At 71.5% G+C, this 54,671-nt stretch carries 58 protein-coding genes (2 of these 58 running past the window's edge); 37 read left to right on the forward strand and 21 right to left on the reverse strand.

From position 1 onward, the window contains the following. From iolC to ABH926_RS19105, 7 genes are all read left to right on the forward strand, one after another. On the forward strand, window positions 1-921 hold the 3' portion of the coding sequence (iolC, locus tag ABH926_RS19075; RefSeq protein ID WP_370367003.1) for a 5-dehydro-2-deoxygluconokinase. It extends 24 nt beyond the left edge of the window; only the last 921 of its 945 coding nucleotides appear in the window; its start codon lies beyond the left edge, outside the window; the stop codon is at window positions 919-921. Window positions 922-1,250: 329 nt separating this feature from the next. Next, entirely contained in the window at window positions 1,251-2,147 is an 897-nt protein-coding gene (locus ABH926_RS19080; RefSeq protein WP_370367004.1) for a hypothetical protein, read from the forward strand. After that, window positions 2,144-4,039 carry a 3D-(3,5/4)-trihydroxycyclohexane-1,2-dione acylhydrolase (decyclizing) gene (iolD, locus tag ABH926_RS19085; RefSeq protein WP_370367005.1) on the forward strand — a complete coding sequence of 632 codons (1,896 nt, stop codon included), beginning with the start codon at window positions 2,144-2,146 and terminating at the stop codon, window positions 4,037-4,039. Before ABH926_RS19080 ends, iolD begins: the two co-directional genes overlap by 4 nt. 28 nt (window positions 4,040-4,067) lie before the next feature. After that, the gene (locus ABH926_RS19090; RefSeq protein WP_370367006.1) at window positions 4,068-5,132 is read left to right on the forward strand and encodes a substrate-binding domain-containing protein; all 1,065 of its coding nucleotides are present in this window, start codon (window positions 4,068-4,070) and stop codon (window positions 5,130-5,132) included. Further along, on the forward strand, window positions 5,132-6,262 hold the full coding sequence (locus tag ABH926_RS19095) for an ABC transporter permease (RefSeq protein WP_370367007.1): 1,131 nt from the start codon (window positions 5,132-5,134) through the stop codon (window positions 6,260-6,262). Before ABH926_RS19090 ends, ABH926_RS19095 begins: the two co-directional genes overlap by 1 nt. Next, window positions 6,259-7,209: an ATP-binding cassette domain-containing protein gene (locus tag ABH926_RS19100; RefSeq protein ID WP_370367008.1), complete on the forward strand. Its 951-nt coding sequence runs from the start codon at window positions 6,259-6,261 to the stop codon at window positions 7,207-7,209. The genes ABH926_RS19095 and ABH926_RS19100 overlap by 4 nt, the downstream gene beginning before the upstream one ends. Window positions 7,210-7,239: 30 nt before the next feature. Next, entirely contained in the window at window positions 7,240-8,175 is a 936-nt protein-coding gene (locus ABH926_RS19105) for an inositol monophosphatase family protein (RefSeq protein ID WP_370367009.1), read from the forward strand. Here ABH926_RS19105 and ABH926_RS19110 read toward each other — a convergent pair. From ABH926_RS19110 to ABH926_RS19125, 4 genes are all read right to left on the reverse strand, one after another. After that, window positions 8,164-9,465: an MFS transporter gene (locus ABH926_RS19110; protein WP_370367010.1), complete on the reverse strand. Its 1,302-nt coding sequence runs from the start codon at window positions 9,463-9,465 to the stop codon at window positions 8,164-8,166. The genes ABH926_RS19105 and ABH926_RS19110 overlap by 12 nt on opposite strands. Continuing rightward, window positions 9,462-10,130: a winged helix-turn-helix domain-containing protein gene (locus ABH926_RS19115; RefSeq protein WP_370367011.1), complete on the reverse strand. Its 669-nt coding sequence runs from the start codon at window positions 10,128-10,130 to the stop codon at window positions 9,462-9,464. Before ABH926_RS19115 ends, ABH926_RS19110 begins: the two co-directional genes overlap by 4 nt. A gap of 87 nt (window positions 10,131-10,217) precedes the next feature. Next, window positions 10,218-10,889 (reverse strand): 4'-phosphopantetheinyl transferase superfamily protein, encoded by a 672-nt coding sequence (locus ABH926_RS19120; protein WP_370367012.1) that lies wholly within the window; start codon window positions 10,887-10,889, stop codon window positions 10,218-10,220. Next, the gene (locus ABH926_RS19125) at window positions 10,886-11,020 is read right to left on the reverse strand and encodes a hypothetical protein (protein WP_370367013.1); all 135 of its coding nucleotides are present in this window, start codon (window positions 11,018-11,020) and stop codon (window positions 10,886-10,888) included. The genes ABH926_RS19120 and ABH926_RS19125 overlap by 4 nt, the downstream gene beginning before the upstream one ends. 126 nt (window positions 11,021-11,146) lie before the next feature. Between ABH926_RS19125 and ABH926_RS19130 the strand changes: the two genes are divergently transcribed. Then, the gene (locus ABH926_RS19130; protein ID WP_370367014.1) at window positions 11,147-11,617 is read left to right on the forward strand and encodes a GNAT family N-acetyltransferase; all 471 of its coding nucleotides are present in this window, start codon (window positions 11,147-11,149) and stop codon (window positions 11,615-11,617) included. A 65-nt stretch (window positions 11,618-11,682) separates the two neighbouring features. After that, complete coding sequence (locus ABH926_RS19135; protein WP_370367015.1) at window positions 11,683-12,660, forward strand: hypothetical protein; 978 nt, start codon at window positions 11,683-11,685, stop codon at window positions 12,658-12,660. Window positions 12,661-12,733: 73 nt separating this feature from the next. Here ABH926_RS19135 and ABH926_RS19140 read toward each other — a convergent pair whose 3' ends face one another. Then, the gene (locus tag ABH926_RS19140; protein ID WP_370367016.1) at window positions 12,734-13,573 is read right to left on the reverse strand and encodes an SAM-dependent methyltransferase; all 840 of its coding nucleotides are present in this window, start codon (window positions 13,571-13,573) and stop codon (window positions 12,734-12,736) included. Window positions 13,574-13,626: 53 nt separating this feature from the next. After that, a complete protein-coding gene (locus tag ABH926_RS19145; RefSeq protein ID WP_370367017.1) occupies window positions 13,627-14,493 on the reverse strand; it encodes an Fpg/Nei family DNA glycosylase in 867 nt (288 codons plus the stop codon). Here ABH926_RS19145 and ABH926_RS19150 point away from each other — a divergent pair. The 3 genes from ABH926_RS19150 (at window position 14,492) to ABH926_RS19160 (ending at window position 16,933) form a co-directional block, all read left to right on the forward strand. Then, entirely contained in the window at window positions 14,492-15,499 is a 1,008-nt protein-coding gene (locus tag ABH926_RS19150; protein WP_370367018.1) for an acyl-CoA thioester hydrolase/BAAT C-terminal domain-containing protein, read from the forward strand. The genes ABH926_RS19145 and ABH926_RS19150 overlap by 2 nt on opposite strands. Window positions 15,500-15,680: 181 nt before the next feature. Continuing rightward, a complete protein-coding gene (locus ABH926_RS19155; RefSeq protein WP_370367019.1) occupies window positions 15,681-16,415 on the forward strand; it encodes a thioredoxin family protein in 735 nt (244 codons plus the stop codon). Continuing rightward, window positions 16,412-16,933 (forward strand): hypothetical protein, encoded by a 522-nt coding sequence (locus ABH926_RS19160; RefSeq protein WP_370367020.1) that lies wholly within the window; start codon window positions 16,412-16,414, stop codon window positions 16,931-16,933. Before ABH926_RS19155 ends, ABH926_RS19160 begins: the two co-directional genes overlap by 4 nt. On the opposite strand, the gene ABH926_RS19165 is transcribed toward ABH926_RS19160, so the two are convergent. Further along, window positions 16,920-17,864, reverse strand: coding sequence for a DMT family transporter (locus tag ABH926_RS19165; protein ID WP_370367075.1), 945 nt, complete (start codon window positions 17,862-17,864; stop codon window positions 16,920-16,922). The genes ABH926_RS19160 and ABH926_RS19165 overlap by 14 nt on opposite strands. Before the next feature lie 185 nt (window positions 17,865-18,049). Between ABH926_RS19165 and ABH926_RS19170 the strand changes: the two genes are divergently transcribed. The 6 genes from ABH926_RS19170 (at window position 18,050) to ABH926_RS19195 (ending at window position 23,933) form a co-directional block, all read left to right on the forward strand. Beyond that, on the forward strand, window positions 18,050-18,949 hold the full coding sequence (locus ABH926_RS19170) for a LysR family transcriptional regulator (protein ID WP_370367021.1): 900 nt from the start codon (window positions 18,050-18,052) through the stop codon (window positions 18,947-18,949). A gap of 142 nt (window positions 18,950-19,091) precedes the next feature. Further along, entirely contained in the window at window positions 19,092-19,814 is a 723-nt protein-coding gene (locus ABH926_RS19175; RefSeq protein ID WP_370367076.1) for a DUF899 family protein, read from the forward strand. Between the two features lie 261 nt (window positions 19,815-20,075). Next, the gene (locus ABH926_RS19180; protein WP_370367022.1) at window positions 20,076-20,678 is read left to right on the forward strand and encodes an acetate uptake transporter; all 603 of its coding nucleotides are present in this window, start codon (window positions 20,076-20,078) and stop codon (window positions 20,676-20,678) included. A gap of 81 nt (window positions 20,679-20,759) precedes the next feature. Further along, a complete protein-coding gene (acs, locus tag ABH926_RS19185) occupies window positions 20,760-22,733 on the forward strand; it encodes an acetate--CoA ligase (RefSeq protein ID WP_370367023.1) in 1,974 nt (657 codons plus the stop codon). A gap of 30 nt (window positions 22,734-22,763) precedes the next feature. Beyond that, a complete protein-coding gene (locus ABH926_RS19190; protein ID WP_370367024.1) occupies window positions 22,764-22,985 on the forward strand; it encodes a hypothetical protein in 222 nt (73 codons plus the stop codon). 186 nt (window positions 22,986-23,171) lie between these two features. Beyond that, a complete protein-coding gene (locus ABH926_RS19195) occupies window positions 23,172-23,933 on the forward strand; it encodes a streptomycin biosynthesis protein (protein WP_370367025.1) in 762 nt (253 codons plus the stop codon). A 220-nt stretch (window positions 23,934-24,153) separates the two neighbouring features. Here the strand turns inward: ABH926_RS19195 and ABH926_RS19200 are convergent, their stop codons facing one another. The 3 genes from ABH926_RS19200 to ABH926_RS19210 all read right to left on the reverse strand — a co-directional run bounded on the left by ABH926_RS19200 (window position 24,154) and on the right by ABH926_RS19210 (window position 26,061). After that, window positions 24,154-24,519, reverse strand: coding sequence for an arsenate reductase family protein (locus tag ABH926_RS19200; protein ID WP_370367026.1), 366 nt, complete (start codon window positions 24,517-24,519; stop codon window positions 24,154-24,156). 101 nt (window positions 24,520-24,620) lie between these two features. Continuing rightward, a complete protein-coding gene (locus ABH926_RS19205; RefSeq protein ID WP_370367027.1) occupies window positions 24,621-25,175 on the reverse strand; it encodes a DinB family protein in 555 nt (184 codons plus the stop codon). 49 nt (window positions 25,176-25,224) lie between these two features. Beyond that, complete coding sequence (locus ABH926_RS19210; RefSeq protein ID WP_370367028.1) at window positions 25,225-26,061, reverse strand: helix-turn-helix domain-containing protein; 837 nt, start codon at window positions 26,059-26,061, stop codon at window positions 25,225-25,227. Window positions 26,062-26,133: 72 nt separating this feature from the next. On the opposite strand from ABH926_RS19210, the gene ABH926_RS19215 reads away from it, so the two are divergent. Then, a complete protein-coding gene (locus ABH926_RS19215; protein WP_370367029.1) occupies window positions 26,134-26,700 on the forward strand; it encodes a TIGR03086 family metal-binding protein in 567 nt (188 codons plus the stop codon). 133 nt (window positions 26,701-26,833) lie between these two features. Here the strand turns inward: ABH926_RS19215 and ABH926_RS19220 are convergent, their stop codons facing one another. Further along, complete coding sequence (locus ABH926_RS19220) at window positions 26,834-27,181, reverse strand: ATP-binding protein (RefSeq protein WP_370367030.1); 348 nt, start codon at window positions 27,179-27,181, stop codon at window positions 26,834-26,836. A gap of 91 nt (window positions 27,182-27,272) precedes the next feature. Here ABH926_RS19220 and ABH926_RS19225 point away from each other — a divergent pair, with 91 nt between their 5' ends. Further along, on the forward strand, window positions 27,273-27,509 hold the full coding sequence (locus ABH926_RS19225) for a hypothetical protein (RefSeq protein ID WP_370367031.1): 237 nt from the start codon (window positions 27,273-27,275) through the stop codon (window positions 27,507-27,509). An 87-nt stretch (window positions 27,510-27,596) separates the two neighbouring features. Then, entirely contained in the window at window positions 27,597-27,773 is a 177-nt protein-coding gene (locus tag ABH926_RS19230; RefSeq protein ID WP_370367032.1) for a hypothetical protein, read from the forward strand. On the opposite strand, the gene ABH926_RS19235 is transcribed toward ABH926_RS19230, so the two are convergent. From ABH926_RS19235 to ABH926_RS19250, 4 genes are read right to left on the reverse strand one after another with little or no spacing between them, the layout of a single operon-like run. Beyond that, window positions 27,755-28,447 carry a class I SAM-dependent methyltransferase gene (locus ABH926_RS19235; protein WP_370367033.1) on the reverse strand — a complete coding sequence of 231 codons (693 nt, stop codon included), beginning with the start codon at window positions 28,445-28,447 and terminating at the stop codon, window positions 27,755-27,757. The genes ABH926_RS19230 and ABH926_RS19235 overlap by 19 nt on opposite strands. Before the next feature lie 23 nt (window positions 28,448-28,470). Beyond that, window positions 28,471-29,919 (reverse strand): glycoside hydrolase family 3 protein, encoded by a 1,449-nt coding sequence (locus ABH926_RS19240; RefSeq protein WP_370367034.1) that lies wholly within the window; start codon window positions 29,917-29,919, stop codon window positions 28,471-28,473. After that, window positions 29,919-31,079 carry an exo-beta-N-acetylmuramidase NamZ domain-containing protein gene (locus ABH926_RS19245; protein WP_370367035.1) on the reverse strand — a complete coding sequence of 387 codons (1,161 nt, stop codon included), beginning with the start codon at window positions 31,077-31,079 and terminating at the stop codon, window positions 29,919-29,921. Before ABH926_RS19245 ends, ABH926_RS19240 begins: the two co-directional genes overlap by 1 nt. Continuing rightward, window positions 31,076-31,993, reverse strand: a complete 918-nt coding sequence (locus tag ABH926_RS19250) for a GNAT family N-acetyltransferase (RefSeq protein WP_370367036.1) — start codon at window positions 31,991-31,993, stop codon at window positions 31,076-31,078. The genes ABH926_RS19245 and ABH926_RS19250 overlap by 4 nt, the downstream gene beginning before the upstream one ends. Before the next feature lie 36 nt (window positions 31,994-32,029). Here ABH926_RS19250 and ABH926_RS19255 point away from each other — a divergent pair, with 36 nt between their 5' ends. From ABH926_RS19255 to ABH926_RS19265, 3 genes are read left to right on the forward strand one after another with little or no spacing between them, the layout of a single operon-like run. Then, window positions 32,030-33,184 (forward strand): serine hydrolase domain-containing protein, encoded by a 1,155-nt coding sequence (locus tag ABH926_RS19255; protein WP_370367037.1) that lies wholly within the window; start codon window positions 32,030-32,032, stop codon window positions 33,182-33,184. Next, window positions 33,181-34,152 carry a MurR/RpiR family transcriptional regulator gene (locus tag ABH926_RS19260; RefSeq protein ID WP_370367038.1) on the forward strand — a complete coding sequence of 324 codons (972 nt, stop codon included), beginning with the start codon at window positions 33,181-33,183 and terminating at the stop codon, window positions 34,150-34,152. Before ABH926_RS19255 ends, ABH926_RS19260 begins: the two co-directional genes overlap by 4 nt. Then, on the forward strand, window positions 34,152-34,706 hold the full coding sequence (locus ABH926_RS19265) for a GNAT family N-acetyltransferase (protein WP_370367039.1): 555 nt from the start codon (window positions 34,152-34,154) through the stop codon (window positions 34,704-34,706). Before ABH926_RS19260 ends, ABH926_RS19265 begins: the two co-directional genes overlap by 1 nt. Window positions 34,707-34,837: 131 nt before the next feature. Here ABH926_RS19265 and ABH926_RS19270 read toward each other — a convergent pair whose 3' ends face one another. Then, window positions 34,838-35,761 carry an N-acetylmuramic acid 6-phosphate etherase gene (locus ABH926_RS19270; protein WP_370367040.1) on the reverse strand — a complete coding sequence of 308 codons (924 nt, stop codon included), beginning with the start codon at window positions 35,759-35,761 and terminating at the stop codon, window positions 34,838-34,840. Between the two features lie 284 nt (window positions 35,762-36,045). Between ABH926_RS19270 and ABH926_RS19275 the strand changes: the two genes are divergently transcribed. The 10 genes from ABH926_RS19275 to ABH926_RS19320 all read left to right on the forward strand — a co-directional run bounded on the left by ABH926_RS19275 (window position 36,046) and on the right by ABH926_RS19320 (window position 45,158). Further along, complete coding sequence (locus ABH926_RS19275) at window positions 36,046-37,893, forward strand: ABC transporter substrate-binding protein (protein WP_370367041.1); 1,848 nt, start codon at window positions 36,046-36,048, stop codon at window positions 37,891-37,893. A gap of 75 nt (window positions 37,894-37,968) precedes the next feature. After that, window positions 37,969-38,961: an ABC transporter permease gene (locus tag ABH926_RS19280; protein ID WP_370367042.1), complete on the forward strand. Its 993-nt coding sequence runs from the start codon at window positions 37,969-37,971 to the stop codon at window positions 38,959-38,961. Between the two features lies 1 nt (window position 38,962). Continuing rightward, window positions 38,963-39,862, forward strand: a complete 900-nt coding sequence (locus tag ABH926_RS19285) for an ABC transporter permease (RefSeq protein WP_370367043.1) — start codon at window positions 38,963-38,965, stop codon at window positions 39,860-39,862. Then, window positions 39,859-40,893, forward strand: a complete 1,035-nt coding sequence (locus tag ABH926_RS19290; protein WP_370367044.1) for an ABC transporter ATP-binding protein — start codon at window positions 39,859-39,861, stop codon at window positions 40,891-40,893. The genes ABH926_RS19285 and ABH926_RS19290 overlap by 4 nt, the downstream gene beginning before the upstream one ends. Then, window positions 40,890-41,942, forward strand: a complete 1,053-nt coding sequence (locus ABH926_RS19295) for an ABC transporter ATP-binding protein (protein ID WP_370367045.1) — start codon at window positions 40,890-40,892, stop codon at window positions 41,940-41,942. The genes ABH926_RS19290 and ABH926_RS19295 overlap by 4 nt, the downstream gene beginning before the upstream one ends. After that, window positions 41,939-43,099 carry an anhydro-N-acetylmuramic acid kinase gene (locus ABH926_RS19300; RefSeq protein WP_370367046.1) on the forward strand — a complete coding sequence of 387 codons (1,161 nt, stop codon included), beginning with the start codon at window positions 41,939-41,941 and terminating at the stop codon, window positions 43,097-43,099. The genes ABH926_RS19295 and ABH926_RS19300 overlap by 4 nt, the downstream gene beginning before the upstream one ends. Window positions 43,100-43,322: 223 nt before the next feature. Then, window positions 43,323-43,589: a hypothetical protein gene (locus ABH926_RS19305; RefSeq protein WP_370367047.1), complete on the forward strand. Its 267-nt coding sequence runs from the start codon at window positions 43,323-43,325 to the stop codon at window positions 43,587-43,589. Beyond that, on the forward strand, window positions 43,586-43,831 hold the full coding sequence (locus ABH926_RS19310) for a hypothetical protein (RefSeq protein ID WP_370367048.1): 246 nt from the start codon (window positions 43,586-43,588) through the stop codon (window positions 43,829-43,831). The genes ABH926_RS19305 and ABH926_RS19310 overlap by 4 nt, the downstream gene beginning before the upstream one ends. An 83-nt stretch (window positions 43,832-43,914) precedes the next feature. Next, window positions 43,915-44,154, forward strand: coding sequence for a hypothetical protein (locus tag ABH926_RS19315; RefSeq protein WP_370367049.1), 240 nt, complete (start codon window positions 43,915-43,917; stop codon window positions 44,152-44,154). Window positions 44,155-44,222: 68 nt separating this feature from the next. Continuing rightward, entirely contained in the window at window positions 44,223-45,158 is a 936-nt protein-coding gene (locus ABH926_RS19320) for an LD-carboxypeptidase (RefSeq protein WP_370367050.1), read from the forward strand. Between the two features lie 72 nt (window positions 45,159-45,230). Here the strand turns inward: ABH926_RS19320 and ABH926_RS19325 are convergent, their stop codons facing one another. After that, window positions 45,231-45,629, reverse strand: a complete 399-nt coding sequence (locus ABH926_RS19325; RefSeq protein ID WP_370367051.1) for a DUF779 domain-containing protein — start codon at window positions 45,627-45,629, stop codon at window positions 45,231-45,233. Then, on the reverse strand, window positions 45,629-47,152 hold the full coding sequence (locus ABH926_RS19330) for an aldehyde dehydrogenase family protein (protein WP_370367052.1): 1,524 nt from the start codon (window positions 47,150-47,152) through the stop codon (window positions 45,629-45,631). The genes ABH926_RS19325 and ABH926_RS19330 overlap by 1 nt, the downstream gene beginning before the upstream one ends. Window positions 47,153-47,385: 233 nt before the next feature. Here ABH926_RS19330 and ABH926_RS19335 point away from each other — a divergent pair, with 233 nt between their 5' ends. Continuing rightward, a complete protein-coding gene (locus ABH926_RS19335) occupies window positions 47,386-48,702 on the forward strand; it encodes an MFS transporter (RefSeq protein ID WP_370367053.1) in 1,317 nt (438 codons plus the stop codon). On the opposite strand, the gene ABH926_RS19340 is transcribed toward ABH926_RS19335, so the two are convergent. Both ABH926_RS19340 and ABH926_RS19345 read right to left on the reverse strand, forming a co-directional pair. Then, window positions 48,640-51,219, reverse strand: a complete 2,580-nt coding sequence (locus tag ABH926_RS19340; RefSeq protein WP_370367054.1) for an ABC transporter permease — start codon at window positions 51,217-51,219, stop codon at window positions 48,640-48,642. The genes ABH926_RS19335 and ABH926_RS19340 overlap by 63 nt on opposite strands. A 3-nt stretch (window positions 51,220-51,222) precedes the next feature. Then, entirely contained in the window at window positions 51,223-51,954 is a 732-nt protein-coding gene (locus ABH926_RS19345) for an ABC transporter ATP-binding protein (protein WP_370367055.1), read from the reverse strand. Between the two features lie 148 nt (window positions 51,955-52,102). Here ABH926_RS19345 and ABH926_RS19350 point away from each other — a divergent pair, with 148 nt between their 5' ends. Beyond that, window positions 52,103-53,317, forward strand: coding sequence for a sensor histidine kinase (locus ABH926_RS19350; RefSeq protein ID WP_370367056.1), 1,215 nt, complete (start codon window positions 52,103-52,105; stop codon window positions 53,315-53,317). Then, window positions 53,305-53,949 (forward strand): response regulator, encoded by a 645-nt coding sequence (locus ABH926_RS19355; RefSeq protein WP_370367057.1) that lies wholly within the window; start codon window positions 53,305-53,307, stop codon window positions 53,947-53,949. Before ABH926_RS19350 ends, ABH926_RS19355 begins: the two co-directional genes overlap by 13 nt. A gap of 291 nt (window positions 53,950-54,240) precedes the next feature. Here the strand turns inward: ABH926_RS19355 and ABH926_RS19360 are convergent, their stop codons facing one another. Then, window positions 54,241-54,671: the 3' portion of a 3-hydroxybutyryl-CoA dehydrogenase gene (locus ABH926_RS19360; protein WP_370367058.1), read on the reverse strand. 424 nt of this gene lie beyond the right edge of the window; only the last 431 of its 855 coding nucleotides appear in the window; its start codon lies beyond the right edge, outside the window; the stop codon is at window positions 54,241-54,243.

The raw sequence follows: 54,671 nt of genomic DNA on the forward strand, positions 1-54,671 counted from the left end.
GGCCGGGTCGGCGTGGACGTGTATCCGCTGCAGGTCGGCGTGGGGCTGGAGGACGTGGAGACGTTCGGCAAGTTCCTTGGCGGCAGCCCCACGAACGTCGCCGTCGCCGCGGCCCGCCACGGCCGCCGCACCGCGGTGGTCACCCGCGTCGGCGCCGACCCCTTCGGACGCTACGTCCGGCGCGCCCTGGGCGAATTCGGCGTCGACGACGCGTTCCTGGCGGAGGTCGAAGGGCTGCCGACACCGGTGACGTTCTGCGAGATGTTCCCCCCGGACGACTTCCCGATCTACTTCTACCGTTGGCCCAAAGCCCCCGACCTGACGATCACCCCGGACGAACTCGACCTGGAAGCGATCGCAGACGCGGGCGTGTTCTGGGCGACCCTCACCGGCCTGTCCGCCGAACCGAGCCGCTCAGCCCACCACGCAGCCTGGCAGGCGCGCGCCGCCACCCCGCACACCATCCTCGACCTGGACTACCGCCCGCAGTTCTGGGACTCGCGCAACGCCGCCGGTCGCGCGGCACGCCTGGCGCTGCCGCACGTCACGGTGGCTGTCGGCAACGTGGAGGAGTGCTACACGGCGGTGGGCGAGCGCGACCCGCACCTGGCCGCGGAAGCGCTGCTGAGCCTGGGCCCGCAACTGGCGGTGGTGAAGCTGGGCGCCGCCGGGGTACTGGCACGCACGGCGGAGCAGACGCTGGAACTGCCGGCCCCGACGGTGAAGGTGGTCAACGGCCTCGGCGCCGGCGACGCGTTCGGCGGCGCCCTGTGCCACGGCCTGCTCTCAGCCTGGCCGCTGGAGCGGACCCTGCGTTTCGCGAACGCCGCCGGCGCGCTGGTCGCCGCCCGGATCGAGTGCTCGACGGCGATGCCGGACACCGGCGAGGTGTTGGCGGCGCTGGAGGCCGGGGATGGGTGAGGGGGCGGTCGCTGAGCAGCTGGCCGATCACGGCGATTGTCCGCCGGGTCGCGAGCTCCCAGCCGGTCGCGCTGGCGTTTCCACTGGTGCTGGGCAGCTAGCCGACCGCAGCGTTCTCCCGGCGCGCCCCGACCACCTTCCCGCTCGCGCCGATCGTCCAGCGAGCCCTGGGCAGTGGCAGTGGCAGCGCCAGTGGCAGCAACAGCAGCAGCAACAGCGCCCTGATCCACCATCCCCCAGTCAACCGGCCCGGCGGTGTGGCGCCGGGCCGGTCCGCGCATCCACCCGGCGTCGTATCGCGTGCCCCCTACCGTTCGTGGAGGTCGTCCATGCTTGACGTCGGGGAGCTTCGGCGGTTGCGGCAGGTGCGGGTGGCGGAGCCGGAGGCCATCGCGGCGGCGGCGTCGGCGCGGCGGCGGCGGTCGTTGGTGGAGCGCGGGGGGCGGTTGATGCTCATCGCCGCCGATCATCCGGCGCGGGGGGCGTTGGGGGTGCGGGACGATCCGTTGGCGATGGGGGATCGGCGCGAGTTGTTGGAGCGGTTGGTCGTAGCGCTGGGGCGGCCGGGGGTGGACGGGGTGTTGGCGACCCCTGACATCGTGGAGGATCTGCTGCTGCTGGGCGCGCTGGACGACCGGGTCGTGGTGGGGTCGATGAACCGGGGCGGGCTGGCCGGGTCGGTCTCCGAGCTCGATGACCGCTTCACCGCCTACGACGCCGCCGCCATCGCCGCCTCGGGTCTGGACGGCGGCAAGATGCTGCTGCGCATCGACCTCGGCGACCCCGACACCGTCTCCACGCTCGAAGCCTGCGGCCGCGCCGTCTCTCAGCTGGCCGCGCGCCGCCTGGTCGCGATGATCGAGCCGTTCATGGCGACCCGCGCCGGCGACGGCCGGCTGCGCAACGACCTGTCGGCCGCCGCCGTCGTCCGCGCCTGCGCGATAGCCGGCGGCCTGGGCTCGACCAGTGCTTACACCTGGCTGAAGCTTCCGGTCGTGGAGGACATGGAACGCGTCCTGGCCGCGACCACCCTCCCGGTCCTGCTCCTCGGCGGCGATCCCGACGTGGCCCCGCAGGAGACATACGCCGCCTGGGAGAAGGCCCTTGCCCTGGAAGGCGTTCACGGCCTGGTGGTAGGACGGGCCCTGCTTTATCCACCGGACGGCGACGTCGCGGCGGCAGTCGACACCGCCACCGCCCTCGTGAAGCCCGGAGTCCGCGAATGAGTGCCGGAAACATCCGAACCACCCGCCGCCTGACCGTGGCCCAAGCCCTGGTCCGCTTCCTGGCCGTCCAGCACACCGAACGCGACGGCACCCGCCACCGCCTCATCGAAGGCGTGTTCGGCATCTTCGGCCACGGCAACGTCGCAGGCCTCGGCGAAGCCCTCCTCGGCCTCGAACTCCAGGACCCGGCCCTGCTGCCCTACCGCCAGGCCCGCAACGAGCAGGCCATGGTCCACACCGCCGCCGCCTTCGCCCGCACCCGCGACCGCCTGTCCACCTACGCCTGCACCACCTCCGTCGGCCCCGGTGCCACCAACCTGGTCACCGGTGCGGCCCTGGCCACCGTCAACCGCCTGCCGGTCCTGCTGCTTCCCGGCGACGTGTTCGCCACCCGCACCGCCAACCCGGTCCTGCAGGAGCTGGAGGACCCGCGCAGCCTCGACGTCTCCGTCAACGACACGCTGCGCCCGGTCTCCCGGTACTTCGACCGGATCAACCGCCCCGAACAACTGCCGGCGGCACTGCTCAACGCGATGCGCGTGCTGACCGACCCCGCCGACACCGGCGCCGTGACCCTCGCGCTGCCGCAGGACGTGCAGGCCGAGGCGTGGGACTGGCTCGAAGAGCTGTTCGAGCAGCGCATCTGGCACATCCCGCGCCCGCGTGCCGACATCAGTGCCCTGGCCAGGGCGGGTGCCGCGATCATGAACGCCGAGCGCCCCCTCATCGTCGCCGGTGGCGGCGTCACCTACTCGCAGGCCACTGACACGCTCCGCGCGTTCGCCCGCGCCACCGGCATCCCGGTCGCCGAAACGCAGGCCGGCAAAGGCGCGATGGACGAGGACGACCCGCTGTCCCTGGGTGCCGTCGGCGCGACCGGCACCAGCGCGGCGAACCGCATCGCGGCCCGGGCCGACCTCGTGATCGGTGTCGGCACCCGCTTCTCGGACTTCACCACTGCCTCCCGCACCGTCTTCGCCGACCCCGACGTGCAGTTCGTGACCATCAACATCGCCGCCTTCGACGCCGCCAAACACGCCGCCATCGCAGTCGTCGCCGACGCCCGGACCGCACTGCAAGACCTGACCGGGATGCTTAACGGTTCTCCTACAGGAGCTACATACAGGGCCGAAATCGCTGACGCCCGCTCGGATTGGGCCGCGACCGTCGAGTCCGCCTACCACTTCGCCAACGCGCCGCTGCCCTCGCAAATCGAGGTCATCGCCGCCGTCAACGACGCCGTCGCACCCGGCGACGTGGTCGTCTGCGCGGCCGGCTCGATGCCCGGCGACCTGCACCGGCTCTGGCGCACCGGCGGCGACCCCAAGTCATACCACGTGGAGTACGGCTACTCGTGCATGGGCTACGAGATCGCCGGGGGCCTGGGCGTGAAGCTCGCAGCGCCCGAGCGCGAGGTCTACGTCCTGGTCGGCGACGGCTCCTACCTGATGCTCGCCCAGGAGATCGTCACCGCCGTGGCCGAGGGCGTGAAGCTGATCGTGGTGCTGGTCGACAACGCCGGCTACGCCTCCATCGGCGCACTGTCCGAATCCCTGGGCTCGCAGCGTTTCGGCACCGCCTACCGCTACCGCGGCGCCTCGGGGCGCCTGGACGGCGGGCCGCTGCCGGTGGACCTGGCCGCCAACGCCGCCAGCCTCGGCGCGAACGTCGAGCGCGCGACCGATCTGGAGGAGTTCGTCGCGGCGCTGGACCGTGCCAAGAAGGCCGACCGCCTCACAGTCGTGCACGTCACGACCGATCCGCTGGCCGGCGGGCCCGACGGCGGCGCGTGGTGGGACGTCCCGGTCGCGCAGATATCAGAACTGGAATCCACTCGCGCGGCCCGAACGGGGTATGAGGAGGCGAAGAAGGCTCAACGCCCGTACCTGTAACGCCACAACGGATGTGGAGGAGGCACGTATGGCACCGAGAACACGCTCTTCCATCGGCCGGCTGCTCACGGCAGTGCTGGCCACGGCGCTCCTGATCGCCGGCTGCTCGTCGTCGAGCTCGTCGTCCAAGAACGGGGCCGGTTCCGGCGGTTCCTGCCCCTACACCTTCGCCGTCATCACCCACGGCGACAACGGAAACTTCTGGAGCGTCGTCTACAAGGGCGCCAAGGACGCGGCCAAGGACACCGGCTGCAAACTGTCCGAGACCTACGGCTCCCAGCAGCAGGGCCAGGCCCAGCCTGACGACAACGCCGAGAACGCGCAGATCCAGAACGCGATCAACGCCAAGGTCAACGGCATCATCGTCTCCGACCACGCCCCGAGCGTCATGAACTCCACCCTGGCCGCCGCCTCCGACGCCGGGATCCCGGTGGTGCTGGTCAACGCCGGCTGCGACGACACCGACATCGCCGCGGCCAAGGCCATCACCTGCGTCGGGCAGCCCGAGCAGCTGGCCGGCAAGCAGGCCGGGCAGCGGTTCGCCAAGGAGAACGCGTCCAACGTGCTGTGCGTGATCCACCAGTCGGGGCAGAACCTGCTCGACCGCTGCGACGGCATCGCGCAGGGCCTGGGCGTCGGGCAGAAGTGCACAAGTGGGGACGCCCCCACTTCCGGCCCCGCCTGCACCGAGCTGATCCTGTCCACGCCGAACGCCGCCTCCAACCCGCAGCAGGCGGTCGGCCAGGTGACCGCCTACCTGGCCTCTCACCCAGGTGTCAACGCGGTGATGACGCTGAACAACGCGATCGGCCAGTCGCTGGTCGTCGCCAAGCCGGCGCACGTCAAGATCGCCACCTTCGACCTGTCCAGCGACGTGCAGAACGACCTGGAAGCCTCCCCGCCGACCCTGGACTTCGCCGTGGACCAGCAGCAGTACCTCCAGGGCTACCTCCCGGTGGAATTCCTGTTCCTCTACAACAAGCACGAGGGCAACGCGGTCGGCGGCGGCACCACCGTGGCCAGCGGCCCCAAGCTCGTGGACAGCACGAACATCAAGTCCGTGGCCGCCGCGATCGCGGCCGGGGACGACTGATGATCAGCTCGGACGTCACGGTGGCCCGGCCCGGTGAGGCCGGGCCGCCGGCCGGCAACGGCGACGCAGACGGAGACGGTGTTGACACCGGCGCCGACGGCCTGGTCGGCGCGCTCACCAGGGCCCTGCGGCGCCCGGCCCTCGGGGCGCTGCTCGGGGCGGTCGCGGTGTTCGTGGTCTTCACCGTCACCGACAGCACCCCGCAGCACTTGTGGCTGACCCAGACCGGGTTCCAGGCCTGGGCGCAGCAGGCGGCGTTCTTCGGCATCATGGCGGTGCCGGTCGGGCTGCTGATGATCGGCGGCGAGTTCGACCTGTCGACCGGCGGGATGACCGGCTTCTGCGCGATCATCATGGCGCTGCTGGTCGGGAACGAGCACTGGAACGCCTGGGCCGCTGTCGCTCTGACGTTCGCCTTCGGAGCACTGGTCGGCGCGGTCAACGGGCTCGTCGTGACCCGCTCGGGGCTGCCGAGCTTCATCGTCACGCTGGCCACGTACTTCGTCTTCCGCGGCCTGTCGGTCGGCGGGGTGCTGAAGGTGAACCACGGTAGTACCAACATCGGGCTGACCGGGACGAGCCATCCGGGGCTGAACAGCGCCAAGGACGTCTTCGGCGGCTCGTTCGCGCACAGCAACGGTCTGCCGGGCGGATACCAGACCGCGATCCTGTGGTTCGTCGGCGTCACCGCGGCCGCGGTGTGGCTGCTGGCCCGGACCCGGTTCGGGAACTGGGTGTTCGCCGTCGGCGGCGACGCCGACGCCGCGCGTAAGGTCGGGGTGCCGGTGCGGCGTACCAAGGTCCTGCTGTTCATGACGACCTCGACGGCCGCCGCGCTGGTCGGCGTCATCTCGTTCCTGCAGACCAACACCGCGGTGTCCGAGCAGGGCGTCGGCTACGAGTTCTACTACATCATCGCCGCGGTGGTCGGCGGCTGCCTGCTCACCGGCGGGCACGGCTCGGCGCTCGGCGCGGCGTTGGGGGCGTGCATCATCGGGATGGCGTTGCAGGGCGTCATCTACTCCGGCTGGGACAGCTCGTGGGACTTCACGTTCCTCGGCGCGATCCTGTTCCTGGCCGTGGCCGTCAACACCCTGACCCACCGGAGAGCGATGAGGGCGCGCCGATGACCATGCTGCTGGAGGCCGACGGCGTCGGTAAGTACTTCGGGAACGTGCGCGCCTTGAGCGAGGTGTCGCTGTCGGTGCGCGCCGGCCAGGTGACGTGCGTGCTGGGGGACAACGGCGCCGGCAAGTCGACCCTCATCAAAATCCTGTCGGGCGTGTTCGCACCGGATGAGGGCGAGGTACGCGTCGACGGTGCGGCGGTGAGGTTCCACAGCCCCCGCGATGCCCTCTCCGCGGGTATCGCCACGGTCTTCCAGGACCTGGCGATGGTGCCGCTGATGGCGATCTGGCGGAACTTCTACCTGGGTTCGGAGCCGACAAAGGGGTGGGGGCCGTGGCGGCGCTTCGATGCCCGCGCGGCCCGGGCCGGTACCCGCGAGGCGCTGGCGGCCATGGGCATCGACCTGCGCGATCCGGACCAGCCGGTCGGCACGCTGTCCGGCGGGGAACGGCAGTCGGTGGCGATCGCGCGCGCCGTGCACTTCGGGGCCAGGGTCCTGATCCTGGACGAGCCGACCTCGGCCCTGGGAGTCAAGCAGGCCGGGGTGGTGCTGCGGCGCGTCGTTCAAGCACGGGAGAGAGGACTGGGCGTCGTGTTCATCACCCACAACCCGCACCACGCGCATCCGGTGGGGGACCGGTTCGTCGTACTGAACCGGGGCCGGCTGCTCGGCGACTTCGCCAAGTCCGAGATCGGCCGCGACGAACTGGTGCGGCTGATGTCCGGCGGTGCGGAGCTGGAAACGCTCGGACACGAGCTTGAACGGATCCCGGGCATCGCCGCCAGCGCTGATACCGAAGCCAATGCCCCTGCCGCCACAGCACAAGAAGAGCAAGAACCAGAGCAAGAACCAGAGCAAGAACCAGAGCAAGAACCAGAGCAAGAACCAGAGCAAGAGCAAGAGCAAGCCGGTCCGGCGCCGGCTGAAGCGCTTGATGAAAACAGTTGATCGAAGCCAGCACTGTCGAAGGACCTGGTCATGCCCCTGCCCCGCCCCGCGACCCTCGGCGCGATCCGCGTCGCCCGGGAGGCCGCCACCTTGATCCGCCGCTCGGCCGCCCCGCGCCGGCTCCGCTTCAAGACCGCCGCGGATCTGGTCACCGCCACCGACCTGCGGGTCGAGCGGCTGGTCCGGTCCTGGCTGAAGGACGCGCATCCCGACCACGCCGTCGTCGGTGAGGAGGGCGGCGGTCTGGCCGAGATGGACCTGTCGCGCCCGACGTGGTTCGTCGATCCCGTCGACGGCACCACCAACTTCGTGCGCGGCATCCCGCACTGCGCATGCTCGCTGGCGCTCTGGGACGGCCAGCGGCTCGCGCTGGGGGTGGTCGCCGACGTCGCACGCCGCCGGATCTACTGGGCCGAGGCCGGGCGCGGCGCGTACGAGGGACGCCGGCGGCTGCGGGCCTCCCCGGTGCGCCGGCTGGACCGGGCGGTGCTGGCCACCGGCTTCCCCCCGACCCGGTCCTTCGACGGCGACGACAACCTCGCCGAGTTCTCCTCGGTGTTCCGGCAGTCCCGGGACGTGCGGCGCACCGGCAGCGCCGCGATCGACCTGGCGTGGGTCGCCGCCGGGCGGCTGGACTGCTACTGGGAGCAGCGGTGCGGGCCGTGGGACTGGGCCGCCGGGGTGCTGCTGGTGCGGGAGGCCCGGGGGAAGGCGACGACGTATGCCGGGCTGGAGTGGCATCCCGGGGACGCCGATCTGGTGGCGTCCAACGGGCCGGTGCATCCGGGGCTGGTCGAGGCGTTCTGCGAGGCGCGGGCGGCGGCCGGGTTGCCGGCGCGGCCGCCGCAGCCGGCGTTCGCGGGTCCGGCGGGTTCGGAGGGTTCGGCGAGTTCGGCGGGGGCGCCCGCTTCGTCGTCGGCTTCGTCAGCCTCGTCGGCGTCGGCCTCGCCGGCCTCAGCCGGGTAGCTCGCGCAGCTTGCGCAGCGGCGAGCCGAGCAGGAACAGGACGCTGCAACTGGCGCCGATCGTCGAGATCCACAAGGAGGTGCGCATCCCGACGGTCGTGGCCAGCCAGCCGCCGGTCAGCGCGCCGAGCGGGCGGATGCCGTAGTTGATGGTCTGCAGGACGCCGGAGATGCGCGAGCGCAGGTCGTCCGGCATGACCGCGGTGATGTAGGCGTTGGCGGAGACGTCCAGCACCATGCCGCCCAGGCCCGAGAGGAATTCGTAGGCGAACAAGGTCAGCACGATCAGCGCCTTGGGCCCGGCGGCCAGCGCCACCAGTACGTGCGGTGCCGCGAAGCCGAGGAACCCCAGCGTGATGCCCATGCCGATCCCGATGCGGGCGACCACGCGGCTGGTCACGGCCGCGCCGACGAGCCCGCCGACCGCCCCGGCACCCAGGGCCAGGCCGAGCAGGCCGGCGTTGATGTGCAGGTAGGTGGTGGCGTAGAGGATGAACAGCGCCTGGAAGATGAAGTCGAAGAAGTTGACGGTGGCCACCGCGCCCAGCAGAGCCCTGATGCCGGGAGTACCGGTGATCCAGCGCAGCCCGGCCAGGAAACCGCCCTTGGCCTCGCGGTCCGGCACCGGCTCGACCGGCCGGATGCGGCTCAGCGAGAGTGCCGAGACCAGGTAGCTGACCGCGTCGGCGACCAGCGCGAACGGTGCGGTGAGCAGCTGCACGGCCAGCCCGCCGAGGCCGGGACCGGAGACGGAGGCGAAGGCGCGGCTGCCGTTGCTCAGCGAGGACGCCTGCATGAGCTCGGCCTTGGGCACCATCGCGGCGAACAGGGTGTTGTCGGAGATGCTGAACAACACCCCGAGGGTCCCGACGACGAGCTCTGCGACGATCAGCTGCGGGAGCGTCAACACGCCGAAGGCATAGGCGACCGGCACCGAGAGCACGGCCAGGAACCGCCCGACATCGGCGACGAGCATGATGCGCCGCCGACTCGACCGCCGATCGACCCAGATACCGGCCGGGATCGAGAGCAGCAGCGCCGGGATCATCGGCGCGGCGGTGAGCCAGGACATCGCGGTCGCCCCGGCGCCGAAGAGCAGGACCGCGGCGAGCGGCATCGCGATGCGGTGGACCTCGTCGCCGATGAGGGAGACGCTGTGGCCGAGCCAGAAGCGGCGGAAGTCGCGACGGTGCAGGACCGCGGGCACGCGCTGCTGGAGGCCGGGCGGGAGGAGGCGGGATATCGCGCCGGCGGTGGGGGCTTCGGCGGGAGCTTCGGTGGCGGCGGTCATGACTGGGGACCTTGAGCGTCGGAGGTCGAATCAGAGCCAGTACCCGAGTCGGTGTCAGTGCCCGTGCCGTCCTCAGCACCTCCCGCCGGCCGCCGATCCTTCCGATAAGCGATCCGCAGCACCTGCACCAGCTCCGCGCCCTCCGGCCGCAGCTCCGGCGTGGTGTTGCGCTCGTCGAACCGGCTGATCAGTGCGTCGATCCCGTCCCTGAGTTCCAGCAGTTCGGCGGGCGTCAGGTAGAGCATGCGGTCGCCGAAGGCCTCGGCCTCCTGCCATTCCTTCGGCAGCCGGTCCCAGTTGCGCTCGGCGTACAGCACCTCCTCGAAGTACTGCTGCGCCAGGAACACGCGCAGTTCCGCGGTCGCCGCCGCGACGGCTGGGTCCGTCGCGGCTCGCGGGATGCTCGTGAACTGTGCCGTGGCGCGCCACGGCTTCTGCCGTCCGGGTCCGGGTACCTCCTCGACCAGGCCGTACTTCGCGAGCATGCGCAGGTGGTAGCTGCAGCTGGCCACTGATTCGCCGGTGAGTTCGGCGGCGCGGGTGGCGGTCAGCGGGCCGTCGGTGCGCAGCAGGGCGACCAGGGCCATCCGGGTGCGGTGGGCGTAGGCGCGGATGGCTTGCGGGTCGGTGAGATGCAAGGCGTCATCGTGCTCTGAGCCGGTCATGCATCTAAAGATAGCTTTCTAAAGAAACCTTTACAAGGCTCCCCGCCGAGGTCGGCCACCGGCTCGCCCGCTCGCCCGCTCACGCGCTCACCCCTCGAAGGTCATCACCTCCACCTGGAACGGGGCCTCCCCGAACAAAGCCACCGCCGCCCGGTAGCCGCTCGGCACCGGGACCGGCAGCACCCGGTGCCGGTGCGAGCTGGCCGGCTCCACGCACGCCACCAGATCCCGCTGTAGCACCGCAGCCTTCGTGTTCGCCCAGCCCAGGCCGCCGGCCACCTTCGCCGCAGCCTCCTTGCGGGTCCACAGGCGCGCGTAGCGGTCGTTCTGCTCATGCAGATCGTGGCCGCCGGCGACGTAGCGTGCCTCGAACGGCAGGAAGTAGCGCTCGGACATGTCCACCGGGTCCAGGCCCTCGGCCAGTTGCCGGACGTCCACGCCGACCTCGCGGGTCGCGGCCACCGCCAGCAGGGCCAGCGCGCCGTCGTGGGCCAGGCTGATGTGCGGGCCGCCGCCGGTCAGTGCCGGCTTGCCGTTGAAGTCCGGGGTGAAGTCCAGGGACGCGGGGGCGAGGTCCAGTTCGCGGCCCAGGATCACGCGGCGCGCGCCGTGGGCGACGAGGTAGCGGTGCCGGTCGCGTTCGTGCAGGAAGTCGGCGGCGTGTGCCTTCTCGTCGTCGTCGAGCAGGTCCTGGTAGCCCTCGGCGGTCTCCGGGGCGGTGTCGGTGGTGATGACCCAGACGCGGATCCGGTCGGTCATGGGCGCACCGCCGGGCGGCGGGCGGTGTGGTGGGTGGCGTGGCGGGTGACGACGTGGCGGGTGACGACGTGGCGGGCTGCGGGGTCGCGGAAGTCGGTCGGGCGCGGTGGAGCGTCGTTTTCGGTCTCCATGGAGTTCACGTTTCCGAGCGGTGCCGCTCCAAACGCGCCGCCGGCGCTCCCGGTGCGGGCATCGTGACCAGGCTCTGGGCCGGCGGCAGCGATTTGTTGTCAGTAGGTCGCAATAGTCTTTTTCCCATGACCGAACCCGTGATCCGCGCGATGCGTGAGAGCGACCTGCCGGCGTTGTTCGAGATCCAGTGTGACGCCGAGGGCCAGACGATGGCCGCGTTCACGAGCACGGCGAACGACCGCGAGGCCTACCTGGACAAGCATCGCCGGCTGTTGGCCGACGAGCGGATCGTGCAGGTGGTGGTGGAGGACGGCGGCGAGGTCGTCGGCAGCGCGGCGGCCTTCCCGCTGGGCGACGACATCGATGTGACGTACTGGATCCGGCGCGATCGCTGGGGGCGCGGCCTGGCCGGGGCGGCGTTGGCGGCGGTGCTGGAGCAGGTGGAGGTGCGGCCGGTGTTCGCCTCGGCGGCGTTCGACAACCTCGCCTCGCAGCGGGTGCTGGAGAAGAGCGGGTTCAAGCCGACCGGGCGGGCGCGGGGGTTCGCCGAGGCCCGGGGCGAGGAGATCGAGGAAGTGCTGTTCCGGCTGGACTGAGCGGAGATTATGATCGAACCCTGATGACGAGTACGGGCCCTGGTGCCGAGTCTGCGAAGTCGGCCATGTCTGGCAAGTCGGCCGAGTCCGCCGACTGTGCCGACTGTGCCGACTGTGCCGACTGTGCCGAGTCTGCCGGATCCGGTCTGGCCGAAGCCGCAGCCGATACCGCCGATTCCGGCGGTTCCGTCGATGCCGCGCTGGCCGAGGCCGAGCACTGGTTCGTCCGTCACGGCGTCCCGCACTTCGTCGAGGACCGCTACACCGTCGCGTCCCTGCCCGCCCCCCTGCGGCCCTTCGCGGCCGTGATCCGGCTGGCGCGCCTGGGCGCCATGCTCGGCTACTGGACGGTACGGCGGGTGTTCGCCGAGATGCGCGAGGTCGGGCACCTCGCCGTCCGCGCGCTGCCGCTGCTCGCGCTGTTCGGCATGGTCATCTTCTTCAGCGGCGACTTCTGGCGGATCGCGGCGGCCCTGACCACCGGCTGGCTGTGGGTGACGGCCGCCTTCTTCGTGCTGCTGATCCAGGCCTTCCTGGTCGCGCGGCTGCCGGAGGAGACCGGCACGCTGCCCCGGGCCTGCACGCCGGACCGGATACGCGCCAGCTGCGCGGCCACCCCGCTGGCCCCGCTGGCCGAGGCCGAACCGGACCTGGCCACCGATCCGGCCCTGGGTCTGGGCCAGCGCCGCAACATGTTCCTGTACCTGCTGCTCACCCAGACCATCCAGATCAGCCTGCTGAGCTGGATGGTGTTCTTCTTCTACGTGGCCTTCGGCGCCATCGCGATCCGGCCGCCGGTGTTGGAGGACTGGCTCAAGCACGTGCCGGCCGACGCGCGGCTGTGGGGCGTGCGGATCCCGGGCGTCAGCAGCGAACTGCTGCACGTGGCGGTGCTGCTGGCAGGCCTGAGCGCCCTGTACTTCGCGATCACCGCGCTGACCGACACCGTCTACCGGCGCGAGTTCTTCGACCGGACGCTGGCCGAGCTCGACAAGGCCATCCACATGCGTTGCGCGTATCTGACGGTGCGCGGCAAATCCTGACGGTGCAAGGCAAATCCTGATCGCGCGCAGCCGCGGCTGACCGCGCGGCCGTCTCGAACTCCCCGCCCCCGCCCTACCGCTTGAACCCGACGCCGCCGTCGAACCAGATGGCGGCCCAGTCCTCGCGCGCCGTCCCGTCCGGCCGCCACAGCGGGACGTTCACCACACCGGGCTCGACCAGCTCCAGGCCGTCGAACAGGGCCGTGATGCCCTCCCGGTCCCGGACGGTGAACTGCGAGGTCGCGTTGTCCCAGCCCTTGCGGGCCTCGGCCGAGGTCTGCGGGTCGCCGCCGTCGGTGCCGTGCGAAATCACCAGCGCGCTGCCCGGCGGCAGGGCGTCGCGGAACGCCGCGACGATGCCGTGCGCGTCCTCCTCGGGCTTGATGAAGTGCAGCAGCGCGACCATCAGGACCGCGATCGGCCGGTCGAAGTCGAGCACGCCGCGCACCGCCGCGTTGTCCAGGATGGAGGCCGGATCGCGCACGTCGGCCACCACGATGGCGGTCAGCGCGGGATCGGCGCCGGCCAGCAGCGCGCGGGAGTGGACGGCGACCACCGGGTCGTAGTCGACGTAGACCACCCGCGCGTCGGGATGGATCGAGCGGGCCACGTCGCCGGTGTTGCCGGGGCCGGGGATGCCGGTGCCGATGTCCAGGAACTGCGTGATCCCGGCCTCGACCAGGTGGCGCACCGCGCGGCCGAGGAAGGCGCGGTTCTCCTGGACCATCTCTTTGGCGCCGGGCAGGGCCTTCAGGACGACCTCGGCCGCCTGGCGGTCGACGTCGAAGTGGTCCTTGCCGCCGAGCAGGCAGTCGTAGATGCGCGCGGGGTGGGCCTTCGTGGTGTCGATCAGCGGCGGCTCCCAGCCGGGAGACAGCGGATCCTCGCCCAGCTTCGCCATGGTCTCGTCCACGACCCGCCCCCCTCTGTTCAGCACGACCAGTGGGAAGAGAATCTAGCAGGACCCTACTTCAGCAAACGCGACATTCGCCGATCAGCCAACGGTTTGCCGCCGGTCTGGCAGGTCGGGCAGTACTGCAGCGAGGAATCGGCGAAGGACACCTCGCGGATCGTGTCGCCGCACACCGGGCACTTCTCGCCGGTGCGGCCGTGCACCCGCAGCCCGGACTTCTTCTCCGACTTCAGATCCTTCATCGGCAGCCCGCGCGAGCGCTCGACGGCGTCGGTCAGGGTGTTGATGGTCACCTGGTACAGGTCGGCGACCTCATCGGGGGTGAGCTTGGCCGCCAGTTTGAACGGGGACATGCGGGCGGCGTGCAGGATCTCGTCGGAGTAGGCGTTGCCGATGCCGGCCAGCACGCTCTGGTCGCGCAGCACGCCCTTGATCTGCCGGCGCTCGCCGTCCAGCAGCCCGGCCAGCACCTCCACGGTGAACTCCTCGGACAGCGGATCGATGCCCAGGCGCGCGATACCCGGCACCTCGGTGGGGTCGCGCACGACGTAGACCGCCAGCCCCTTCTTCGTCCCGTACTCGGTCACGTCGATGCCGCTGCCGGCCGGCTCCGCCATCCGGATCCGCAACGCCAGCGGCCCCTTGCCCGGCCGGGGCGGCGCCGTCGGCAGCTGCTCCTGCCAGCGCACCCACCCGGCGCGCGCCAGATGCAGCACCAGGTGGACCTCCCCGACGCTGAAGTCGAGGAACTTCCCATGCCGCGTCACCCCGCTGACCACCTGGTTTTCCAGGGCCGACAGGGGCGGGTCGTAGGTCTTGAGGGCCTGGATGGCGACTGGCGTGGCCGCCGCCACCGCGTGGCCGGCGAGGTGTTCGTCCAGGAACGCGGCCAGCGCCTGGACCTCCGGCAGTTCGGGCATGACAGCTACTCTGCCCGCTGACGCGGCGCCGCGCTCGCTGGACGGGCCGGAGCTGGGCGAACAGGCCGCGAACACCCTTTCGGCGGCGCGCGACGTCTGCGACGCTGAGCGGGTGCGCCGAATACGTGGCACCGCCGCGCGGCTGCTGTGTGTCCTGCTTGCCGTGGCCGCCGCGGGGTGGCTCGGGGTGCGGGTCTCGGACGCCGCCGGGGTCAGGCTGGAGGCCGGTCCGGCGCTCGAGACGGTCGACCTGGCCCGGTCGGTGCCGCAGCAGGGGACGTACCACGTCGCCGACGCTGGCGGGCTCCTGTGGTCGTTGCAGTCGCCTGACGCGGCTGATCCGGCCGAGTACGCCTTTACACCCGGCCACGACCCCGGCGCCGGCCCCGGATTCGGCGTGCGGGTGCAGGTTCTGGTCGCGGGCGAGGCTGTCGCCGAGCAGACCCTGTTCCGCGCTCTCCCGGAATCCACACGGCAGCTCGATATCGCGCAGGAAGGCCTTGCCGGATCACTGTTCCTTCCGCCACAGGTCGCTGCCGCGACCCCGGCGGTCATGGTGATCGGCGGGTCCGAAGGCGGCATACCGAGAACGGAGGCCGCCGCGTTCGCCGCGGTCGGCTACCCCAGCCTGGCGGTCGGCTACTTCGGCGAACCCGGGCTGCCGGCGTGTCTGTGTTCGATCCCGTTGGAGTACTTCGCCCACGCCGTGGCGTGGCTGCGGACCCAACCCGGCTTCGCGTCCCGCCCGCTGGTGCTGTGGGGCGCGTCCCGGGGCGGCGAGGGCGCGTTGATCCTGGCCTCCTACCAGCCGAGCCTGTTCGACGCGGTGGTCGCGGTCGCGCCGAGCGCCCACATCAACGGCGCCTTCGGCGACGGCGCTGTCAAAGCCCCCTCGGCCTGGACGATGAACGGGCAGCCGCTCACCGCGAGCCGGATCCCCGTGGCCGCGATCCGGGTCCCGGTGCTGCTCAGGGACCCAGGACGCCAACGCGCTCGCCGCCGCTGATGCCTGGCCGCGGATCCTCGCCTTCATCGGCAAGGCACGGCCGAGGTCCTCCGCACCTGACGGGTGAAAAAGCGCGCGCCACGCTTGCGGTTCACCGAGCTCGCCTGAATCGACCGCTAGATTCCGGGCATCCAATACGGAATCGGGAGTTGTCGTGCGTAAGTGCGTGTCATTGGCCGCTGTGGCGTCCACCGCCTTCGGGCTGGCCGCGTGTTCGTCTCCGGACCAGCACCGGGAGCCCGCCGGAGCGGCGCGGCCGCTCAGTGCGCCGGCCTCGCAGGCCGTCGTGCGGGCTGAGAAGGTGCACGCCGCCCCGGCTGTGCCCGCGGCGTCCGGCGCGCAGCCGGGCCAGGCTGCTCTGCGGCACGGCGCTGCCGCCGGTGTCGCCGAACCGGTGCTCATTCCGTCCGGCACCACCGATGTGGCCCCGCAGCCTGCGCATCCGCGGGCCGCCGAGCGCCACCCGGTGGCGGCCGCCCCGGCCCCGGTGCCCGCCGCGCCGCGTCCGGCCCCGGCGCCGCCCGCGACGGACAGCCCGATGTACGACCCGAACGCCTCGGTGACCGCGCAGATCGTGGACGCCGTCGCCGCCGCGCGCATGGACGGCAAGGCCGTGCTGCTCGACTTCGGCGCCAACTGGTGCACCGCGTGCAGGGCGCTGGAGCGGGCGATGCAGACGCCGAAGGTCCAGGCGGTCCTGGCGCAGTCCTACCACGTGGTGCACATCGATCTGGGCAACGCCGACCCGCAGCACCTGGCGATGGCCACGCAGTTCGACCCCATGGGCACCTTCGGCATGCCGCTGCTGGTGGTGCTCAACTCCGACGGCACCTTCCGCGCCGACTCCGCCCACACCGGCCAGCCGAAGTACACCGAGGCGGACATGGCGGCCTGGCTGGGGCAGTGGGTCCGGTGAAGTCTTCCAACGTCCTCACCGTCGCGGCGCTGTCCGGCGTCCCGGTGCTCGCCGCTCTCGCCTTCGCCAGCACAGTGCACCGGCACGCGCACGACGTCGGCTTTACCGACCAGGGCGTCAGCGTGGCGATGCACCTGTCCGAGGACGGCAGCAGGCTGCTGACGACGTTCACCCCGCAGCGTCCCGGCTTCCACCTGTACAGCGTCGGACTGCCCGCCGACGGCATCCAGGGCCTGGGCCGGCCGACGCGCGTCGAGGTCGCCGGCGCCCTGCGCAGCCGTGGGCCGCTGACCGCCCAGTCGCCGGTGCGGATGCTGCCGATGCAGGGTACTGATGTGAGCTTCCCGGTGTATCCCGACGGTCCGGTGACCACCGAGCTGCCGGTGGACGTGGACTCTCATGGGGATGCCAAGGTGCTGGTCAGCTATGCCGCGTGCAGCCCGCAGGAGTGCCTGATGCCGGTGAGTTCGCATCCGGTGGAGCTGACCGCGTCGGCCTTGTCGACTATGCGGGGCTGACAGGGCTGACGGGACTCGTAGGACTTGGGGCCGGTGGCTGTGCCGGTGCCGGGGCCTGGTGCGGCGCGAACCGGTCGGCTGCCGAGCGCGCCCGGTGCGTACGCTCGATCGCCTGGCCCCAGTACGTCCCGCCGAGCATCAGCACGGCCCCGGCGACGGCCGGGGCCGCCAGGTGCTCGCCGCCGAGTGCCACCCCGGACGCGACGGCCCAGACCGGCTCGGTGCCGAGCAGCAGGCTGGCGCGGCTGGCCGAGGTGCGGCGCACGGCCCAGGTCTGCGCCACGAACGCGAACACGCTGCAGAACAGCGCCAGGTAGACCATCTCGGCCCAGGCGCCCGTGCTCGCGTGCGTCAGCTTCGGCAGGTCGGCGGCGGCTGGCAGGGCGAACAACGCCGTGCCGACGTACGTCTGGACCACGGTCAGACTCAGGGGTCTGATGTCACTGCCGGCGGTGAGCCGGCCGACGAGGGCGACGTGCGCGGCCCGCACCACTGCGGCGGCCAGCATCAGCAGGTCCCCGGCGCTGGGCGTGTGCAGCCCGCCGCTGCCGCTCATCAGCAGCCCCACGGCGAGCACGCACACGCCCGACGCGGCGAAGTAGCGCGCCGGAAGGGCTCCGCCGCGCCGGTCGAGCAGCGGGGTGAGGATGATCGTCAGGCTGATGATGAGGCCGGCGTTGGCCGCGGAGGTGTGGGCCACGCCGTAGGTCTCGATGATCAGGACGCCGGCCTGGGTGAGGCCGAGAAGCGTGCCGACGCGCAGCTCCGCGCTGCTCGGACGCAGCTCGCGCCGGGCGGCCAACAGCGCGGAACCGGACGCCGCAGACAGCGCGTAGCGCGCCACCAGCACGACCAGCACCGACGTCGCGGCCGCGGCCGACTTCGCGGCGAGGTAGCTGGAGCCCCAGACGAACGCGACGAGCAGCAGCACAAGGTCGGTTCGGCGGTCGGTGCCGCCGCCGGAGGGAGTGCCGGGGCGGTCGGTGCCACCGCCGGTGGGAGTGCCGGGGCGATCGGCGGTCAGGTGAGTCACCCGGCCATCGTCGGGGCGCGCCGTCGGTGTAGTCGAGGACGTCATTCTCAACCAACCATGAAGTCTGCCTACACTGTCGCCCCATGGACGAACGCCAGCTGCGGATCCTGCGCGAACTCGGCGAGCTGGGCAGCGTCGCGGCCGTCGCCGAGGCGCTGCTGGTCACGCCCTCGGCGGTGTCGCAGCAGCTGCGCCTGCTGCAGCGCACCGTCCCGGTCCCGCTGACCGAGCGCGCCGGGCGCCGCCTGGTGCTCACCACCGCCGGGCAGGCGCTCGCCGACGCGGCGATCGAGGTGCAGGCCGCACTGGCCCGGGCCCGGCAGGTGGTGGAGGAGTTCGTGGCCGAGCCGGCCGGGACGGTCTCGGTGGCGGCGTTCCACAGCGCGGCGCTGGTGTTCTTCCCCAGGCTCCTGCGGGCCCTGGCCGACCCTGGATCGCCGCGCCTGGTGCTGGCCGACCAGGACGTGGCCCAGGAGCGGTTCCCGAAGCTGACCCGCGAATACGACCTGGTCCTGGCGCACCGCTTCGACCACGCCCCGCCCTGGCCGCGCACCGTCACCGTCACCCCGTTGTTGCACGAGCCGCTGGACATCGCCCTGCCCGCCGGCCACCGCCTGGCGGCCAAGGGGCGCCTGACACCCCGCGACGTCGCCGCCGAGCCGTGGGTGACGGTGCACGACGGCTTCCCGGTCCTGCCGCTGGTCGAGGCGATCGCCACCGCCGCCGGCCGGCGTCCGGAGCTGGTGCACCGGGTCAACGAGTTCACCGTCGTGGCCGAACTGGTCGCGGCCGGCGGCGGGGTGATCGCGCTGCTCCCGCGCTGGACCACGCGCCCGCACCCCGGCGTGGTGCTGCGTCCGCTGTCGGGGGTGCGGGCCCGCCGGCACATCGACGTGCTGCACCGACCCGAGGCGTCGGCGCGGCGCGCGGTGCGCACGGTGGTGGGGGAGCTGCGGCGGGCGGCGGCGGAGGTGCAGGGGTAGGAGTTCGGTATCGCGGTGTCGATGTCCGGGCATCCCGTTCGTCTGTACTCACGAAGGAGCGGCGTCCAAGGCCGCCCCGGTACGAGCAACAGTGGAGGACACCGTGACGAACACCCGGCCGAACACCCCGCCGATCGTCGACATGGCCACCTGGCAGACAGCCCGGGACGAGCTTCTGCTCCGCGAGAAGGCCCACACCCGCGAGGGCGACGCCATCGCCGCGGCCCGGCGCCGGCTGCCGATGGTGGAGTTCGACGGGAGCGTCAAGGTCGTCGGGCCCGATGGGCCGGTCCCGTTCCTGGACCTGTTCCAGGGCCGCGACGAGCTCCTGGTCTACAAGCACATGTGGTACGACGGCGCGCCGCACCAGGGCCAGTGCGAGGGCTGCACGCTCTCGGCCTGGCACATCAGGGACGCCGACTACCTCAACGTCCGCGGGGTGTCGTTCGCTGTGGTGACCACCGGGGCGTGGGAGGAGGTGGCGCCGTTCGTCGAGTTCATGGGGTACACCCAGCGGTGGTACTCCGTGCGCGGCCTCGAGGAGCCGGCAGGCGGCGAGATGGGCGCCATCGCCAGCTATCTGCGTGACGGCGACCGGGTCTTCCTCACCTACTCGTCCACCGACCGCGGTACCGAGGCGTTCATCGGCACCTTCGCGCTGCTGGACATGACGCCGTACGGCCGCGGCGAGGCGTGGCAGGACAGTCCGGACGGCTGGCCCGAGGGCCGCGGTCCGGCCTGGTTCTGGCGCTCGGACGCCGACGGGAAGGGTGGGCCCGGGCCGACCAGCCGTCCCGTGCCGCAGTGGGGCCGGCCCGGTGCCACACCCGAGCAGACCCTCGGGCGCCAGGACGCCTGCCACTAGGAACAGCACGCCGGCTCCTAGGAGCAGCACGCCGGCTACTAGGACGCTTGCCCGCCACTGATTCGAATCGGCACACCGCTCAACCGCCCCAGCGGCCCCACTCACCGCACCCCGGCAACCGTTCACCGCATCGCGCCCACCGATGGTCCACTTCGCCCGCCGCGCGCCATGTCCACCGTCCGCTTCGCTACCTACGGTGACAAAGACGCGGCCGGTGTGGGCCGGCGGCGTCCGTCAGACAAGGGAAGGGACGCACCTGCCGTGAGTGAGACCCCCAACACCCCCGCCCCCGCGCCGTCCTCGGGTATCGCCGATCCGGCCCCGCTGGGCCTGGCCGGATTCGCCATGACCACGTTCATCCTGAGCGTCATCAACACCAACATGATCTCCGAGAAGGGCGGCGGGGACGTCGTCCTGGGCCTGGCCCTGTTCTACGGGGGCCTCGCGCAGCTGCTGGCCGGCATGTGGGAGTTCCGGCGCGGCAACACCTTCGGGGCCACCGCGTTCTCCTCCTTCGGCGCGTTCTGGCTCAGCTACTGGGCGATCGTGCACTGGAGCTCCGGCGAGGACGCCCACAAGACGATCGGGCTGTACCTGTTCGCCTGGTTCCTGTTCACCGGCTACATGACCGTGGCGGCGCTGCGGACCAACGGCGCGGTGCTGGCCGTGTTCGGCCTGCTGACGCTGACGTTCCTGCTGCTGGCCGTCGGCGCCTGGCAGAACTCCACCTCCGGCCCGGCCGCCTTCACCAAGATCGGCGGTTTCGTCGGCATCGTCACCGCGCTGGCGGCCTGGTACGCCTCGCTGGCGGCGGTGGCCAACGAGACGCACAAGAAGCAGTTGTTCCCGACCTGGCCGCGATGAGCCGGGGGGAATAGCGTGGAACGAGGGCCGCAGTTTTGCGGTCCTCGTTCCCTTCCGTCGCGACGACTGGGGTTGGGAGACATGAGCGATAACAGCGTCAACCAAGAGACACTCTCGAACCTGCTCAGGGAGAACCGGCGCTTCGCCCCGCCGCCGGACGTGGCCGACCACGCCAACGTCACCGCGGCCGCCTACGCCGAGGCCGACGCCGACCGCGAGGGGTTCTGGGCCGCGCAGGCCGGACGGCTGCACTGGGAACACCCCTGGACGCAGGTCCTGGACTGGACCGAACGGCCCTTCGCGAAGTGGTTCGTCGGCGGGAAGCTGAACGCCGCCTACAACTGCGTGGACCGGCACGTCGAGGCCGGCCACGGCGACCGGGTCGCCATCCACTTCGAGGGCGAGCCCGGCGACTCGGTGTCGCTGACCTACGCCCAGCTCAAGGACGAGGTCTGCAAGGCCGCCAACGCCCTGACCGAGCTCGGCGTCACCGCCGGGGACCGGGTCGCGATCTACATGCCGATGCTCCCGCAGACCGCGGTGGCCATGCTGGCCTGCGCCCGCATAGGCGCCGTGCACTCGGTGTGCTTCGCCGCGTTCTCCCCGGAGGCCCTGCGCGGCCGCATCGAGGACGCCGGCGCCAAGCTGCTGATCACCGCCGACGGCTACCACCGGCGCGGCTCGGTGGTGAACCTCAAGGCCAACGCCGACGAGGCCGCCGCCGCCTCGCCGACCATCGAGAAGGTGCTGGTCGTCCGGCGCACCGGCCACGACGTGGCCTGGGACCACGACCGGGACGTGTGGTGGCACGAGCTGGTGGACGCGCAGTACGCCGAGCACACCGCCGAGGGCTTCGACTCCGAGAACCCGCTGTTCATCCTCTACACGTCCGGCACCACGGGTAAGCCCAAGGGCATCCTGCACACCACCGGCGGGTACTTGACGCAGGCTTCGTACACCCACCACGCGGTGTTCGACCTGAAGCCGGAGTCGGACGTGTACTGGTGCACCGCCGACGTCGGCTGGGTGACCGGGCACTCCTACATCGTCTACGGCCCGCTCTCCAACGGCGCGACCGAGGTGATGTACGAGGGCACCCCCGACACGCCGCACCAGGGCCGCTTCTGGGAGATCGTCCAGAAGTACAAGGTCACGCTGCTCTACACCGCGCCGACGGCCATCAGGACCTTCATGAAGTGGGGCTCGGCGATCCCGGCGAAGTTCGACCTCAGCTCCCTGCGCCTGCTGGGCTCGGTCGGCGAGCCGATCAACCCCGAGGCCTGGATCTGGTACCGGGAGAACATCGGCGGGGGCCGCACCCCGGTGGTGGACACCTGGTGGCAGACCGAGACCGGGGCCATCATGATCTCCCCGCTGCCCGGCGTCACCGAGGCCAAGCCGGGCTCGGCCATGCGGCCGCTGCCGGGCATCTCGGCGGACGTCGTGGACAAGAACGGCACGCCGGTCCCGAACGGCGGCGGCGGGTACCTGGTGCTGGACAAGCCCTGGCCGTCGATGCTGCGCGGCATCTGGGGCGACCCGCAGCGCTTCATCGACACCTACTGGGCCCGGTTCGCCGAGCAGGGCTACTACTTCGCCGGCGACGGCGCGAAGAAGGACGAGGACGGCGACCTGTGGCTGCTGGGCCGCGTCGACGACATCATGCTCGTCTCCGGCCACAACATCTCCACCACCGAGGTCGAGTCCGCCCTGGTGTCGAACCCGGTCGTCGCCGAGGCCGCCGTGGTCGGCGCCAAGGACGAGACCACCGGCCAGCGCATCGTCGCCTTCGTCATCCTGCGCGGCGGCAACGAGGAGCACGCCGAACTGGCCGAGACCCTGCGCGAGCACGTCAGCAAGGCCATCGGCCCGATCGCCAAGCCGCGGCAGATCATCGTGGTGCCGGAGCTGCCCAAGACCCGCTCCGGCAAGATCATGCGCCGCCTGCTGCGCGACGTCGCGGAGGACCGGGCGATCGGGGACACCACGACGCTGGCCGACTCCACGGTGATGGAGCTGATCTCGGAGAAGCTGCCGCACGCCGAGGAGGAGTGAGGCGGCAGATCGAAGGCGAAGGAGGCAGCCATGCCGGTGGACCCGATGCAGCCCGACACCTACGAGGAGAACGGTACAGGCGCGATCGAAATCGACGCCGAGACGCCTGAAGCCGACGCGGCGGAGCAGTACGCGGATCTCGCCCCGCAGGACGACGAGGCCCCGGGCCGGATCGACCCCGATGCCGTGAACGAGGCCGACGCCGTCGAGCAGGCGCGGGTCGTCGCGCTCGACGAAGACGACTATCGGTGAATCGGTGAATCGGTGAACCGGTGAATCGGTGATCCGGCCCCCGAGCTACGACGACGGAGGAGACTCAGAGCAAAGAAACCGGCGACGCCACGCCAACGACACCGCCTCAGGCGTCCTGAAATCCTGATCACCGGGACCGGTGTTCCGGTCGTGATCCGTGCTTTCGACGCCTGAGAAAGATGCCCTGTGAAGGAGCCAGATCCGTGGCGATCAGACGCTGACCGCGCCGCTGCTGATGGCGATGCCGATGCCAGTGGCGCGGCGCAAGCGCTCGGCCGGACGGCGAGCCTGGCCGAGCGCCGTGCGGCCGCCGCCCGGATGTTGCGCGCGAGCCCGGCCAGATCCGATCGCGAGATCGGCAGGACGGTGGGACTGTCCGCCGACACCGTCTCCGCGGTGCGCCGGACGCTCGGCGAGCGGCGGGCCGGGCGGGTCCGGGTCGGCGGCGACGGACGTGCGCGGCCGGTCAGCGCCGAGCAGGGCCGGCGGGCCGCGGCGCGGCTGCTCGCCGAGCAGCCCGACACCCCGGTGCGGACGATCGCCCGGGAGGCCGGGATCTCCCTCGGCACGGCGCATGACGTGCGGCGCAGGGTGCTCGCGGGGCTGTCTCCGGTCCCCGGGGACCGTGGTGTGGCCCAGCCGTCAGAGCACGGGAGCGGCCCATCGGAACTGGTTCCCGCGCCCCGCCGGACGTCCCGCCGCGACCCGGCCGCCGCATTGGAGGCCCTGCGGCGCGATCCCGTGCTGCGCTACTCGCAGAGCGGTCGCAAGATCCTGCGACACCTCGAGGCCCAACTTCTCGCCGCGGGCCAGCTGGCGGAGCTGTGCGAACAACTCCCGGCACATTGCGGTATCCACGTCGAGACCGTGATCCGGTACATCGGCACGACGTGGGCCGATGCCGGGCGGGCCGTGCATTCGCGTTCAACCGGCGGAATCGACAGTTGAACGTCATCTGCGCAGGTGGGCGACGGTGTGAATAGAGAATTCAGGCCGTTCCAAAGCATGCCATCTTATGGTCTTCATAAGCGGTAGCGCCTCGAAGGAAAGGAACCTGACTAGACCGGAAGTCCTCCTCCCCCGAGGTCGGTGTGCTAAGACGGGGGCATGCCGCCCTCAGGGCAAAGGGCTGCGGCTCTACCCGGCGGAGCGCCTGACGCGCGCCGTCCTAAGCCTGGGGCAACACCGACCGCACGGCCTCATCGGACCGGCCGACCACCGCGTGCCCGTCGTCGGCGGTGATGATCGGGCGCTGGATCAGGATCGGGTGCTCGGCCATGGCCGCGATCCAGCGCTCGCGGTCGGCGTCGCCCTCCCGGCCCCACTGCTTGACGCCGAGATCCTTGGCGACCTGCTCGCCGTCGCGCACGATGTCCCACGGCTCCAGGCCCAGGCGCGTCAGGATGTCGCGCAGCTCCTGGGCGGTCGGCGGGTCGTCGAGGTAGCGGCGGACGGTGTACTCGGCGCCGGCGGCGTCCAGGGTCTCCTGGGCGATGCGGCACTTCGAGCAGCGGGGGTTGATCCAGATCTCCATGGTCAGACGGTAGCGGACCGGGTCGGCTGCCCAGGTCAGCCGCAGCGGTCAGCTGGCGAGGTCAGCCGCCTACGTCGGCCGTCCCGGGTCAGCCGCCGAGGCTACTCGCCCTGCCGCAGGTACAGGTCCCGCATCAGGCCGATCTCGCCGCCATGGTGCGCGACCTCGTCCAGGGCGTGCAGCGCCAGCGCCAGATAGCTCGCGTCGGCCCACCCCGTGGGCTCGGCGATCTCGCCCATCGGGGCCAGCAGCCGCTCGTCGCCGAGGCCTTCGATGCGCGTGACGAAGCGCGCCCAGTCCTCCTCCAGCGCCAGGACGCCCAGGTTCGCAGTACCCGGCCACTCGAAGCGGTCGCCGAAGTCCGGGACGTCCTCGAAGAAGTGGATCACGTAGCCGCGCAGGCAGAACGCGCCGATGTGCCACATCCGCCAGGCGATCGTCGACACCGGCTCGGGCGCGTCGGACTTCCCGGACTCCGGCGGCCGCGAGTCGGCGCGGAAGACGCCGTCCTCGGTGGGGCGGACGGTCACGCAGTCCGGGACGGGCTGCCACTGGTACTCGGCGTCCGTCAGCCCCTCCAGACGTGCGAACGTCCTGGAGCGCACCACTTCGAAGGTCTCGAGCAGGTCTTTGGTGACGCGGTCGTGCGAGGTCATGGTCAGATCCTAGATTCAAGACTCCGTTTCAAGATTCAAGAATCCAGTTTCACCGTCCGCGTTCCCGTACCGTCGCCGCGTACTGCGCCGGCGGCAGGCCGAAGGCGGCAGTGAAGTCGCGCGTCAGGTGCGACTGGTCGGCGTAGCCGAGGTCGGCGGCCAGCGCCGACCAGTCGACCTGCTTGTCGTGGGCGATGCGTTCGCCGGCCTCGTACAGCCGGTAGCGGCGCAGGAACCACTTCGGGCCGATGCCGACGTGCTCGGTGAACGCGCGTTGCAGGGTGCGGACACCGACACCGGCGGCGCGCGCCAGGTCCTCCACCCGTGTCAGCTCGCGGTCCCGCACCGCCAGCTCGGCCCACTCGGTGGTGGTCTCGCAGTCCTGCCGTTCGGCGGGGACGCGGTCGGTGATCGCAGCGTCGGCGGTGGCGGCGAGCTGCTCGCCGGGGACGTCCAGGTCGGCGACCAGCGGCACCAGCGACGCTTCGAGGTCGGCCAGGGCCGTGACCTGGGCCAGCGGGACTTCTCGGTCGGTGAGGGCGCTCAGCGGACCGTCGTGGAACGGGGCGAAGGCCGCCGGGCGGAACATGATGCCCAGCGCGCGCCCCTCGCCCTCCAGCGTGACCGCGAACCGTCCGGTGTCCACGCCGGACACCACCGCGCCGTGCGCCTCGAACACCACGTTGACCACCGGATGGACCAACACCTGCTGTTCGTGTCGCACCCCCGGCGGCAGGCGCCAGGTGGACAGCCAGTAGCGGTCGACGAACCGGGACGCCGCCCCGGTCGGCGGGAAACGGTCCAGGCGGAAGACGGTGCTCGCGGCGGCCGGGTGCACGATGCCGCGGCTGTCGTCCTGCACCGGCTTGACCTGGTGTTCCGTCATGGGGCCAGCGTAGCGGCGGGCACTGACGCGTTTCTTCAAGACGCGCGGCACACCGGACCGTAGCGTCAGGGTATGAGCACGATTCACGAGCAGTTGACCGAGGCCGCCGACCAGGCCGCGCGTGTCGTCGCCGGCACCGATCCCGGCCGGTTCACCGATAAGACCCCGTGTTCGGACTGGGACGTCAAGGAGCTGCTGAACCACCTGATCCTCTGGACGGCGTACTCCTTCGAGCGCCGGGCCCGCAGCGAGCAGGTCGGCCCCGACCTGACCGAGCGCGACTTCGCCTCCGAACCCGACTACGCCGCCGCCTACCGCGCCCAGCTCGACCGCGCCCTGGCCGCCTGGGCCCCGCCCGAGGTGTGGGAGAGCGAGATCGACACCGGCGGCGGCAAGACCCCCGCCCCGCAGGTCGCCGAGATGATCCTGATGGAGATGGTCCTGCACGGCTGGGACCTGGCCACCGCCACCGGTCAGCCGTACGAGATCTCCGACGAGATCGCCGGCACCGTCGCCCAGGCCGTCGAGGCCTCGGCGGAGATGTACCGGCAGTACGACGGGTTCGCGGCCGAGGTGCAGATCGGCCAGGACGCGACGACGTTGGAGAAGGCGCTCGCGGTGTCGGGGCGGCGGGCGTAGCGGGCACGGCCGCGTCTGCGCGTCGCCGTGCCCGACCAGGACAGGGCCCAGCCGCTCCGCAGCGTCTCCGCGAATCGCGTTGGGCGCTTCGGCCCTGTCCTGGTCAACCATCAAGGTCAGTTCTGTTCCGGGATCACAGCCGCACGCCGGTCCAGGCGCCTCCCGGCCACGCGCGCCGTGGCAGTATTCGAATGATCTTCGACTCCTTCTCCGTGGCGGGCGGGGCATCGTCGCTCTCGACGATCAGCTTGTCCGTCCCCGCCGCAAGCAGATGCGCGGTCGCCCCCAGCGGCACCAGAGCCGTGGCGGCCGAAGCCGTCGCCCGCGCACCGGCGCTACCCGAGCGCACCGCCCGATCGAAGCACTCCCGCGCCAGGCGCGACTTGCCCACCCCCGCCGCCCCGTGCACGATCAGCCCGCGCCGCCGGCCCGACCCCCATGCCTGACAAAGCGCCGCCAGCTCTTCGTCCCGGCCGGCCAACGGCCAGAACGACCCGCGGTCGTTCCGTTGCTATCGCCTGAACGGCCCTACTTAATACCCGGCCCACCCCGGCCACCGGCACGATCGAGACATGCGCATGCACGGACTCCGGGTCACCCTACAGCCGCCCGACGGCACCCCTTTCGTCGAGGACGCCATCCTCACGCTGGCCACAGGCGTCAACGGCGGCCAGCTCTACAGCGGCAACAACGGCTTCTGGATCGAAGTCGTCGACGCCGCCGACGGCACCCACGACGTCGCCGGCTTCGGCTGGCAGGACGGGAAACGGGGGCACACCATCGTTGAAACGGCACCGATCATCCTTTAGCTTCCGGTGCCGATCCTGCCCTCTTGCGCACTATGAGATGGCACTAATGACGGCCGAATCCGACTCCCGGTCCAGCACAACCCGTGGGTGACCGGCAGTGCCCAGGATTGGCAGGAGCGGCTGTTCAGCGCGCTGACATCCATGTTCGCGCGACCGACGGCCCACGGCACGCCGGTTGAGGTCGGAAAGGCCAAGGCACTGGCTTGGATCTTCGGCCGGGAGACGCTGGTCGAGCTGTCGCTGGATCAGCTCCCGAAGACCTGAGCGGGCTTGCGCGCCAGTACCTGGATCCCCGCGGCTTCGTTCCCGTTCATCGTGGCCACGGGGATCCGGCGTGTGTCCTGGATGTCGAGGCCGGCCAGCAGGTGCGGGAAGTGTTCGGCGCGGTGGTGCCGGCAGACCGCGCCGTCGCTGGTCTCGAAGACGCCGTAGGTGGCGGTGGCGGTGCCGGTGCCGGTGCCGTGCGTGGCGGCGAAGCGTTCGTAGCGCTCGATGCTGCGCGGGTCCTCGCCCAGCAGCAGATCGCTGATATACAGCAGCCCGCCGGGCCTGAGGACCCGCGTCAGCTCGCCGATCAGCCGCTCCTGCGCCTCGTCGCCGGGGATGCAGGTCAGCACCGCGAACAGCACGACCAGGTCGAAGCTCGCGTCGGCGAACGGCAGCGCCGGCGGGGCGTCCAGGACCGCGAACCGCATCGTTGGGTGGTGCTCGCGCGCCTGTTCGATCATCCCTGCCGAGCTGTCGACGCCGGTGAGGTCGGTGAACCCGAGCTGCGCGAGCTCCGCCATGGTCCGGCCGTATCCGCAGCCGTAGTCCAGGACGGCGGCGTCCCGGCCGAGTGCGTCGGTCCACTCGGTGTGCAGCGGGTGAGTGAAGCGCTTCGTGGCCGAGACGGCGTCCCAGTACGAGGTCTGGTTGTCCAGGTCTGTGTCCGTCATGCTCGGGTCCCTTCAGTCGCGCGCTACCTGCCGACGAGGACCTCGGCCGTGGCCTGCACGCAGACCCGCGAGATGCCGTAGCCGGCCACCCAGGCCGCGCCGCCGGGGTCGGTGTGCGCGACGCCGAGGTCGACCACGATGGTATCGGGGCGCTCCTGGATGAGGCGGCTTACCCGGTCGAGGTCCTCGGGGGAGCGCTGGATGCCTCGTACGACGACGACCAGCGGCCGGTCGGCGGGCGCCTGGGCGGTGGCAGTGGCGGGGGTGTCGGCGATGTCGGCGAGCTTCGAGCTGGTGGTGCCCGGGAGCAGGTCGGCCAGCGGGGTGGCCAGGCTGCGGGGGAGTTCGACCTCGATGACGTGCGGGGCGGCCTTCAGTGGGAGGGCGCCATCCTCCGCGCGCAACACCCTGACCGCACGACGAGCCGCCGCGAGGCCCTCGTCAAAATTCGCCGCCTCAAACTCGGGCGCCCCAGCCTCCCGCACCTCCCGCCGCCACCGAGCGAAAGCCCCCACCTTCTCAGCAGCCTCCACCAACCGCGCCTCGGCCAGGGTCCCGTCCCGCAGCGCCTCCGTGACCGCGGCCGTGATCGCCGCCATGTCGGCGTCCGTCGAGTTGTTGTCCACGCACACCAGGTCCATCCCGGCCGCCAGCGCGCGCACCGCTGCCCCGGCGAGTCCGTACCGCGCCCGGACCGCGGCCATCCCGATCCCGTCGGTGACTGCCAGGCCGTCGAAGCCGAGTTCGCCCCGCAGCAGTCCGCCGACCACCGCCGGGCTCACCGAGGCCGGGTGCTCGGCGTCGAACTCCGGCATCAGCAGGTGCGCGACCATCACTGCCCGCGCCCCGGCTGCCACCGCCGCGCTGAACGGCGGCAGGGTGTCGCGCCGCAGCTGCTCGAGCGTCGCCGTCACCGTCGGGAGTCCGTAGTGCGAGTCCACCACCGTGTCGCCGTGCCCGGGGAAGTGCTTCGCACACGCCGCGACCCCCGCCGCGTGCAGGCCCCGCACCGCCGCGGCGACGTGCCGCGACACCACGGCCGGGTCCGAGCCGAAGGACCGCGCGCCGATCACCGGGTTGCGCGGCTCGGTGTTCACGTCGGCGACCGGCGCGTAGTCCAGGTCGATCCCCGTCTCGCGCACCAGCGTGCCGACCGAGCGCGCCACCGCCTCGGTGAGGGCCGCGTCGTCGATCGCGCCCAGCGCCAGGTTCCCCGGGGAGGAGGAGCCGGTGGCGAACTCCAGCCGCGTGATGTCCCCGCCTTCCTCGTCGACGGCGACGAACGCGTCCGGATTCGCCGTGCGCACCTCGTCGGTCAGGGCCCGCAGCTGCGCCGGGGACTCGATGTTCGCCGCGAACACGATCACCGAGCCGAGCCCGCCGGCCAGCCGCCGCCGCACCCAGTCCGGCAGCGTCGTCCCCGCGAAGCCCGGCTGCAGCACGCGGGCGATCAACACATCGAGCTCGGACATCAGCACTCTCCCTCGCGCGGATACAACAGGTACGGTTCCCGCTCCAGCTCGGCGAACCGGCGTGCCGGCGCCCGCCACTGCTCCAAGATCTCCTCAGCGCCGGCCCCCTTGCAAAGGGCCGTGCGCAGCTCGTCGGAGCCGGCCAGCAGGTCGAAGTGCTTGTCGCGGAACCTCAGACGGCCCAGCCAGCCGTCGCGCAGCGCGCACAGCACCATGACGCCCACCGCCGGCGGATCGACGGCGTCGGGATCGGTGACGTGCAGCTGCGCGCCGCAGATCTGCTGCCCGGCGTACCGGTCGAAGGCGGGGGTCGCATACGCCTCCCGCACCGCGATCCCGGTCGGCGCCGCGGCCCGCAGCCGTTCGGCGAACGTGCGGTCCAGCCAGGGCGCGCCGACGAGTTCGAACGGCGTGGTGGTGCCGCGCCCGACCGAGACGTTCGTCCCCTCCAGGAAGCAGGTCCCGGGGTATATCAGGGCACTGGTCGGGGTCGGCAGGTTCGGCGAGGGCGGCACCCACGGCAGCCCGGTCGCCGGGAACAGCTTCGCGGCGTCCCAGCCGGCCAGCGGCACGACCTCCGGGGCCGGGACGCCGAGCCGGGCGGCGAACAGCCGGCCGAGCTCGCCCATCGTCAGGCCGTGCCGCACCGGGATGGCGGCCCGTCCTACGAACGAGGTGAACTCCTGGTGCAGTACCGGCCCCGCGACCACGCGTCCGCCGAGCGGATTGGGCCGGTCCAGCACGCAGACCGGCACGTCGATCTTCGCCGCGGCGGCCATCGCGTCGTACAGGCTGGACTCGTACGTGAAGAAGCGGGCTCCGGAGTTCTGCAGATCGACGACCAGCACATCGATCCGGGACTCGGCGAGCATGCCCGTCAGGTGCTCGACGCTGTGGTCGTAGGTGTCGTAGACCGGCAGGCCTGTGCTCGAATCCGTTGCCGCGGCTTCGGATTCCCCGGCCTGTGCGGTACCGAGCACACCGTGCTCAGGACCGAACAGCGCACGCAGATCGCATCCGGCGTCCAGCAAGGCGTGCGCGGCGTGCCGGCCGTCGGAGGTGATCGCCGCGGGGTGGGTCAGCAGCCCGACGCGCCGGCCGGCGAACCGGGTGCCGGCCGCGATGACCTGGTCGAGCCCGGTGGCGGTGGGGGCCGTCATGCGGAGATCGACTTCTCGAAGGTCCAGAAGACCCGGCCCAGCGTGGCCCCGACGGTTTTGGAGTAGAACCGGACCGGGCCGACCCAGCCGATCTCGGCGACCGCGATCCCGGCCTCGCGCTGGTCGGCCAGGCAGCGGCGCAGCAGCACGGCGCCGATGCCCAGGCCGCGGGCCGCCTCGTCGGTGCCCATCGGGCCGAACATGGCGACGCGCTGGATGCCGTGTCCGGCGAAGCCGAGGTAGGCGCCGTCGCGGACGGCCACGTGCAACCTCGGCGGATCGTTGTGCAGCGCCATCGCGGCCTCCTGGCCCCAGGTGCCGCCGAACTCCTCCTCGATCCAGGCGCGCAGAGGCTTCTCGTCCTCCGGCCGCGCGCGGCGTATCTCGACGCCCATCCCGGCCTCGGCCAGGCGTCGTTCGTCGTCCTCGGTGGCCAGGTCGGCCGCGGCGAGGTCGACCAGCATGTTGTCGGCGTCCAGCAGGCGCTCGTAGCCGGCGGCCGTGGCCAGGCACACCGCCGGGGTGTAGCGGACGTCGATGCCCGGCCAGGCGAAGTACGGCGGGTTGCCCCGGATGCGCAGGCGGGTCGCTCCGGCGGCGGCCAGGCGGCGCTCCAGTTCGGCCAGCAGGGCCCGGCCGTGGCCGCGTTCGCGGTGCTCGGGGCCGACGACGAGCAGGTCGATGTGGCCGGTGGCCGGCACGTCGTCGTGGGCCGGGCGCAGCGATCCGAAGGCGAGGCCGATCACGCGGGTCCCATTGCCGTCGTCGTCGGGCCGCTCCAGGACGATCCGGCAGCCATCGGCGGCCGAGGACCACAGCAGGTCCACGACCGCGCCGGCGTCGGGATCATGGATCAGGCCGGCCGAGGCCAGCTCTCGCAGGGTCGGCAGATCTTCGGGAGTTGCGGAACGCATCGCGGCCCTCTTCGTCATTTGCTAACGTCTTCAGGCATGATTGACGGTGGAAACCTACCAGACCCCCGGAAGCTCGTCGCCGAGGCCGTGCAGGCCGGTGTCGTCCCCAGCGCGGTGCTCGCCTACGGCCGCGGGACCGACGGCCCGGTGGACGTCGCCGCGTTCGGCGCCGGCGTCGGCCCCGACACCCGCTACGACCTGGCCTCGCTGACGAAGGTCACGGCCACGCTGCCGTGCGTGCTGCGGCTGGCCGAGGCCGGAGAGATCGGGCTGGACGACCAGGTGGTGAAGTACCTGCCGGGCTTCGGCACGGATTCCGCCAAGGAGCGGGTGACCATCCGGCACCTGCTGACCCACACTTCCGGGCTGCCCGCGATCCTGGAGGTCTGGCGGCTGCCCGGGACCGCCGAGGAGCGGTTCGCCGCGGTGTTGGCCGAGCCGCTGCAGGCGCCGGTGGGGAGCGTCGTGAAGTACTCCGACCCGGGCTTCATCATGCTGGGGCGGATCGTGGCCGACGTGACCGGCAAGCCCTTGCCGGAGGCGTTCCGGGAAATGGTGGCCGGGCCGCTGGGGATGGCTGCCACCGGCTTCCTGCCGGCCGGGCATGCGGCTCCCACGGAGGCGAACTGGTTCGACGACCCGGAGCGTCAGGACCCGAAGTCCGGCGTCGTGCACGACGAGAACGCCGAGAGCCTCGGCGGCGTCGCCGGCCAGGCCGGGCTGTTCGGGAACGCCTCGGATCTGGCTGCCTACCTGCGCGCCGGCTGGCTCGACGAGGACAGCCCGATCCTGGCCCCGGCCACCCGCGCCGAGGCGCTGCGCTGCCAGACCGACGGCGACGGCCTGGACGGCCGGCGCGGCCTCGGCTGGACGCTGCGCGGGGACTCCCATGACTTCATGTCCGACCAGTGGCCGGCCACCGGCGCCGGGCACACCGGGTTCACCGGCACCAGCCTTGCCTTCGACCCGGTGACCGGGATCTGGTGCGTGCTGCTGACCAACGCGGTGCTGTTCGGCCGGGACAACCGGGCGCGGCAGCTGCGGCGCTCGCTGCACGCCGCGGTCGCCGCCGGGTTCGGCGTCGCCCTACAGCCCCACAACGTGCCCGAAGACGGTCCCGGAGGCGGCCCCGGAAGCAGCCTCAACACCGGTGACGACGACACCGGTCCTGGCTTTAGGATCACAGCATGAGCAGTGGCGCGAATCGGTCCTCCCGCGGCACGCGCGGAGCAGTCTCCGGCGGCAGTGGCGCGTCGGCCACGGCCACGGTATCGGTGCTGGGCGGGGAGACCGGGCCGCCGCCGACCGTGCTGGTGCGGATCAGGGCTCTGCTGCCGACGCTGCCGCCCTCGGAGCGGCGGGTGGCCGAGGCGGCGATCGCCGACCCGGCCGGGGTGGCCGCCAAGACGATCAGCGAGCTGGCCGCGGACTGCGACACCTCGGAGACCACGGTCATCCGCTTCTGCCGCGCGGTGGGCCTCAAGGGCTACCCGGAGCTGCGGATCGGGCTGGCCGCCGCGGCCGGCATCGAGGACGCCGCCGCGAGCGCGCACACCGCCGGCGGCGACATCGGCCCCGGCGACTCGCTGGCCGACGTGGTGACCAAGCTCGGCTACGCCGACGCCCGCGCGGTCGAGGACACCGTCGCGCAGGTGGACCTGCAGGTGCTGGAGCGGGCCGTGGACGCGGTGGTGTCGGCCGGCGCGGTGGACGTCTACGGCATCGGGGCCAGCGCCCTGATCGCCCTGGACCTGCACCAGAAGCTGCACCGCATCGGGCACCGGGCCTTCGCCTGGCCGGACGCCGAGGCCGCGCTGACCTCCGCGGCGCTGCTGGGCCGCGGCGACGTCGCGATCGGCATCTCGCACACCGGCGCCACCCCGGCGACCGTCACCGCCCTGGCCGAGGCGCACGACAACGGCGCCCGCACCATCGCCATCACCAACTTCCCGCGCTCGCCCATCACCGACGTCGCCGACCTGGTCCTGACCACCGCGGTGCGCGAGACCACGTTCCGCTCCGGCGCCATGGCCAGCCGCATCGCCGCGCTGACGGTGGTGGACTGCCTGTTCGTGGGTGTCGCGCAGCGCAACTTCAGCCGCACCACACGCGCGCTGGAACGGACGCGCAGCGCGGTGCAGGGGGCGCGGGGGCGGTAGTGGACTACACGCTGACCGGACAGTCGGTGGGACTGCGCATCCTGCGCGAGTCGGATCTGGACGCGCTGGTCGCCTGGTGGTCCGATCCGGCGACCCTGGCGCGGCAGACCAGCGGCTCGCTGGTCGCCCGGCCCGCCGCCGAGGTGGCGGAGATGTTCCGGGGCTGGAGCGCCAACGAGGGCAGCGACGTGGGCCTGGCGGTGGTGGAGCTCAGTACCGGCGAACTGGCCGGCAACGTCGGGCTGTTCGGCGCCACGGTGAAGGACCGCTGCGCGATGCTCGGCGTGATGCTCGGTGCGCCGTATCAGGGTCGCGGGCTGGGCACGGACACGGTGCGCACGATCGTCGGCCACGGCTTCACCGGCCTGGGGCTGCACCGCATCCAGCTGAGCGTCAACTCCAACAACCCGGCGGCGATCGCGGCGTATCGCAAGGCCGGGTTCGTCGAGGAGGGGCGGCTGCGCGAGACCTTCTTCCAGGGCGGGCGCTGGCACGACTCGGTGAAGATGGGGATCCTGGCGCGGGAGTTCCGGGACGGCGGCGCCGAGCGCTGACCGGCGCGCGCCACCGCCACCCGCAGAACGGCAGAACCGCAGAAATGCCGAGCCCGCGCGCCTGCCCCATGATGAAAGCCGAAAGCCGAAAGCCGAAAGCCGAAAGCTGATAAGCGACCTCCGCGCGGGGCTCAGGTCCGTGCGGAGGCCGCCAGCGCCGCCCGCACCTGCCCGCCGGCGGCGGCCAGCGCGCGCCGCGCCTCGGCCGGCGGCACCGCGCCGAGCAGGCAGACCAGCGCCGTCTTCAGCTCGCCGGCGCACTCGGCCAGCGCGGTCGCGCACTCCTGCTCGGGAAGGCCGGTGGCCTCCGTCAGGATCGTCAGGACGCGGCCGCGCAGCTTGGTGTTCGTCGGGGCGAGGTCGACCATCAGGTTCGAGTAGGTGTGGCCCAGGGCGATCATCGCGGCGGTGGAGAAGCCGTTGAGGATCAGCTTCTGGGCGGTGGCCGCCTTCAGGCGGGTGGAGCCGGCGATCGCCTCCGGGCCGGTGTCCGGGCCCAGGTGCACGTCCGCCTCGTCGGCCAGGGCCGCGGCCGGGTTGGCCGAGACCAGGGCGGTGAAGGCGCCGGCGGCGCGGGCGGCGCGCAGGGCCCCGGCGACATAGGGGGCGCGGCCGCTGGCGGTCAGGCCGACCACCACGTCGGCCGCGGTGACCTCGGCGGCGTCGGCCGCGCCGCCCTCGGCGGAGTCCTCGGCGCCCTCCACCGGGATGGTGAGGGCTTTGATGCCGCCGGCGATGTGCGCGACGACCACGCCCGGGGGCAGGCCGAAGGTGGGGATCAGCTCGGCGGCGTCCATCACCGCCACCCGGCCGGAGGTGCCGGCGCCGAAGTAGTGCACGCGGCCGCCGGCGCGCAGCCGGCGCACGGTCTCGTCGACCACCTCGGCCAGCGCCGGGAGCACCGCGGCGACCGCGGCCGGGACCCGGGCGTCCTCGGCGTTGAGCAGGGCCAGCACCTCGACCGTCGGCACGGCGTCGATGTCCGCGGTCGCCGGGTTGCGCTCCTCGGTCGGCGCGGCCACGCGCTCTGCGGTGGGCGGGGTCAAGGGGCTCATGCGTGGCGTTTCCTCTCGGGGGCGGCCGGCGTGGTCGAGACGGGTCGGCGCGGGGCGTGCCGTTGGCAAGTTACGGAATGAACGCGATCCGCGCAACTCATTGACGTAGGTCCTCGCCGCGTCCTACGGTTCCACACACTGCAGCGGCTCGGCCGTGCCCGGCGCGGTCGGATCCGCCATGCGGACCACGCACGGACTCTCAAGCGCACTGCTCGCCAGCGCAGCGCCAGACCGATACTCACCAACCAGCCCGTCCCACCGATCCGAACGGAGATGTCAGGACCATGTCCCGACCCAAACCACTGGTCGCGGCCATCGCCGTCGCGACGATAGCGGCCACCGCGCTGTCGGCGTGCTCCAGCTCCTCGGCGAAGAAATCCAACGGTGGCGGCGGTGGCGGCACCGGCGGCGTCTTCACCAGCATCGACGCCAACAACAAGATCACCGCCGGCGCGCCGATGAACCCCTTCAACGCCGCGCCCAACATGTTCCTGGGCTACAACGAGATGCAGATGGGCTTCAGCAAGTACGACCCGTCCGACCCCAACGCCATGCTCCCGGGCCTGGCCGCCAGCTGGACCTCCTCCGACGCCGGCCTGACCGTCCAGCTCCAGCCGAACGCCAAGTGGTCCGACGGCACCCCGGTCACCGTCGCCGACATCAAGACCTCGCTGGCCATCGCCTACACCCAGGGCACGGCCGGCCCGGTGGCCAGCGCCGGCGGCACCGTCGTCGCGGGCAGCAACTTCGAGGTCTCCGACGTCAAGGACCTCGGCGGCGGCAAGATCGAGATCGACCAGCAGCCCGGCGTGAAGAACCTCTACTTCCAGCGCCTGGTGCTCTCGGCGTACATCGTCAGCGACAAGGTCTACGGCAGCCAGCTCCCGGCCGACATCTGGTCCCAGATCGCCGCCGTGCAGGGCTCGGACCAGTCCGCCGCCGGCGCCGCGGCCACCAAACTGTCCGCCGAGGGCAAGACCATCGCCGCCTTCGCCCCGGCCAAGGACGTCTCGGCCGGCCCGTTCGTGGAGACCCGGGTCAACCCCGGCGAGGCGCTGCTGGACCGCAACCAGTACTTCTACGCCGCGAACAAGATCTCGCCGAAGCAGGTCATCCTGCGCAGCTACTCCGGCAACCAGCAGATCTGGGGCTACATGAACGGCGGCGAGCTCGACTACGCCCCGTACACCTCGATGCCCACCAACATCCTGAACCAGGTCCTCGGCGCCGGCTACACCCGGATGGACGCCCCCAGCTACGTCAGCGCCTCGATCGCGTTCAACGAGAAGCAGGCGCCGTACAACCTCACCCCGGTCCGCCAGGCGCTGGCCTACGTCATCGACCGCGACGCGGTCACCAAGGTCGGCGAGCCGGTCGGCGGTATCGCCGCCCCGACGACCACCGGCCTGGTGGGCTCGCAGTCCGACACGATCCTGTCCGGCGACCAGAAGGCGGCGCTGAACCCCTACAAGCCGGACCCGGCCAAGGCCACGTCCCTGCTGCAGGGCGCGGGCTTCACCAAGGACTCCTCCGGCAAGTGGCACCTGCCCGGCGGCGCGCCGTGGACGATCACGCTGCAGACCGTGAACGGCTTCTCCGACTGGATCGCGGCCTCCACGATCGTGGCCAACGAGCTGACCGCCTTCGGCATCCCGACGACCGCGGCGATCACCGCCGACTTCGCCACCTACCAGAAGGAGATGGCCGCCGGTAAGTACGCGGTCGGCTGGTGGCTGGTGGCCCTGGGCCCGCAGACCGACAAAGCCTACGCCCGCATCTACGGCTCCGCCGACGGCTTCAGCGTCTCCAACGGCCAGGCCACGTACAACGACTCGGCGCCGACCAACTGGGAGCACACCCCGCAGACCTACACGGTCAACGGGCAGAGCATCAACCCCGGCCAGCTGGCCGCCCAGCTCTCGGTGACCCCGGTGGCCGACCAGCAGCCGATCATCGCCCAGCTCGCCGCGGCCACCAACCAGGAGCTGCCGATGATCCAGATCTGGAACTACACCCACGTGATGTTCACGCTGGACAAGCGGTTCACGAACTTCCCGAAGACCGGCCAGGACGACCTGCTGAACAACCCGCCCGGGGTCTGGATGATGCAGGGCTACGTGCAGGGCAAGTAAGGACTCTGCAAAAAACGCAGGGCCAGGACACAGGGCCAGGACGATGACAGGAAGCTCAAGAGGGAGGGGAGGAAGATGACGGGATTCGCCCGGCGTTTGGCCGGCAAGCTCGCGACCGGACTGGTGATGGTCTGGGTGGTGGTGACGTTCACGTTCTTCCTCGTGCACGCGCTGCCCGGCAAGCCCGGTGATGTGCAGTACGAGCAATACATCATGATGGGGATGAGTTCGGACCAGGCGGCGGCCAAGGTGCAGGCGGTCTACGGCTTCACCTCCCACGACTCGCTGCTCTCGCAGTACGGCGGCTACCTCGCCAAGCTCGCGCACGGCGACCTGGGGCAGTCGATCACCTACTCCGGGGTCCCGGTCAGCCACCTGATCTGGTCGGCGCTGCCGTGGACCGTGATCCCGGTGCTGACCGGGCTGCTGATCAGCTTCCTGTTCGGGGTGATCGGCGGCATCGTGGCCGCGGTCAAGCGGTCCAGCCGCTGGGGCGGTCTGCTGACCGTCTCCGGCTCGCTGGTCGCCGGCATCCCCGCCTTCGTCCTGGCCCTGCTGATGCTGGTGGTGTTCCACACCGAGTGGAACCTGCTCCCGGACGCCGGCACCAGCGACATCCAGTACGACCCGGGCTGGAACCTGCCGTACATCGGCTCGGTGGCGCAGCACGCGGTGCTGCCGGTGTGCGCCTACGCGCTGCTCAGCTACGGCGGCTGGCTGCTGGCGATGAAGTCCTCGGTGGTCTCGGTGCTGGGCGACGACTTCATCCTGGCCTCCGAGCTGCGCGGCATCGCCCCGGTCACCCGGGCCCGCTACATCGGCCGCAACGCGATCCTGCCGCTGTTCACGGTGCTGGCGCTGTCCTTCGGGGTGATGTTCGCAGGGTCCTTCTTCATCGAGGACACCTTCGACTATCCCGGCCTCGGCGACCTGCTCCTGAAGAGCATCGGCGGCCGCGACTACCCGGTGATGGCCGGCGCGTTCCTGCTGATCACCGTGTCCATCATCATCGCAAACATCATCGCCGACCTCTGTTACACCCTGATCGACCCGAGAGTGAGGCGCTGACATGGCGACCGCCACCGCCACCCTCGCCGCGTCGGTGCGCAGCCGCCGGCCGGCCTGGGCGGCCTTCCGCAAAGCCGTGACCCGCACGCCCGGCCGGCTGGCCGGCCTGATCATCATCGTGTTCTTCGTCCTGATGGGGATCTGCGGGCCCTGGTTCTACGGCCGGCTGGCCGTCGACCCGAACGCGCTGTACGCCCCGCCCAGCGCCAAGCACTGGCTGGGCACCGACTTCGCCGGCTCCGACGTGTTGCAGGAGGTGGTGACCGGCGCGCGCTACGTGCTGGCCACCGCCGCCCTGTCGGCGCTGTTCACCAGCCTGTTCGGGGTCACGATCGGCCTGGTCGCCGGCTACCAGCGCGGCCTGACCGACAGTGTCCTGATGCGCCTGACGGACTTCGTCCTGACCATCCCGGGCCTGCCGCTGCTGATCCTGCTGTCCACGGTGTGGAGCTTCGGCAGCCCCTGGGAGATGGGCCTGGTGCTGGGCATCACCGGCTGGGGCGGCGTGGCCCGCGCGGTGCGCGCGCAGGCGCTGTCGCTGCGCGAGCGCGGCTTCCTGGAGGCGGCGCGCGGGCTGGGCCTGTCCCGGCGGCACATCATCGTCAAGGAGATGCTGCCGAACATCGCGCCCTACGCCACCATGCAGCTGATGCTGTCGATGATCGCCTTCGTGGGCGCCGAGGTCGGCCTGTTCTTCCTGGGCCTGGTGCCGTTCTCCAGCACCAACTGGGGCGTCATGCTGAACCAGGCGGTGTTCTCGGGAGGTGCGATGGAGACCCCGGCGGCGCTGATCTACCTGCTGGCTCCGCTGGTCTGCATCCTGTTGCTGACCCTGGGCATCGTGCTCTTCCTGGACGCCATCGACGAACTGTTCAACCCGCGGCTGAGGGAGCGCGCGTGAGCGAGGTACAAGTACGCGGCCTGACAGTCGAGTACCAGACGTCCGTCGGCTGGCTGCCGGCGGTGGCCGAGGCGTCCCTGGAGCTGCGCGCCGGCGAGATCACAGGCCTGGTCGGCGAGTCCGGCTCCGGCAAGTCCACGCTGGCGCTGTCGCTGCTGAACGCGGTGCCGGCGCCGGGGCGGATCGCTGGCGGGAGCATCGAGGTGGCCGGCGTCGGGGACGTCACGGCGCTGACCGGCAAGCAGCTGCGCAAGGCGCGCGGCGGTGCCATCGGCTATGTCTTCCAGGCGTCGCAGAACTCGCTGAACCCGCTGAAGACCATCGGCAAGCAGCTGCTGGACCTCGGGCGCTCGCACGAGGTCGCCGATCTTCGGGGGCTGATAGCGCGGGCGCTGGACCTGGCGAACCGGATGGGCCTGGACGGGCAGCGGGTGCTGGACTCCTACCAGCACGAGCTGTCCGGGGGCATGCGCCAGCGCATCGGCATCGTCTTCGCCCTGGTCCTGAACGCCAAGGTGCTGATCCTGGACGAGCCGACCACCGCGCTGGACATGCTCTCCCAGGCCTCGGTGCTGGACATCGTGCGCAAGGTGCACGACGAGAACCAGCTCAGTACCCTGATCATCACCCACGACATCGGCGCCATCTCCGAGATCGCCGACCGGCTGGCCGTGATGTACGGCGGCCGGATCGTCGAGGACGGCCCGCTGCTGGACGTGCTGCGCCGGCCCTCGCACCCCTACACCAAGGCCCTGATAGGCGCCACCGCGCGCATCACCGGCGACGTAGAGGCGGCGCGCGCGCTGCCCGGGCGTCCGCCGGACCTGACCACCGTGGCCCGGGCCGGCTGCGTCTTCCGCGACCGCTGCCCGTTCGCGGTCGCGGTCTGCGCCGAGACCGAGCCGCCGCTGGCCGGCTGGGAGCTCGCCGGCGAGGTCCAGCCCGGGCGCCGCCGCGCCTGCCACGTCGAACCGTCCACCGTGCTCTCCGGGAACGCCGGGGCGCCCGCCGCCGTGGGAGAACCGGCATGATCCAGGCCCGGGGCATCACCCGCACCTACCAGACCCACGGCGCCTTCACGGGCGCGCGGACCGTGCACGCGCTGCGCGGCGTCGACTTCACGCTGCCCGACGGTGGCGCGGTGTCCTTCATCGGCGAGTCCGGCTGCGGCAAGACCACGCTCGGCAAGATCCTCACCGGGCTGGAGACCTTCGACGGCGGCGAGCTGGTCGTGGACGGCGTGGAGCTGTCCAAGCTCAAGCCGCACCAGCGGGCCAAGTACTTCCGCCGGATCCAGATGATCCATCAGGACCCGTATTCGGCCCTGAACCCGACCCGCACCATCGAGGCCACCCTCGGCGACCCGCTGCGGATGCGGGCCAAGGAGCTCCGGTCGTCCGGGGAGCAGACCGTGCACTGGCGCGAGCGGGCCGCCGAACTGCTGACCCTGGTCGGCCTGGAGCCGACCGCGGTGCTGCCGAAGTACCCGCACCAGCTCTCCGGCGGGCAGCGCCAGCGCGTGGTCATCGCCCGCGCGCTGACCGTGGACCCGACGGTGCTGATCGCCGACGAGGCGGTGTCGATGATCGACGTCTCGATGCGGCTGGGCATCCTGAAGCTGCTGCGCGACCTGCGCGACCGGCTGGGTATCTCGCTGGTGTTCATCACCCACGACGTGGCCACCGCGCGCTACGTCGGCGACGGCGGCGAACTGCACGTGATCTACCGCGGCGAGGTCGTGGAGCGCGGTCTCACCGACGACGTGATCCTGGCGCCGGTGCACCCCTACACGCAGTGCCTGCTGTCGGCGGTGCCGATCATGCGCGGCCTGGAGGAGCCCGGCCCGGACCGGACGGCGCCGACCGCGGCGCTGGACGAGCGGACGGCGACGCCGGGCTGCCTGTTCCAGCCGCGGTGCCCGTTCGCCGGCGAGCAGTGCGCGCAGGAGCATCCGGTGCTGGTGCCGTTCGGGGAGCCGACCGGGACATCGAGCGACGACGCGTCCGAGCACCAGCACGCGTGTTTCTATCCGGAGTCCCGCCGTGTGGTGGGGGTCGAGGTGGGGGCAGCGAGCGCGTGAGAGTCCTCGGTCTGAGCTCCGGCACCTCCCATGACGCGATCGACGTCGCGTTGGTGGACTTCCGGCTCGACGGCGACGGCGACGTCCTGGTCGGCGAGCTGGTCCACGCCGACCACGTCCCCTACCCCGACGAACTGCGGGAGCAGATCGTCGCCGCCCTGCCGCCGAACCAGACCGACCTGGGCGCCGTCTGCCGCCTGGACACCGGCATCGGCCAGGCCTTCGCGGCGGCGGCGTGGCAGACGGTGCAGGCCGCGGGCCCGGCCGACCTGGCCTGCTCGCACGGGCAGACACTGTTCCACTGGACCGAGGACGGCCGGGTCCTGGGCACACTCCAGCTCGGCCAGCCGGCCTGGATCGCCGAGCGCCTCGGCATCCCGGTGGTCTCCGACGTCCGCGCCGCCGATGTCGCGGCCGGCGGCCAGGGCGCACCGCTGGTGTCGCTGCTGGACCTGCTCCTGCTGCGGGGCCTGCCCGGCCCGGTCGGGGCACTGAACCTGGGCGGCATCGCGAACCTGACGGTGGTCGCCGACCCGCCGGTGGCCTTCGACGTCGGCCCGGCCAACGCCCTGCTGGACGCCGCCTGCCGCCAGCTGACCGGCAAACCCTACGACCGCGACGGCCGCCTGGCTGCCGCCGGCCTGGTCCACCCGGGCCTGCTGGCGGCCCTGATGGCAGAGCCCTACTACGCCCGCCGCCCCCCGAAGACCACCGGCAAGGAACTCTTCCACGACGCCTACCTGGCCGCCCACATCGACGACTTCCCGGACCTCACCCCCGAGGACCTGATGTCGACCCTGGCCACCCTCACCGCGATGACCGTGGTCGACGCCGTCCGCGCCCACGGCATCGCCACCCTGGCCGTCTCCGGCGGCGGCGCGGAGAACCCGGAGCTGATGAAACGCATCGCCAAGCGCCTGCCGGACGTGGAGGTACTGCGCTCGGACGCGTACAAGGTGCCGTCGGATGCGAAGGAGGCGATCGCGTTCGCGCTGATCGGCTGGTTCACCGCCCACGGCCTGCCCGGGACGGTCGCCGCCTGCACCGGGGCGGCGGGGGAGCGGGTGCTGGGGCGGATCAGCCCGCCGGCGCGCGGGACGCTGGTGCTGCCGGAGGTGGTGGAGAAGGTGCCGCGGTCGGTGCGGTTCGTGGGGTAGGGCTACGGTGCGTTGCTCGGCTGATGTCGTCGGAATCGCCCTGTACCATCGGATGTCGGTTCGAATCCGACTGCGGCCACCACGACCGGCCCGGGCCATGGTGCCGGCGGGGGGTCATTCGCTTAAATTAAGAGCTCTGATTTGCTCGTCCGCCGGACCGGCGGCCGACCTCTGAGCCGGGTGTCGGATGCGCCGCGAATGAGATCCGAGGTGTGAGGCCGCCATGCCCGTTCCCGCGCGTGACAGATTTCCCGCCCGATCCGCGGCCTGCCTCGTCGCCATCGTGCTCGGCCTGGGTGCCGCGGCATGCTCCGCGTCCACCTCACCGACTCCGGCCGAGTCGTCCTCCCAGCAGACCTCGGCCCAACCTGCCGCTGCCGTACCGCCCGACCCGTGCAAGCTGCTGGGCACCGCACAAGTGTCCGCCGCCTTCAGCCAGAGCTCCAATCACTACGTGGCCAGCCTGGCCTGGAACGCGCTGGAGGCGTGACGACAGAAGTCTTCACGCTCAGCCTGGAGCCGGCCAGCCAGTTCCTGGGCGCGGGACCCACTCCGGTGGAGAACATGGGCCAAGCCGCCTACATCGCCGACACCGGCGATCTCGAGATCGAGGACGGATCCTTCGACGTCGACGTCTTCGACCGCGCCGAAGTCCCCACCAACGTCGCGGGGGAGGAAAAACTGGGCGCCGAAGTGGTCGCGAACCTCAGCTGCCTCGCGCAGGGCGGATGAATGCGGCCCGCGTAGTGATCTCCCTTAGTGCGCCAGCTCTCCGACGTCTTGATCGTGGGGCCGGTGTGCCTACCGTTGATGGTGTGAGTTCCAACGCTCTCATCGGCCTGGGAATCACCGCGGTCATCACCGCGGTGGCGGCGGCCGTGCGGTCAGTGGTTCGTGAGCGCACCATCGACCAGGGCAAGGAGGCCCACGCCACGATCCTGCATGTGCAGACCGAGGAGTCGAGCGGGCCCTTTCCTGTTCTACTACCGGGAACGGCTCGGGAGCACGACGCTGGTGGAGATCACAGGGCCGCCCAGCCGAGTCGCGAAGCCTGATCCACCTGCTTGATGTATCCGCCCGCCGACTCTCGATCTTCCCGGCCCCCGCATGAGAGAGTCGCCTCATGCGCCCTCTCCTGACACCCCCGGCCCTGAAGCCCGGCGACCGCGTCGCCGTCGTCGCGCTCAGCGGGCCGCCCGGGCGCCAGGAGCTCGATCTGGGGCTGGCGGCGCTGCGCAGCGTGGGGCTGCTGCCGGAGGTGTTCCCGTCGGCGCGGTCGGTGGGGCCGTATCCGTATCTGGCCGCTGATGACCAGACGCGGGCCGAGGACCTGGCGCGTGCGCTGGGGGAGCCTGGCTACGCCGCGGTGATCTGCGCGCGCGGCGGGTACGGCGTGCAGCGGGCGCTGGAGGTGCTCGACTGGGAGGCGATCGGGACGCCGGAGCCGCGGGTGGTGGTCGGCTTCTCCGATGTCACGGCCCTGATCGAGGCGGTGCGCAGCCGGCTGGGGTGGGTGTCGGTGTACGGGCCGATGGTCTCCAGCGTGATGTTCCGCTCCGGCGTGCCGTCGTTCGAGGGGCTGGCGCGCCTGCTGCTGACCCCGCAGCGGTGCACCGAGCTCGTCTTCCAGGACACGCGCGCCCTGGTCCCCGGCGTCGCCGAGGGCGTCACGGTCGGCGGCACCGCGAGCCTGCTGGCCACCTCGCTGGCCACGCCGTTCTCGGTGCCGGCGCGCGACGGCATCCTGTTCCTGGAGGACGTCGGCGAGCTGCCCTACCGCCTTGACAGGGTCCTGACCCAGCTGCGGCGCACCGGGTACCTGGACGGCGTGCGCGGCATCCTGTGCGGCACCTGGGACGAGTGCGGGCCGCTGGCCGACGTCGAGGAGCTGCTCGCCGACCGGCTCGGCGGCCTCGGCGTGCCGGTGCTGCTCGGCGCCGACATCGGCCACGGTGTGTTCATGCAGTCGCTGCCGCTGGGCGTGCGGGCGCGCCTGGACACGGCGGCGGCGACGCTGACGTTCCTCGATCCGCCGCTGAGGCCGACGCCGGGGGAGTGAGGAGGGTGCGGCGGCGAGCTTTCCCGCCCGCCGTCACACCGTCCCGCCTACCGGTTCAGCACCGCGACCCGCCTACCGGTTCAGCACCTCATCCTCCCGGTCCGTCAGCAACCGCGACCGGATCAGGAACCTGACCCCCTCCGGCGCCTCCAGCGAGAACCCGGCCCCGCGCCCCGGCACCACGTCCACCGTCAGGTGCGTGTGCCGCCAGCGCTCGAACTGCTCGCGGCCCATCCAGAACGTCACGGGCTCGGCGATCCCCTCGACCTCGAGCCGTTCCAACAACACATCCGAGGCCCCGGTGCGGAACTCGCCCGCCAGGTAGCACATCGGCGAGCTGCCGTCGCAGCAGCCGCCCGACTGGTGGAACATCAAGGGGCCGTGGGCGTCGTAGAGCTTGCGCATGAGCGCCGCCGCGGTGTCGGTGACCGCGACCCGCGACGCCGCCGCGCCGGCGGCCGGCTCGGGCATCAGAAGAAGCCCATCGCCTTCGCCGAGTAGCTCACCAGCAGGTTCTTCGTCTGCTGATAGTGCTCCAGCATCATCTTGTGGTTCTCGCGCCCGATGCCGGAGCTCTTGTACCCGCCGAACGCCGCGTGCGCCGGGTACAGGTGGTAGCAGTTGGTCCACACCCGGCCGGCCTGGATCGCGCGGCCGGCGCGGTAGGCGGTGGTCCCGTCCCGGGTCCACACGGCGGCGCCGAGGCCGTACAGGGTGTCGTTGGCGATGCGGATCGCGTCGTCGTAGTCGTCGAAGCTGGTCACCGAGACCACCGGGCCGAAGATCTCCTCCTGGAAGACGCGCATCGCGTTGTCGCCCTCGAAGACCGTCGGCTGCACGTAGTACCCGCCGGACAGCTCGCCGCCCAGGTCCACGCGCTCGCCGCCGATCAGGATCTTCGCGCCCTCGCTCTGGCCGATCTCCAGGTAGGACAGGATCTTCTCCAGCTGGTCGTTGGAGGCCTGCGCGCCGACCATCGTCTCGGAGTCCAGCGGGTTGCCCTGCTTCATGCGCTCGGTGCGGGTCAGCGCGTCGGCCAGGAAGTCGCTGTAGTGGCCGCGCTGGATCAGGGCCCTGCTGGGGCAGGTGCAGACCTCGCCCTGGTTCAGGGCGAACATCGCGAAGCCCTCCTGGGCCTTGTCGTAGAAGTCGTCGCGGGCGCCGGAGACGTCGTCGAAGAAGATGTTCGGGCTCTTGCCGCCCAGCTCCAGGGTGACCGGCTTGATGTGCTCGGAGGCGTACTGCATGATCAGCCGCCCGGTGGTGGTCTCGCCGGTGAAGGCCACCTTGGCCACCCGGCCGCTGGAGGCCAGCGGCTTGCCGGCCTCCACACCGAAGCCGTTGACGATGTTCACCACGCCCGGCGGCAGCAGGTCCGCGATCAGGCTCATCAGGTAGTGCACCGAGACCGGGGTCTGCTCGGCCGGCTTGAGCACCACGGCGTTGCCCGCGGCCAGCGCCGGGGCCAGCTTCCAGATCGCCATCAGGATCGGGAAGTTCCACGGGATGATCTGCGCCACCACGCCCAGCGGCTCGTGGAAGTGGTAGGCGACGGTGTCCTCGTCGATCTCCGACAGCGCCCCCTCCTGAGCCCGGATCGCCCCGGCGAAGTAGCGCAGGTGGTCGATGGCCAGCGGGATGTCGGCGGCCAGCGTCTCGCGGATCGGCTTGCCGTTCTCGAACGACTCGGCCACCGCCAGCCGGTCCACGTTCATCGCCATCCGGTCGGCGATCCGGTTGAGGATCTCGGCCCGCTCCGTGGGCGAGGTGCGCCCCCAGGCCGGCGCGGCGGCGTGCGCGGCGTCCAGGGCCCGCTCGACGTCCGCGGCGGTGCCCCGGGCCACCTCGCAGAACGGCTGCCCGGTGATCGGCGTGGGGTTCTCGAAGTACAGCCCGCCGGCCGGCGCCACGGGCTCGCCGCCGATCCAGTGCTCGTACCGGGGCTGGTAGCTCATCAGGGCGTCGGATTGACCGGGCGCGATGTAGACGGTCATGAGCAGACCTCCATGGTCGCCGGCGATTGGAGAGGGCTGCCGTCGGTGGCCGGCGCGGCGGCATGCGCGTGACGCTAATGCGGGGCCCGACCCAGTTCACCCCGGTGTACGTGGATCTGCGTATGAAGGTTTGAGGCGGCACGGTGCCCATTGGGAGAAATTCGGATGCGTCCTGCGGAACGGCGCTGTTAACGTCAGCGCGCCTCGTGCCGTCCGCCTTTGGGGGCGCAACCATGAATCCGCTTCGGGAGAAACCGTTCCGGCGTTTCTTCATCGGCCAGTCGATCTCGGTGACCGGGGGCGCCGCCACCCAGATCGCGCTGTTCTTCGCGGTCCTGCAGATCACCGGCAGTGCCAAGGACCTGAGTGTCGTCGTCGCCGCGCAGATGCTCCCGACGATCGCGCTGGTGCTGATCGGCGGCGGGGTCGGGGACCGGATCGGGCAGGCGGTGCTGCTGCGGGTGACGCACTTCGGGCTCGGGGTGACGCAGGCCGGGATGGCGTTCTGCCTGTTCACCAGGCAGCCGGTCGGGTATCTGATCGCGCTGGCGTTCCTCACCGGGGTGCTGTCGGCGTTCGTGGGCCCGTCGCTGAGCGGGATCGTGCCGCAGATGGTGCGACCCGTCGGGTTGCAGAAGGCGAACTCGCTGCTGGCCACGGTGAACAACGCGGCCAAGGTGCTGGGGCCGACCGTCGGCGGCGTGCTGGTCAGCACGATCGGCGGCGGCTGGGCCCTTACCGCGGACGCGGTGTCGTTCTTCGTCGCGGCCGTGGTGTTCTGCTTCATCCCGGTCTCGGCCCGGCCGGTCATGGCCGACCGGAAGCTGTTCGCCGAACTGCGGGCCGGCTGGACGTACTTCCGTTCCTCGTCCTGGATCTGGTCCATGACCGCGGCCACCGCGGTGTCGGGCTTCCTGCAGATGGGCGCCGGGATGGTGCTCGGGCTGGTGCTGGCCAAGGAGACGTTCGGGGCCGAGGGCTGGGGTGTGATCATCAGCTGCCGGGCGGCCGGTCAGCTGATCATGAGCGTGCTGATGATCCGGATGAAGCCGCGGCGGCCGCTGCTGGTCGGACAGCTGTTCATCACGCTGCAGGCGGTGCCGTATCTGCTGCTGGGCCTGAACGGGGGAGTGGCGGCCATCGCCGCCGTGTCCTTCGTCGCGGGGTTCGGGATCACCTACGCGGCCGTGGCCTGGGACACCGCGCTGCACACGTACGTCCCGAACGACATGATGTCGCGCGTGGTGTCCTACGACCAGTTCGGCAAATCCTGCGCGGTGCCGCTGGGGCAGCTGACGGTGGTCCCGCTGGCCGACCTGTTCGGCACGCGCGAGGTCATCTTCACCGCGGGGGTGCTGTTCGCGCTGGCGATGCTCGCGCCGCTGATGCTGTCTTCGGTGCGCAGGGTAGGGACCGAGGGGCCGGGACCGGGGCCGGGACCGGGGCCAGGGCCAGGGCAGGCCTCAGCCTCGGTCTCAGCCTCGGCGCTACTCCCGCATCCCGATGGCGTCGACCGGCCGAGCGCGCAGCGCCAGCCGAGTCGGGACTAGGACGGCTGCCGCGGCCAGCGCCGAGACGGCCGCGACGATCGCCACGTACAGCAAGGGTGGAACATAAGGAATCGGCGATCCGGTCAGGCCCTGGCTGACCGTCGCCAGCGGCAGCAGCGGCACCGCGGTGCCCACCACCACCGCGATCAGGACCACCATCAGCGTTTCCGTGCGCATCATCCGCATCACCTGGCTCGGCGTGGCGCCGACCAGGCGCAGCAGCGCGAACTCCCGGGAGCGCGACAGCGTGGTCATCACCAGGGTGTTCGCGACGGCCACCGCGATGTACCCGAACACCAGCACCAGCGGCATGGCACTGCCGACCAGGCCCGCCGTCGCGCTGTGCTGCTGAGCCGCCGACAGGCCGCCCTTGTCCTGGACGCGCAGGCCCGGATAGCGGTCGCGCAGGGCTCTGAGCTCGTCCAGGACCTGCTCGCGGTCGGCGCCGTCCCGCACCCGGACCAGGACCGAGTCGTACAACTGGCGCGAGCTGTGCTGCAGGATCGTCGCCGCGGGCAGGGTGAGGTCGCCGAAGCCCAGGCCGCGGCGGTAGACGGCGACCACCCGCGGTTCGATCGTCTGGCCGTCGGGCAGGTGGACGCGCACCGTGCGGCCCACGCCGGTGCCCAGCGTGGCGGCCGCGCCGTCGCTGACCGCCGCGGTGCCCTCGGGCAGCTGCTCCAAGGCGCCCGCGGTCACGTCCAGGTCCAGGACCCGGTCCAGCCGGCCGGCCGTCAGGCCCTGGGCCTGGTAGTCGAACACCTCGGGGTCGCCGAGCATCGTGGTGGAGGCGAACAGGCCGACGCGCACCGTGCCGGCCGCGGCCGCCACCCCGGGCAGCCCCTGGACGTAGCCCGGAACCTCGGTGGGCAGGCCGCCGGCCGCGCCGCTGAGCGTGTAGTCGGCGAGGACGCCGGCGCGCGCCTGGTCCTGCGCCGCGGCCGCCGTGGTGGTCGGGATGAACAGTTGGAGCGCGGAGAAGCCGATCGCCAGGATCAGGGGACCGATACCGGCGGCCAGCCGGCGGGCGTTCGCCTGGGTGTTGGCGACGGCCAGGTATCCGAGGTCGCCGAAGCGGCGGCGGAACGGCGCGGCCAGCAACCTGGTCACGCGTGCCACCACCGGCGGCGCCAGCATGAGGAACGCGACCACCATGATCAGACCGCCGCTGGCGGCGCCGGCCACCGCGAAGATGCTGCCGAAGAACAACGGCAGCAGGGACGCGGCCGCACCGAGCACGACAAGCAGGACGCCGATGACGACGCGGGCCCGGCCCAGCCCTGCTTCCTCGCTCTGCGCCTGGGCCAACGCCTCCACCGGCCGGACCGACACCACCCGGCGGGCCACTGCGAACCCCGCCACCTGCGCGGCGATCACCGCGGTGCCGACCGCCGCGACCATGGGGATCGGGCCGTAGGAGAACTCGAAGTCCGGCGGCAGGACGTCGATCACCGACAACGCCCCGCGCAGCGCCTTCGCGGCCAGCACCCCCGGCAGGCACCCGAGCGTCGCGGCGGCCAGGGCGACCACCAGCGCCTCGCCGGCGATCATCGTGTGGATCTGTTTGGGCGTGGCTCCGATCGCGCGCAGCAGGGCCAGCTCGCGCCGCCGCTGGTGCACGCCCAGCGCCAGGGTGCTGCCGACCACCAGCATGGTGATCAGGACGACGGTGCCGCCGAGCGAGCCGGCCAGCTCCTTCAGGCTGCCGCGGGCCGAGGCCACGTCGGGGTTCTCGGCGCTGCTGCGCCCGGCGCCGGTGTGGGAGGAGACGTGCGCGCCCTTGAGCACGGCGTCGACCCGGTCGTCGAGCCGGTCGTCGAGCCGCCCGGCGTCCGGGCCCGGCGCCGCCAGCACCCCGATCGCGCTGACCTGGTCGGTGCGGCCGAACAGGGCCCGGGCCTGGTCGTCGGCGAAGAAGATCGGCGGTGTCCGCAGCGCACCACCCGCGCCGGTGTACTTCACCAGGCCGACGACGGTGTACGTACCGGCCGCGCGCGTGGAGGCGATACGAACATGGTCGCCGACCTTCACCTTCGCGTGGCCGGCGACGGACTGCTCGAGCACAACCTCCCCGGCGCCGCGCGGCTCACGGCCGCTGAGCTCGAACGGGCCGAGCGTGGCGCTGCTCCAGTTCGTCCCGATCGAGACCCGGTCGTCGGCGCCCCGGGCCAGGGCCCCGTCGGCAGCGACGACCTGCGCCGGGAAGGTGAGCACGCCGACCGCCTGAGCGACGCCCTCGGCGTGCGCCACTGTGCCGACCAGCTCGGCCGGGACGTCGACCGCCTCGGTGAGCGCCTTCGTCTTGCTTTTCTTCCCCTCGTGCACAGTGAAGGACTGCTTGCCGGTGACCACGACCGACGCCTTCGCATAGCGCTGCACCGGCACCCCGTCGCCGATGCCGGACTGCAGGATGATGCCGAACGCCGTCAGCAGCACCGAGGCGCCGAGCAGCGCGACGAACGCGCCTGCGAACCCTGCTTTACGTTCCCTGATGGTCGAGATGGCGAGCCGGAACACCGTTCACCACTCTCCCAGCGAGGTCATGCGCTCGGCGATGCGCTCCGGCGTGGGCCCGGTCAGCTCCTGCGCGTACCGGCCGTCGGCGAGGAACACCACGCGGTGCGCGAACGAGGCCGCGACCGGATCGTGGGTCACCATCACCACCGTCTGGCCGAGGTCGTCGACCAGATCGCGCAGCAGTCGCAGCACCTGCTTGGCGGTGCGGGTGTCCAGCGCCCCGGTGGGCTCGTCGGCGAACACCACCTCCGGCCGCGCCGCCAGCGCCCGGGCGATCGCGACCCGCTGCTGTTGGCCGCCGGAGAGCGCGGCCGGTTTGTGGTGCATCCGGTCGGTGAGCCCGACCCGTTCGACCACCTGGTGCAGCCACGGCCAGTCCGGCCGGTGCCCGGCGAGCATCAGCGGCAGTGTGATGTTGTCCGCGACCGACAGCGCCGCCATCAGGTTGTAGGCCTGGAAGACGAAGCCGACCCGCTCGCGCCGCAGGATGGTCAGCTCCACCTCGGTGAGCGAGGCCAGGTCCGTGCCGCCGAGCACCACCGAGCCGGCGTCCGGGCGGTCCAGTCCGGCGGCGCAGTGCAGGAAGGTGCTCTTGCCCGCCCCGGACGGCCCCATGACCGCGGTGAACGAGCCGCGGGCGAAGGCCAGGCTCAGATCGCGCAACGCGTGGACGGTGCCGGCGCCCTTGCCATAGGTCTTGCGGACGCCGTCCATGCGTACCACGTCGCTGATCATCTCCGGCCTCCATCGTTCGCCGTGCCTTGCTGACGATCACGACCGTAGGTTCGCGGCCGGTCGCCGAACCAGGGCGCAGGCTGCCGAACCGATGGTGCAGAAAACTGCCATAGGCGCCGGGACCTGGGGCGTTGGTACAGTGATCGCGATGCTCGCGCACTGGATCCGTCAGACCGCGGTCCGGTTCGCGCCCGCGGCCGCCTACGTTCTGGTCTGCCTCGGTACCGGGCTGGCCGGACTGGTGTTGATCGTCGTGATCGCCGTGACCTGCGCGCTGTGCTTGGCGGGGATCGGTTTCCTGCTGGTGCCAGGGGTTCTGCGGCTGCTGCGTACTTACGCGCAGTTCCACCGCCGCCTCGTCGGGCGGATGCTCGGCACCGAGGTGCGTACGGCTTCGGACCCGGTGGTCCGCACAGATCTGCTGTGGCTGCTCGGCCACAGCATTCCGGGCACCGCCCTGTGCGCACTGGCGCTGGTCGTCTGCGGCCACGCGGTCAACTGGCTCACCGCCCCGGTGTGGTGGCAGCTCCTGCCCTCCCAACGGGACCGGATCATCCTGATCACCGTCGACTCGTGGTGGAAGGCCCTGGCCGCGGCCGTCGTGGGCATCGGCTACGCCTTCGTGGCGATGGCCCTGATGCGGCCGCTGGCGTTGCTTCACGCGCAAGCCTCGCGCTGGCTGCTGACCGCGCTGCCGCGGCCGCGGGCCGGGCTGGCCCAGCGTGTCCGGGAACTGACACTGACCCGGGCCGAGGCTCTGGACGCGCACGGTGCCGAACTGCGCCGGATCGAACGCGACCTGCACGACGGCGCCCAGGCCGACATCGTGGCGGTCTCGCTGCGCCTGGGCATGATCCGGCGGGCGCTGGAGCGCCGCCCGGACCAGGTCCCCGACCTGGTGGACACCGCCCAGCAGCTCGCCGAGCAGGCCCTGGACTCGCTGCGGCTGCTGGTCCGCGGCATCTACCCGCCGGTGCTGGCCGATCGCGGGCTGGTCGAGGCGGTGCGGGCGCTCGCCGCCTTGTGTCCGGTGCCCACCGGCATCGACCTCGGCGAGGCTGCCGAACCCACGCTCCGCGCACCGGCGGCAGCCGAGGCCGCGGCCTACTTCGTGGTCTCCGAGGCGCTGACCAACGTCGCCAAGCACAGCGGTGCACGTACCGCGCTGGTGCGCTTGCGGACCACTGCGGAGGCGATCTCCATCCTGGTTCGGGACGACGGCCACGGCGGTGCCGCCGAGGGTGCCGGAAGCGGGATCACCGGGCTGCGCCGCCGAGTCGCCGCCTTCGACGGAAGCACCGAGCTGTCCAGCCCGCCGGGCGGACCGACCGTGTTGAAAGTGGAGATTCCATGCGGATCCTGATCGCCGAAGACAACGCACTGCTTCGGGAGGGGCTGGCCGCACTGCTCACCAGCGAGGGGCACGAGGTCTGCGCGACCGTCGACCACGGCGACGAGCTGCTGCCGGCGCTGCTCGAACACCGGCCGGAGGTCGCGGTCGTGGACGTGCGGCTGCCGCCGGACTTCCGCGACGAGGGCCTGCGGGCGGTGGTCGAGGCCCGCCGGCAGCTGCCCACGCTGCCGGTCCTGGTGCTCTCGCAGTACGTTGAGCGTACCTATGCCGCCGAACTGCTCGCGCACAGTGCCACTGGCGTCGGCTACCTGCTGAAGGACCGTGTCGGTCGCGCAGAGCAGTTCCTGGAGGCCCTGCAACTGGTCGCCGATGGCGGCACGGTCATGGACCCCGAGGTCATCTCCCAGCTGATGGCCCGCCGGGCAGGCGAGGACCCGCTGGCCACGCTGACCCAGCGCGAGCGCGAGGTGCTGGCGTTGATGGCCGAGGGCCGCAACAACAGCACGATCGCCGAGCTGTTGTTCATCACGGAGAGCTCGGTGAACAAGCACATCGGGAGCATCTTCGCCAAGCTCGGCATGCCGACGCCGGAGAGCGGGAACCGGCGGGTGCTGGCGGTGCTGACGTATCTGCGGTCCTGAGCCGGCCTTGAACGCAGCTGTTCCCTGGTGCAGAAAACTGCACCAGGGAACGGGAGGCAGCGCCGATGTGATGGCGCGCGCCCCGCTCGAGGATGGGATCAGCGACGGCCGCAGCCGTCGCGATCCCTTTCCCCAGCAGCGCGAAGGAGCACCCTCATGTCCGGTTCGACCGGCTGGAAGCCGCCCAAAGAACGCCCGATGTGGCCCTACGTGGTCTTGGCGGTCGTCATCGTCGGCGTGGCCATCAACGTGTTCCTCACCGTCTGACCCGCTTCGGACATCCGATCCGGATCAGACGCTCGGGTACTCGTAGAACCCGCGCCCGGCCTTGCGCCCCAGGCGTCCGGCCTCGACCATGCGCAGCAGCAGCGCCGGCGGGGTGTACAGGGGCTCCTTGAACTCCTCGTACATCGCCTCGGCGGCGAGCTTGACGGTGTCCAGGCCGATCAGGTCGGACAGCGCCAGCGGGCCCATCGGGTGCGCGCAGCCCAGGACCATGCCCGAGTCGATGTCCTCGGCCGAGGCGAAGCCGCCCTCGGCCATCCGGATCGCGGCCAGCAGGTAGGGGATGAGCAGGGAGTTCACCACGAACCCGGCGCGGTCCTGGGCGACCACGGCCTGCTTGCCCAGCTGCTCGACGAACGCCACGGCCCGGGCCTTGGTGTCCTCGCTGGTGGCCAGCGACGGGATGACCTCGACCAGCTTCAGCACCGGGACCGGGT

This window comes from Catenulispora sp. GP43 (assembly GCF_041260665.1).
Lineage (GTDB): Bacteria > Actinomycetota > Actinomycetes > Streptomycetales > Catenulisporaceae > Catenulispora.

Excerpts from the sequence above, each read along its gene's own strand:
- ABH926_RS19080 (WP_370367004.1), top strand. The coding sequence starts at position 1,251 with ATGCTTGACGTCGGGGAGCTTCGGCGGTTGCGGCAGGTGCGGGTGGCG.
- iolD (WP_370367005.1), top strand. The coding sequence starts at position 2,144 with ATGAGTGCCGGAAACATCCGAACCACCCGCCGCCTGACCGTGGCCCAA.
- ABH926_RS19090 (WP_370367006.1), top strand. The coding sequence starts at position 4,068 with ATGGCACCGAGAACACGCTCTTCCATCGGCCGGCTGCTCACGGCAGTG.
- ABH926_RS19095 (WP_370367007.1), top strand. The coding sequence starts at position 5,132 with ATGATCAGCTCGGACGTCACGGTGGCCCGGCCCGGTGAGGCCGGGCCG.
- ABH926_RS19100 (WP_370367008.1), top strand. The coding sequence starts at position 6,259 with ATGACCATGCTGCTGGAGGCCGACGGCGTCGGTAAGTACTTCGGGAAC.
- ABH926_RS19105 (WP_370367009.1), top strand. The coding sequence starts at position 7,240 with ATGCCCCTGCCCCGCCCCGCGACCCTCGGCGCGATCCGCGTCGCCCGG.
- ABH926_RS19110 (WP_370367010.1), bottom strand. The coding sequence starts at position 9,465 with ATGACCGCCGCCACCGAAGCTCCCGCCGAAGCCCCCACCGCCGGCGCG.
- ABH926_RS19115 (WP_370367011.1), bottom strand. The coding sequence starts at position 10,130 with ATGACCGGCTCAGAGCACGATGACGCCTTGCATCTCACCGACCCGCAA.
- ABH926_RS19120 (WP_370367012.1), bottom strand. The coding sequence starts at position 10,889 with ATGACCGACCGGATCCGCGTCTGGGTCATCACCACCGACACCGCCCCG.
- ABH926_RS19125 (WP_370367013.1), bottom strand. The coding sequence starts at position 11,020 with ATGGAGACCGAAAACGACGCTCCACCGCGCCCGACCGACTTCCGCGAC.
- ABH926_RS19130 (WP_370367014.1), top strand. The coding sequence starts at position 11,147 with ATGACCGAACCCGTGATCCGCGCGATGCGTGAGAGCGACCTGCCGGCG.
- ABH926_RS19135 (WP_370367015.1), top strand. The coding sequence starts at position 11,683 with ATGTCTGGCAAGTCGGCCGAGTCCGCCGACTGTGCCGACTGTGCCGAC.
- ABH926_RS19150 (WP_370367018.1), top strand. The coding sequence starts at position 14,492 with ATGACAGCTACTCTGCCCGCTGACGCGGCGCCGCGCTCGCTGGACGGG.
- ABH926_RS19145 (WP_370367017.1), bottom strand. The coding sequence starts at position 14,493 with ATGCCCGAACTGCCGGAGGTCCAGGCGCTGGCCGCGTTCCTGGACGAA.
- ABH926_RS19170 (WP_370367021.1), top strand. The coding sequence starts at position 18,050 with ATGGACGAACGCCAGCTGCGGATCCTGCGCGAACTCGGCGAGCTGGGC.
- ABH926_RS19175 (WP_370367076.1), top strand. The coding sequence starts at position 19,092 with ATGGCCACCTGGCAGACAGCCCGGGACGAGCTTCTGCTCCGCGAGAAG.
- acs (WP_370367023.1), top strand. The coding sequence starts at position 20,760 with ATGAGCGATAACAGCGTCAACCAAGAGACACTCTCGAACCTGCTCAGG.
- ABH926_RS19190 (WP_370367024.1), top strand. The coding sequence starts at position 22,764 with ATGCCGGTGGACCCGATGCAGCCCGACACCTACGAGGAGAACGGTACA.
- ABH926_RS19200 (WP_370367026.1), bottom strand. The coding sequence starts at position 24,519 with ATGGAGATCTGGATCAACCCCCGCTGCTCGAAGTGCCGCATCGCCCAG.
- ABH926_RS19205 (WP_370367027.1), bottom strand. The coding sequence starts at position 25,175 with ATGACCTCGCACGACCGCGTCACCAAAGACCTGCTCGAGACCTTCGAA.
- ABH926_RS19210 (WP_370367028.1), bottom strand. The coding sequence starts at position 26,061 with ATGACGGAACACCAGGTCAAGCCGGTGCAGGACGACAGCCGCGGCATC.
- ABH926_RS19215 (WP_370367029.1), top strand. The coding sequence starts at position 26,134 with ATGAGCACGATTCACGAGCAGTTGACCGAGGCCGCCGACCAGGCCGCG.
- ABH926_RS19225 (WP_370367031.1), top strand. The coding sequence starts at position 27,273 with ATGCGCATGCACGGACTCCGGGTCACCCTACAGCCGCCCGACGGCACC.
- ABH926_RS19235 (WP_370367033.1), bottom strand. The coding sequence starts at position 28,447 with ATGACGGACACAGACCTGGACAACCAGACCTCGTACTGGGACGCCGTC.
- ABH926_RS19240 (WP_370367034.1), bottom strand. The coding sequence starts at position 29,919 with ATGTCCGAGCTCGATGTGTTGATCGCCCGCGTGCTGCAGCCGGGCTTC.
- ABH926_RS19245 (WP_370367035.1), bottom strand. The coding sequence starts at position 31,079 with ATGACGGCCCCCACCGCCACCGGGCTCGACCAGGTCATCGCGGCCGGC.
- ABH926_RS19250 (WP_370367036.1), bottom strand. The coding sequence starts at position 31,993 with ATGCGTTCCGCAACTCCCGAAGATCTGCCGACCCTGCGAGAGCTGGCC.
- ABH926_RS19255 (WP_370367037.1), top strand. The coding sequence starts at position 32,030 with ATGATTGACGGTGGAAACCTACCAGACCCCCGGAAGCTCGTCGCCGAG.
- ABH926_RS19260 (WP_370367038.1), top strand. The coding sequence starts at position 33,181 with ATGAGCAGTGGCGCGAATCGGTCCTCCCGCGGCACGCGCGGAGCAGTC.
- ABH926_RS19270 (WP_370367040.1), bottom strand. The coding sequence starts at position 35,761 with ATGAGCCCCTTGACCCCGCCCACCGCAGAGCGCGTGGCCGCGCCGACC.
- ABH926_RS19275 (WP_370367041.1), top strand. The coding sequence starts at position 36,046 with ATGTCCCGACCCAAACCACTGGTCGCGGCCATCGCCGTCGCGACGATA.
- ABH926_RS19280 (WP_370367042.1), top strand. The coding sequence starts at position 37,969 with ATGACGGGATTCGCCCGGCGTTTGGCCGGCAAGCTCGCGACCGGACTG.
- ABH926_RS19285 (WP_370367043.1), top strand. The coding sequence starts at position 38,963 with ATGGCGACCGCCACCGCCACCCTCGCCGCGTCGGTGCGCAGCCGCCGG.
- ABH926_RS19295 (WP_370367045.1), top strand. The coding sequence starts at position 40,890 with ATGATCCAGGCCCGGGGCATCACCCGCACCTACCAGACCCACGGCGCC.
- ABH926_RS19305 (WP_370367047.1), top strand. The coding sequence starts at position 43,323 with ATGCCCGTTCCCGCGCGTGACAGATTTCCCGCCCGATCCGCGGCCTGC.
- ABH926_RS19320 (WP_370367050.1), top strand. The coding sequence starts at position 44,223 with ATGCGCCCTCTCCTGACACCCCCGGCCCTGAAGCCCGGCGACCGCGTC.
- ABH926_RS19325 (WP_370367051.1), bottom strand. The coding sequence starts at position 45,629 with ATGCCCGAGCCGGCCGCCGGCGCGGCGGCGTCGCGGGTCGCGGTCACC.
- ABH926_RS19330 (WP_370367052.1), bottom strand. The coding sequence starts at position 47,152 with ATGACCGTCTACATCGCGCCCGGTCAATCCGACGCCCTGATGAGCTAC.
- ABH926_RS19335 (WP_370367053.1), top strand. The coding sequence starts at position 47,386 with ATGAATCCGCTTCGGGAGAAACCGTTCCGGCGTTTCTTCATCGGCCAG.
- ABH926_RS19345 (WP_370367055.1), bottom strand. The coding sequence starts at position 51,954 with ATGATCAGCGACGTGGTACGCATGGACGGCGTCCGCAAGACCTATGGC.
- ABH926_RS19350 (WP_370367056.1), top strand. The coding sequence starts at position 52,103 with ATGCTCGCGCACTGGATCCGTCAGACCGCGGTCCGGTTCGCGCCCGCG.
- ABH926_RS19355 (WP_370367057.1), top strand. The coding sequence starts at position 53,305 with ATGCGGATCCTGATCGCCGAAGACAACGCACTGCTTCGGGAGGGGCTG.